The organism is Falsiroseomonas sp. (genome assembly GCF_051859025.1).
In the GTDB taxonomy this organism is placed as follows: Bacteria; Pseudomonadota; Alphaproteobacteria; order Acetobacterales; family Acetobacteraceae; genus Falsiroseomonas.
Map to the genome: position 1 here is coordinate 1 of NZ_JBHYGL010000010.1, position 55418 is coordinate 55418.

17 protein-coding genes and 2 pseudogenes are annotated in these 55418 nt (G+C 64.7%); 6 read left to right on the forward strand and 13 right to left on the reverse strand.

Features of this window, described 5'->3' with window-relative positions:
- Positions 1 to 217: 217 nt before the first annotated feature.
- Positions 218 to 1395, reverse strand: a protein-coding gene (locus ACTIE5_RS11085) for an IS3 family transposase (protein ID WP_439549760.1) whose coding sequence is annotated in 2 segments (ribosomal slippage) — positions 218 to 1131 and positions 1131 to 1395 — 1179 coding nt in all. Because the reading frame shifts where the segments join, the coding sequence is not laid out codon by codon here.
- 69 nt (positions 1396 to 1464) lie between these two features.
- Here ACTIE5_RS11085 and ACTIE5_RS11090 point away from each other — a divergent pair.
- Positions 1465 to 1587 (forward strand): annotated as a pseudogene (locus ACTIE5_RS11090) (IS256 family transposase); the annotation flags it as partial.
- Positions 1588 to 1652: 65 nt separating this feature from the next.
- Here the strand turns inward: ACTIE5_RS11090 and ACTIE5_RS11095 are convergent.
- The 5 genes from ACTIE5_RS11095 to ACTIE5_RS11115 all read right to left on the reverse strand — a co-directional run bounded on the left by ACTIE5_RS11095 (position 1653) and on the right by ACTIE5_RS11115 (position 35931).
- A complete protein-coding gene (locus ACTIE5_RS11095; protein ID WP_439549761.1) occupies positions 1653 to 2468 on the reverse strand; it encodes an efflux RND transporter periplasmic adaptor subunit in 816 nt (271 codons plus the stop codon).
- Positions 2468 to 4006, reverse strand: a complete 1539-nt coding sequence (locus tag ACTIE5_RS11100; RefSeq protein ID WP_439549762.1) for a TolC family protein — start codon at positions 4004 to 4006, stop codon at positions 2468 to 2470. The genes ACTIE5_RS11095 and ACTIE5_RS11100 overlap by 1 nt, the downstream gene beginning before the upstream one ends.
- An 11-nt stretch (positions 4007 to 4017) precedes the next feature.
- Positions 4018 to 4326: a hypothetical protein gene (locus ACTIE5_RS11105; protein WP_439549763.1), complete on the reverse strand. Its 309-nt coding sequence runs from the start codon at positions 4324 to 4326 to the stop codon at positions 4018 to 4020.
- 74 nt (positions 4327 to 4400) lie between these two features.
- A complete protein-coding gene (locus tag ACTIE5_RS11110; RefSeq protein WP_439549764.1) occupies positions 4401 to 4706 on the reverse strand; it encodes a DUF3467 domain-containing protein in 306 nt (101 codons plus the stop codon).
- A gap of 34 nt (positions 4707 to 4740) precedes the next feature.
- Positions 4741 to 35931, reverse strand: coding sequence for a hypothetical protein (locus tag ACTIE5_RS11115; protein ID WP_439549765.1), 31191 nt, complete (start codon positions 35929 to 35931; stop codon positions 4741 to 4743).
- 378 nt (positions 35932 to 36309) lie between these two features.
- On the opposite strand from ACTIE5_RS11115, the gene ACTIE5_RS11120 reads away from it, so the two are divergent.
- The 5 genes and pseudogenes from ACTIE5_RS11120 to ACTIE5_RS11140 all read left to right on the forward strand — a co-directional run.
- The gene (locus ACTIE5_RS11120; protein WP_439549766.1) at positions 36310 to 38448 is read left to right on the forward strand and encodes a hypothetical protein; all 2139 of its coding nucleotides are present in this window, start codon (positions 36310 to 36312) and stop codon (positions 38446 to 38448) included.
- Entirely contained in the window at positions 38445 to 40403 is a 1959-nt protein-coding gene (locus ACTIE5_RS11125) for a DEAD/DEAH box helicase (RefSeq protein WP_439549767.1), read from the forward strand. The genes ACTIE5_RS11120 and ACTIE5_RS11125 overlap by 4 nt, the downstream gene beginning before the upstream one ends.
- A gap of 5 nt (positions 40404 to 40408) precedes the next feature.
- A complete protein-coding gene (locus tag ACTIE5_RS11130; RefSeq protein ID WP_439549833.1) occupies positions 40409 to 42232 on the forward strand; it encodes an efflux RND transporter periplasmic adaptor subunit in 1824 nt (607 codons plus the stop codon).
- Positions 42233 to 42346: 114 nt separating this feature from the next.
- Positions 42347 to 43342 (forward strand): JmjC domain-containing protein, encoded by a 996-nt coding sequence (locus tag ACTIE5_RS11135; RefSeq protein WP_439549768.1) that lies wholly within the window; start codon positions 42347 to 42349, stop codon positions 43340 to 43342.
- A 66-nt stretch (positions 43343 to 43408) separates the two neighbouring features.
- Positions 43409 to 43721: pseudogene (locus tag ACTIE5_RS11140) on the forward strand (transposase); the annotation flags it as partial.
- A gap of 302 nt (positions 43722 to 44023) precedes the next feature.
- Here ACTIE5_RS11140 and ACTIE5_RS11145 read toward each other — a convergent pair.
- The 7 genes from ACTIE5_RS11145 to ACTIE5_RS11175 all read right to left on the reverse strand — a co-directional run.
- Positions 44024 to 44782 carry a response regulator transcription factor gene (locus ACTIE5_RS11145; protein ID WP_439549769.1) on the reverse strand — a complete coding sequence of 253 codons (759 nt, stop codon included), beginning with the start codon at positions 44780 to 44782 and terminating at the stop codon, positions 44024 to 44026.
- 282 nt (positions 44783 to 45064) lie between these two features.
- On the reverse strand, positions 45065 to 46441 hold the full coding sequence (locus ACTIE5_RS11150) for a phenylacetate--CoA ligase family protein (RefSeq protein ID WP_439549770.1): 1377 nt from the start codon (positions 46439 to 46441) through the stop codon (positions 45065 to 45067).
- Between the two features lie 180 nt (positions 46442 to 46621).
- Positions 46622 to 49381: a beta strand repeat-containing protein gene (locus ACTIE5_RS11155; RefSeq protein ID WP_439549771.1), complete on the reverse strand. Its 2760-nt coding sequence runs from the start codon at positions 49379 to 49381 to the stop codon at positions 46622 to 46624.
- Between the two features lie 748 nt (positions 49382 to 50129).
- Positions 50130 to 52787, reverse strand: coding sequence for a beta strand repeat-containing protein (locus ACTIE5_RS11160; RefSeq protein WP_439549772.1), 2658 nt, complete (start codon positions 52785 to 52787; stop codon positions 50130 to 50132).
- 315 nt (positions 52788 to 53102) lie between these two features.
- Complete coding sequence (locus ACTIE5_RS11165; RefSeq protein WP_439549773.1) at positions 53103 to 54014, reverse strand: hypothetical protein; 912 nt, start codon at positions 54012 to 54014, stop codon at positions 53103 to 53105.
- Between the two features lie 74 nt (positions 54015 to 54088).
- A complete protein-coding gene (locus ACTIE5_RS11170) occupies positions 54089 to 54778 on the reverse strand; it encodes an invasion associated locus B family protein (RefSeq protein WP_439549774.1) in 690 nt (229 codons plus the stop codon).
- A 3-nt stretch (positions 54779 to 54781) separates the two neighbouring features.
- Positions 54782 to 55418: hypothetical protein (locus ACTIE5_RS11175; protein ID WP_439549775.1), on the reverse strand; the 637-nt coding region annotated here is incomplete at its 5' end.

A 55418-nucleotide genomic window follows, 5' to 3' on the forward strand; every position in this document is an offset into this window, starting at 1 on the left:
CGACAGCGCACCATCAGAAGCCCGCGCCGCAAGGTGGGTCCCAGACGACGGTTACCGTGATGCATGGCTCCATGCGCATGTCTGCCGCTCATCGGCGCGTGGTCGGGTGCGTGTTGGGCGACGGCGACTACCGAGGCGAACGTGACCGCGAGGGCACCGAGGGCGAGTAGCCGGGACTTGGACGATGCTGACCTGCCCCAGATCGGGCATCCACGGGCTATGAGAGACTTGGCCCGTGTTCTGGCCTTGCCGGCTGGGCCTGCCGGAGCGGAGCGTAGGCGGGGCCAGCCGGCCAGGGCAACACCGCTTCCGGCGCCGGCGGCCGATAGCCCAGCGCGCTGTGCGGCCTGACCGTGTTGTAGTGGCGCCGCCAGCGCTCGATCAGCACCGCTGCTTCCCGCAGCGAATAGAATATCTCGCGGTCCAGCAGTTCGTCCCGCAGCTTGCCGTTGAGGCTCTCGTTGTAGCCGTTCTCCCAGGGGCTGCCGGGCTCGATGAACAGTGTCGTCATCCCGACCCGGCGAAGCCAACCGCGCACCACCTTCGCCACGAACTCCGGGCCGTTGTCAGAGCGGATGTGCCCCGGCGGACCACGCTCCACAAACAGATCCGTCAGCACCTGCATCACGTCGCCCGACGTTAGCCGCCGCGCCACCACGATCGCCTGGCACTCCCGCGTGTACACGTCGATCACCGTCAGCATGCGAAAGCGCCGCCCGTCATGCGTCCGGTGCTGTACGAAGTCATACGCCCAGACATGCCCCGGCCAGCACGGACGCGGCCGAACACAGGACCCGTCGTTCAACCACAGTCGGCCGCGCTTCGGCTGCCGCCGCGGCACCTTCAGCCCCTCACGCCGCCAGATGCGCTCCACGCGCTTGGCGTTGACCCGCCAGCCCTTCGCCCGCAGCAGCGCGGTGATCCGGCGGTAGCCGTAGCGGCCATACTCCGCCGCCAGCGACACCACCGCCTCGGTCAGCGCGGCCTCGTCGGACCGCACCACCCGCACCTTGCGCTGCGTCGACCGTGGCTGGCCCAGCGTGCGGCAGGCGCGGCGCTCGGACACCCCGAGCACCGACTGCACATGCCGCACGCCAGCCCGGCGGCGCTCGGGGCCTAGAAGTTTCCCTCCGCGGCCTCTTTCAGGATCTGCTTGTCGAGCGTCAGCTCCGCCACCGCCCGCTTCAGACGCGCATTCTCGCGCTCGACGTCCTTCAGCCGACGCGCCTGATCCACCTTCTGCCCGCCATACTCAGATCGCCAGCGATAGAACGTCGCCTCCGATAACGCGAGCAGGCGGCAGATCTCCTCCACCGTCCGGCCCTGCGCCAACTTCACCTCAGCCTGCCGCAGCAGACCGATGATCTGCTCCGCCATGTGACGCTTCCTCGGCATCCCTGCCTCCTCCCAAGGAGGCCGACTCTCTCATCACACGCGGATCCCAGGCAGGGGGGAGGATCAGCCGGCGCTATTCTCCTCGAACAGTCCGACGAATGGGCCACCCAGCGCGCCCGCTACATGACCCTGGAAGCCATCAGCACCGTCAGCGATAACGCCACCGTCAGGCTCTCGGCTGTGCCTGCCTGACCCGGCGGCCCAGCCCGCCGAAGATCACTGCGCTCCTACACCACGCGATGGGACACGATCGGCCGTCATTCGACCAAGCGCAACCGCGCGGGTACGCCGGCACGCAACGACTCGTTGCTATTCGCAAACTCGACACGCACTTCAACGAGGCCGCTAGCAGGGTCGGCAACGGGGCCGACCAGCGTTACCGTTCCGAGAACTTCGACTTCCCCCGATACATCGTCGACCCTGACCGATGCAGAGGCACCCAACCTGAACCGTGCAGCCACCCGTGCCTCCAACGCCCCCACAAACAGAAGGCGATCGACGGCCACGAGCCGAATGATGGGCTCGTTGGCCAGAACACTCTCGCCGGGGAAACGCATGATGCGCGCGATACGGCCCGCGATCGGGGCCCGCAACGAACGTCGCTCGAGTACTTCTCCAGCGATCTCGTAGTCGACCAGTTCCATCTGCTTTTGCGCCCGCCTGACCTCGATCTCCGTGGCCACGACGATGGCGGCAAGCTCGCGTGCCTGAAGGTCCTCTCGACTGATGGCCACCCCGTTTGCATGCATCGTTCTTGCCGCCCGCAACTGAGCGAGGATAAGCGGCTGCCGGGCCAGTGCACCAGCCAGTTCCGCCCGGCTCTCAAGGATCGCACGCCTCCGACGCAACTCCATCGCTTCGAGATTGCTATCAACCGCCAAGAGGCGCGCGGCAGGCTCTACGCGGTCGCCCTCACGCACCAGCAATTCCTCGATCCGTCCGGTGACGGGGAGCGATAGATTGAGGTCGAAGAGCGGCCGTGTGTATCCTGGAAGCCAGATATCCTGAGCGAGAGCGGGATGAGCTGAAAGCAGCAGAAGAAGCCAAAATGCTTCCCGAAGACGTAACCACATCAGTCCCGCTCCAGCTCTTCAGCCAGTCTCCCGCTCGTGAACGCGATCGCGAATCGTGCCCGATAGGCGGCGGCCTTCCGCGACAGCAATTGCTCCTCCGCCTGGAGTAGCTCTAGCCGCCGCCGCTGCAGTTCAATACCGGACATGCGTCCGCCCTCCGCTTGCACGTCGGCCGAACGCAACAGCTCGCGCTGGCTCATGACGAGCGCGCGCTGGCTCTCCAACTGCCTCACCGCGCCCTCTGCCGCTTCGCGGGTGCTCTCGACTTCATTGGCGATCCGCTGCCTTGCAGCAACAAGCGCGAGCTCCGACTGATCTCGACGCAGTCGCGCCGCGTCGTGATCGGCCCGCGCACGCTGATTTCCCTGCAGCGGTACACGCAACTCGATACCGACGCCCCATACGCGGTTAGGCCCACGCGCGGCGCGCCCCACGGAGGCCTGAGCGGAATCCGAAAGACCATCCAAATCGTAGCGCGCCGTGATATCCAACTGCGGCAGCATCTGGTTTTCCGCCGCAGATATTCGAATGCTATCCCTAGCCACACGAAGGGCGGCTATCCGGCTCTCCGAGCGTCGTTCGAAGGCAGTATTGCGCATCGACTCGACGTCCGGCACCGTCAGCGCGCGATCTCCGATCCTCGGAACATTCCTGATCTGGACGGCGGCGGGCGCGGCGCCGTCGCGAAGCCTGCCCTCAGTCGCCAGCAGCAGGCTACGCATTGAAGCCCGCGCCTCCACCATATCCTGCCGCGCCTGTTCGAGTTGCTGCCGCCGGGTGTCCCTGAACACGACCGCTTCGATGATGACTGAACCTGGGCGCGCGCCCAGTGCCGCCATGCGCTGCGCCGTTCGGACAAGCTGATCCGCAACCTCAAGCGAGGAGCGAAGCAGTTCGACGCGTTCGGTCGCCTCTTGAAACTGGATATAGCTTCCCACCGCGTCTGCTAGCCGTTGCTGGACGGACAGGCGGAAGATCTCCTCCGCCAGGCGTTCCTCGTATTCTGCGATGTTGATCGGCGCTCTATTGAACGCGCGTCCCGCGCCGCGCAGCAATGGCTGCGTCACTGACACGCCCACCACCGACCTGAACTCGCGCCCATAGAGGCTCTGCGGCTGCAAATTATTGCGATACCGATCGATCCGGTAGGCAAATTCAACATCGCCACCCGTCTCAGTCCGCGATGCAAGCCCCGCCTTGAAGTCTGTAACTCTGCTGTCGAAGGAATTCGACAAGCCTCTCTGAAGTCGCTCCTGCGCTGTGTTCTCGACGTTCGACCGGTCGCGCCGCCCACTGATGAACGCCGAAGGTTCAAATGCCCCTCGTGCCCCCCGAAGATCTGCTCCTGCTATATCAATATCAAGTCGCCTGCCCGCCAACGTGTCGTCCGCGAGCAGTACGGCCTCGGCGAACGCCCGCAGTGACAACGCGGTCTCCGCGGCGGCGGGTTGCCATGCCACTGCGGCGAGCGCGATCAATCCGCTCCACTTAAAAAACACCGACACTGACAATGAATATCTCCCAATCCGGCCGCTCATACCATCTGCCGTCAACGTCGAGACGTATCCCGTAGTCGCGTCGGCGTCTCCACCAGACCGCGCACAACGGTCGGCGCAATGATGCCGCGACTGGCAAGCGTCACCTCAAATCCAGCACCGGGAACCATCACGCCCTTGTTCATGCCGCAAAGCAGGTGGATCTCGTCCGAACTGAATGCGACGCTGGCAGCATTGGCATAACTCGTCGCCATCCGCGCGTCATCGAAGCGGATGGAGGCGGCGGTCGATGGCGCATCAATGTCGCGCCGTCCCCGCGCGGGTGTCGTCTCGGCCCCGCTCGTGCTGCCATCGTTCATCATGCAAATACCCGTCTCAACGGATGTACGTGGGAACCGCTCTTACTCTCACCGCCAAAGGACGCTGGCACGCAGATTTAAACGCGTCCCGCATTGAGGACGCGCGTAAGGGTGTCCACGAGGCCGCGAGCAACACTCGTGGTAATGATGATTCGGTTCGACAGGCCGACCTCCATTGGAGCGCCGGAAACGCCCCAGCCCTTATTCATCCCGAATAGGAGCAGGATTTCATCAGTCGTTGCGGCAACGCTCGCCACATTCGCGTAGGTCGTCACCATGCCCTTGTCATCGAAACGGATGGATACGGCGCTGGCGTTCGCCTCTGCCTCCGTAGCCACAGCCGGGACCGGCAGTTCAACGGCCGCCACATCGGTATCACTCATCATCAAGCTCCATGTTCATATGAAAAACTACGGGCTAAATCCGCGTCACAAAGGACGGCTTCCCCGCCGCGGTGATCTTCGTCAGAAGCCCGGTATAGGACACGTCGATGTCATCGGCCCCGGAATTACCGAGCCCGAGCGCAGACGAGAGGTAAAGCGACGACGCCGAGATGTTCGCCATTTCGTCAGTCGTGCCATCGAGAATCGCCCCCGCACGACTGGTCACGGAGACTGCACCGCCGGCGATCCGGCCGAGCGTTATGTTGGTCTGCGCGGAAATCGACACCGCCGCCTTACCGGCATTCAGTGTCGCCGCCGACATCACCATATCACTCCCCGCGATCAACGAAACAGCGCCCACTGCTGTGTTGCTGCCAGTCAGCCGCAGCGAACCGGTGGACGAGACAGTCAGTGTACTGTCCGTCGCAAATGCGTTGATGATGGTCGCGCCGGTGTTGGCCAACGACAGTGCCCTTGCGGAACCCGAAATAGCACCGGAGACCGCTGTATCGAGATCGCCGGCGCCGCCGATACCCGCATCGAGCTTGGCACTCAGAACCAGGGACGCCGCGGTCACGTTTGCGACTTCATCGATACTACCGTCGAGGATCGATCCAGTCGTACTGGCTAGAGTGACCCCCGAACCGCTGACCCGCGTCAACGTGACATTCGAGACCCCACGCAGGCTGACATCACCAGTAGCAACGATACCGCTGCCAGCCGCCATCGTCAGCGCCCCACCTGCCGCCATGGAAACCTTCGCCGCCGATGTGACACCGCTGAGTGTCATCGCGCCCGTCGCAGACATGTCGAAGGAACCGATGGCCTGCACCGTTCCAACGTTTACCGTACCGATGCTGTTCAGCCAGGCACTCCCGCCCACAGTGGCGGAAAGGGCACCGGTAATCGCAAGGTCGAGCCTATCGCTGCTGGTGCCCAACCCACCCGACGCGAGGAGCGTCAGTGCGCCCGCGGTGATGTTCGCCGTGTCGACAGCGCTTCCATCAAGAATGAATCCGCCAGAGCTCTGCAGTCGCACCGCACCGCCGACCACCCGACTGAGGGTCATGTCACCGCCGGCGTTCAGCGTGACGGCCGTCGTACCGCCCAGGATTGTCGCGGCATCAGCCATCCACAGCGTCGTGCCTGCGGCAAGGGATACCACACCGGAAAGCGCCCCATTGACCGTGATTGAGGTGCCGGCCACCGCCGAGAGCGCACTGGCACCCGCCAGCGTACCGAGCGTCAGACTTCCGGCTGCCTGCAGATGAACCGAATTGGCAGAGCCAGAAACCAATCCACTGACAGCGACATCAAGGTCGCCCGCTCCGGACACACCGGCGGCAACCGCTGCCCTGAGAGACAAACTCGATGCCGTGATGTTCGCACCCTCTGCCACGCTGCCGTCGATGATGGAGCCGGTTGTACTGGCCAAAGCGACCGCACCTCCGGCAATCGACGTCAACGTCAAGTTGCCTACCGACGTCATGTTAACGGTAGCAGAACCACCATCGACAGTGGCTGATGCGCCCATCGTGAGCGCGGACCCCGAGGAAATCGTAAGGCCCGTCGCGTAGGTTGCGCCGAGCAACGAGAGACCTCCCGTCGCCGACAAGGTCATAGCGCCCGTCGCGCTGAGCCCGTTCACGATCGTTGCCCCTGTATTGGCCAACCACACATTCCGGCCCGAACCGCTGATCGCACCAGATACTGCGACATCCAGGCCACCGGTGCCGGCCGCTCCAATGTCGAGCCCAGCCTGAATCCTCAGGGCCGTGGCGGTAACGTTCGCGGTCATCGTGCCAGTCGCGTCAAGAATTGCGCCTGTGACGCTCGTCAAGTTCACGTCGCCGCCACGCAAGCGAGTCAGCGTCGTTGTGCCATTCGCGTAGATCGACACAGACCCATTAGCGATGATGCTCGACGTTCCCTGCATCATGACCGCGGCGCCCGAGGTGATAGAGAGCGATGTCGCCTTGACCTCACCCGTAAGCGTCATCTCGCCAACAGCCCTCAAGGACATGGCGCTACCCGCCGTCATCGTGCCGAACGTGAGCGCTCCGGTCCCCTGGAGCGAGAGGAACCGCCCTGCGCGGGCAGACACCAAGGTCGTGGCGTCCACGTCGAGAGCGGACGAGCTAGTGCCGATATCGCCGCTAGCCGTCATCACCAGTGTGTTCGCGGTCACGTTGGCGGCCTCCGCCGCCGTGCCGTCAAGAATAGAACCGGTGCTGGACGTGATTCCCACCGTCCCACCGGCAACCTTGCTCAGTGTGACGGTCCCCGCGGCGGCGAGGGTAATCGCGGTCGAACCGCCTTCAATGGCAGAACCATCCGCCATGGTCAGGGTGGTCCCGGCCACCATGTTCACGCCTGCCGCACTAACCGTCCCGACCAGCTGAAGCGTCCCAGTTGATGCAAGCGTAAGCGCACCGCTGGTGCTCCACGTGCCCAGGGTGGTCGCGCCAACATTGCTCAGCGATAGGCCACGTGCACTCCCGGTTATCGCACCGGAAATCACCGTATTGAGGTTGCCCGCGCCGACCGTGCCGGCGTCAAGCGCCGCCCGCAGATCAAGCGTCGATGCGATGACATTCGCATTCTCGTCGCTGCTTATGTCCTGAATCGAACCCGCGGAACTGGTCAGGTAGACTGCAGTGCCGGTCACTCGATTGAGGGAAACACTACCACTCGCTGACAAACGGGCGATGCCGGCCACCGCCACGCTGCCTGCGCTTGCCATGCTGAGACCCCCTGCGGAACTCGCCAGGTCAGCAGATGCAGCCTTGACCAGTCCGAGCAGCGAGATCGACCCCGTTGACGAGGCACTCAGCGCACCGCCCGCCGATACAGCGCCCAGGGTCAAGGCACCGGTATTCGATAGAGTCAGGACGCCTCCGGCCACCGCCCATACCGCGCCAGTGACGCCGACATCGAGGCCATCGAGAGCAGCACCAATGCTCCCCTTCCCCGCGATCAGGGAAAGCGTCGCGGCCGCTACATTAGTTGCCTCATCCGAACTCACATCGATAATCGAACCCGTCGACGACTGCAGGGAGACGGCACCACCCGTGACCCTAGTAACACTCACGTCGCCGTTGGCAGTAACGTTGACAATGCCGGACCCGGCATTGAGCGCGGCATCGCCGGACATGGTGAGCGCGCCGGCGGCTGTCAGCGCCAGCCCCGTCCCGGAGACGACGCCCGACACGCCCACGCCCCCACCAGACTTGAATGTCGCGGACCTGCCCGATGCAAGCGCGCCAAGAGACACACCTCCAGACGAAGTCAGCCACGTCCCACCCGCGACCCTGCCCGATATCGTGCCGGTTACGGCAACATTCAGGTCGGCAAGACCGACCTGGCCGGCATCACCGCCAGCGGTGAGATCCAGGGATGCTGCCGTGACGTTGTTTGCCTCCGCTGCTGTTCCATCGACAATCGAACCAGCGGTGCTGATCAACGTAACCGCACCACCCGTGACTCTCGCCAACGTCATCTGCCCGGCGGCCGTAAGCCGGGCCGCGCCCGAACCGCCGGCACTCACGATGGCCGTCGACGCCATCGCAATAGACCCGAGATCTACCGCAACATCGACGCTTGCGGCCTGAATCGCGTTGAGGATCGACAGGGACATACTCGAGGCTATCGAGGCAGCGCCTGTGGCCGTCACAGTCCCGATGCTGATGGAATTCGACGAACCCCTTACAGTGGGATCCAGGAGGATCAAGGCGACGTTTCCTGCCCCCGCGGTGGCCGACGAGATGCTCGCCGAGTCGATGTACAGCGGCGTCGCTGCCGTCCCGCCGATACCACCCTGCGGCGCCGATAGGATGACCATATTGGCTCTGACATTGCGCGAGGACCCGGCCTGATTATCGCTGATCGAGCCCGTGTCGGAATTCAGCACTGCCGTGTTGCCCATGATCTGAGACACCAGCAGGTTCCCGTAGGCCGACGCTGTCGCAGTGCCCATGCCGGCGTCCAACAGACTGCCGGAGTTCATTGTTAGGTCCCCGGACCTGGTACGGAGCGTGGCGTGCGTACCGCGCGCCGTGTCGGTCAACGTCAAAGCCTGTCCTGCGTCAACCACCAATGACAGACCTGCACGTGCGTAGTCGACCTGCAGCGACCCGGCCGCAGTGATGGCGATGTATCCGTTGGCAGTTGCCGACTTGAGAACGTCCGCATCGACCACCAGGCCGGAGCTTTCACTTGACACACCGATGCTGCCCTTCGCATCGAGGGTCAGAATGGTGCCGTCCAGGTTGATGAGAGAACCCGCCTTATTGTCGACGATATTCCCGTCTGCCGTGAGCGTTACCTCCGTCCCGCCCAACGACGTGAGGTAGATATCCGCCATCGCCGAAATGCTGACGGTTCCCGCGCTGGTCAGTCTGGACCCGGTCCCCATGAGGAACGACCCGGCGCTATTTCCCGTCGAAAGCACAGTCAGATCGACCGAACCGGCATCGATAGACTGGGTGACAGTCAGGCTGCCATGCGCCGTTGCAACCAGATTGCCTCCCACACTCAGGTCGACGATGTTCACCGCCCCGAACGTCTCGAGGTAAGCAGCACCGCCCGCCGTGCAACCGGCGAGATTGCGCACATCCAGGTCGAGGTCGGCCACACCCGGTGCGCCGGCCCTACCGCCGGCGTTGAGTGTCAACGTGCCGCTCGATGTCACGTTCGCGAATTCGGCTGCAGTCGTGTCTGTGACGTCCCCCGTTTGGCTCCAGATCGAGACTGCCGGCGCCAAGACGGCCGATACGCCGACGTCTCCGTTGCCAATGAGCGTGACTGACGTAGTGCCCTCGACGACCGACCCGTCCTGCAGTGTCAGCACGCCCCCGAACGCCGCGAGATAGACCTGAGATGCAAACACGCTGCCCGTGACGCTGAGGCTCGTGTCTGATTCTAGCTTCGCTACTCCCGCCGACTGCATCGTTGTCAGCGTCGTTGCGCCTGCCACGTCGAGGTGAATCGACCCCGCAATGGCGGAAACATTCGAGATCAGCGGCGTAGTCACGGAAAGCAGGCTGGATGGAGCACCGATGCTGCCGGTCGACGACACGATCACCAGCGCCGTGTTCGCCGTAATGAGGGCAAGCGAGTCGACTTCCAGCACGCTGCCTACCGCGCTGATGCTGATGCCCTCGCCCTTCACCAGGGACAGTCGCGCGTCCTCCGCTGTGGTGATCGACACAGAACCCGTTCCTGCATCAAGGAGTGCGCCAGCCCCCATTGTGAAGCGTCCCGTCGCGCCGCTGCCCTGCGTCTCGAGGGTGACACCCTCGGCGGCCATGACGGTCTCCAACTGAACTGCTTTCAAGGCGACCAGATCGAGGGCTTCATCAGCGCCGATCGTGCCGATGGAGAGCGCGCTCTCGGACAGCAGGTAGATTGAGCCGCCGGCTGTCAGAGACCCGATCCGCGCGACAGCAATGGTGATGGGCGTGAGGGTAGAACTACCGATGGAGCCCGAAGCGACACCATCCAGCGTTGCGCCGGTGAGGTTAGTGTAGCCGGCAGACAGCGCCGACAAGACGGCGCCGCCAATGTTCAGGGTGATGTCATCGCCAGTCACACTTGCGACAGTCAAGCCGCCACCGATCGTCGTCAGTTCAACATCGCCATCAGTGCTGATGACCGCGGCGGACGTCATTGTCATCGCACCGCCAGTCGTGACCAGTGTAATCGAGTCGAGAACGCCCCCCGCACCGGCGGAAACTGTCCCCGTGATTGTGGCAGCCCCCGTGATGTCAAGCTCGACCAGCCCGCCGGCAGTCACGCTGCCGATGCTCGTCGCACCCGTCACGTCGATATAGGTAGAACCGGCAGTCGCCCTGCTACGGGCAATGGTCGTCGCCATGACGGCGAACGGCGTGGCGGAACTACCGATATCGATGCCGGCATGGAGATCGAGTGAATCCGCCTTTACCGCCAAACCTGGTCCGCTGTTACTGATCGATCCGGCGTTGGCCGTCACATCGACCGCTCCGCCAGTCACGCCGTGTAGCGACACGCTGGCTGCCGCGTCGATGCTGACAGCGCCGCTACCCGCGCTCATCGTCGCGGTCGGCGAGACCGTGATGTTCCCGGCGGTCGTGGAGACATCGATCGAGGCCGCGGTCGTCGTACCGGTAAAGGTGATGGCTCCGCTGCCCGCCATCACAAGGTCATCCGCGACAGTCAGTGTCGTCACCGCTACCGTGCCGGCCGTCGTCACGTACATCGCGCCACCGACATCCGCGGCAAGAAGGAGTGGCGTTTCAATTCGCAGCGGTGCGGACGTCATGCCAACGTCGCCGCCCGCGTCAATCGTCAGCGACACCGTGGCCTTGACGTCCGGCACCGCGACGGTTGGGTCCCCCTGGATCTCACCGCCCGCGGTGAGGTCGACGACGCCCCCGACCACGTCGCCGAGCGTGATGTCGCCCGTCGCAACGAAGGTGATCGCGCCCGATGCCGCATCGAGCGTCACGCCCGCGCCCATGACGATGTCACCGGCTTCGGCCTCAACCAACGCACTGGCCACGGCGGAATCGGCCGTGAGTGTCAGACCGTGCGTCGATGACAGGGCGAGGTCGCCATTCGCCATCGTGATGGCGCCAACGACACTCTCTCGCGTCGTCCGGATGACCGCATCGCCGCCGGCGGTGATGCTGGTCACCGTCGTGACCTCAAGCAATAGCGGCGTGCCAGTCATACCAATCGTCGTGCCCGCATCCAGCGTCACGCTCGTTGCCATGACAACGGCATCCAACTGGCCGCTCGCCGTACCGATGCTGCCCGACGCCGCCTGAATAGTGACCGCCCCACCCTGCACGTCGGAGAGGACGACGCTGCCAGAGGCGTCAAGCCCGATGTTGCCGGATGTCGAGATCAGGGTTGCCCCGTCATCCATCGTCACGTCGCCCGCGGTCGCCGTGACATTGACGTCCGCCGCCCCGTTCAGTTGAAGGCTGCCAGCCGTGGCGCCGACAACGAAGGCGATGCTACCGGCCGAGATGTTCTGCGCATCGGTCGACTGCACCATGTCGGTGATCGCCAGTGCCGCATCGGCGCTGATATCGATGCTACCCCCCGCATCGCCCCCTTCGAGCGTTGTCGCGCCGCTGAAGGTGGCGTTGATGTCCGACCCTGCCTCGAACTCGGCGATGACCGGCGCCGCGATCGCCACCGCCTTCGCAGAGGAACCAAGGCTTCCACCCGCCGTCATGTAAAGCACGCTTGCTGAGATGAGCGAGTTGCCACCCACCGCGCTGATGTCACCCTCGACATGCACTGTGGCGTCCGCGGTGGTCGACAGTTGCGCAATCACGGCGTCGCCGGTGACGGCGATCTCCACCTGGCTGTCTCCCGCATCGAGCGTCGCGGTGCTGGCCATGCGGAAGTCGCCGGCGCTGCCCAGCCCCGTCGTCTTGATGCTCACGCCCTCACCCGAGATGCTCCCGGTCAGGGTCACCGCTTCATCGCCCTGTACGCTCACGGCGCCGATGCCCGACATGGTGCCGATGGAGATCGCTGTCGTCGCCTCCACGGCCAGCAACCCGCCCGCCGTGAGCGAGCCGATCGTGTCGACCGCGAGAACGATAGGCGCTTGGGCGCCCGCGCCCACCGCACCGCCGATGACGCCGTTCACGGTAGTCGCTTCGACATTCACCCCCGACTTGCTGCTCAGCAGCGATCCGCCTGCGCTGTTCAGGACGACATCGTCGCCCGTGACATACGCAACGGTCACGTCGCCACTGGCGTCAAGGGTGACGTCGTCGTTACCCGCTTCGATGGTGGAGTTCTGCCCCATCAAGACAGCGCCGCCGCTGCTGGTGATCGAGACGCCAGAACCACTCAGAGCACCAGCCGTGGACACCGTGCCCGTGCCGTCCACATCAATGACACCACCCGCGGTGAGGCGGCCAATCGTCGTCGCCCCCGCCACATCAAGCCGTACGGCACCATCGGCATCGACCGCCGTGACCGTCGCCGCCGAAATTCGAAGCGCATTGCCGGCGGCTCCCACCGCCGTACCGGCATCCAGTGTCAGGCTCGTCGCGCTAATCGCAAGGCCCGATCCCACATTCAGGATACCCCCGCTCCGCGCCGTCACATCAACCGCTCCGCCAGTCACGCCGTGGAGCGACACGCTGGCTGCCGCGTCGATGCTGACAGCGCCGCTACCCGCGCTCATCGTCGCGGTCGGCGAGACCGTGATGTTCCCGGCGGTCGTGGAGACATCGATCGAGGCCGCGGTCGTCGTACCGGTAAAGGTGATGGCTCCGCTGCCCGCCATCACAAGGTCATCCGCGACAGTCAGTGTCGTCACCGCTACCGTGCCGGCCGTCGTCACGTACATCGCGCCACCGACATCCGCGGCAAGAAGGAGTGGCGTTTCAATTCGCAGCGGTGCGGACGTCATGCCAACGTCGCCGCCCGCGTCAATCGTCAGCGACACCGTGGCCTTGACGTCCGGCACCGCGACGGTTGGGTCCCCCTGGATCTCACCGCCCGCGGTGAGGTCGACGACGCCCCCGACCACGTCGCCGAGCGTGATGTCGCCCGTCGCAACGAAGGTGATCGCGCCCGATGCCGCATCGAGCGTCACGCCCGCGCCCATGACGATGTCACCGGCTTCGGCCTCAACCAACGCACTGGCCACGGCGGAATCGGCCGTGAGTGTCAGACCGTGCGTCGATGACAGGGCGAGGTCGCCATTCGCCATCGTGATGGCGCCAACGACACTCTCTCGCGTCGTCCGGATGACCGCATCGCCGCCGGCGGTGATGCTGGTCACCGTCGTGACCTCAAGCAATAGCGGCGTGCCAGTCATACCAATCGTCGTGCCCGCATCCAGCGTCACGCTCGTTGCCATGACAACGGCATCCAACTGGCCGCTCGCCGTACCGATGCTGCCCGACGCCGCCTGAATAGTGACCGCCCCACCCTGCACGTCGGAGAGGACGACGCTGCCAGAGGCGTCAAGCCCGATGTTGCCGGATGTCGAGATCAGGGTTGCCCCGTCATCCATCGTCACGTCGCCCGCGGTCGCCGTGACATTGACGTCCGCCGCCCCGTTCAGTTGAAGGCTGCCAGCCGTGGCGCCGACAACGAAGGCGATGCTACCGGCCGAGATGTTCTGCGCATCGGTCGACTGCACCATGTCGGTGATCGCCAGTGCCGCATCGGCGCTGATATCGATGCTACCCCCCGCATCGCCCCCTTCGAGCGTTGTCGCGCCGCTGAAGGTGGCGTTGATGTCCGACCCTGCCTCGAACTCGGCGATGACCGGCGCCGCGATCGCCACCGCCTTCGCAGAGGAACCAAGGCTTCCACCCGCCGTCATGTAAAGCACGCTTGCTGAGATGAGCGAGTTGCCACCCACCGCGCTGATGTCACCCTCGACATGCACTGTGGCGTCCGCGGTGGTCGACAGTTGCGCAATCACGGCGTCGCCGGTGACGGCGATCTCCACCTGGCTGTCTCCCGCATCGAGCGTCGCGGTGCTGGCCATGCGGAAGTCGCCGGCGCTGCCCAGCCCCGTCGTCTTGATGCTCACGCCCTCACCCGAGATGCTCCCGGTCAGGGTCACCGCTTCATCGCCCTGTACGCTCACGGCGCCGATGCCCGACATGGTGCCGATGGAGATCGCTGTCGTCGCCTCCACGGCCAGCAACCCGCCCGCCGTGAGCGAGCCGATCGTGTCGACCGCGAGAACGATAGGCGCTTGGGCGCCCGCGCCCACCGCACCGCCGATGACGCCGTTCACGGTAGTCGCTTCGACATTCACCCCCGACTTGCTGCTCAGCAGCGATCCGCCTGCGCTGTTCAGGACGACATCGTCGCCCGTGACATACGCAACGGTCACGTCGCCACTGGCGTCAAGGGTGACGTCGTCGTTACCCGCTTCGATGGTGGAGTTCTGCCCCATCAAGACAGCGCCGCCGCTGCTGGTGATCGAGACGCCAGAACCACTCAGAGCACCAGCCGTGGACACCGTGCCCGTGCCGTCCACATCAATGACACCACCCGCGGTGAGGCGGCCAATCGTCGTCGCCCCCGCCACATCAAGCCGTACGGCACCATCGGCATCGACCGCCGTGACCGTCGCCGCCGAAATTCGAAGCGCATTGCCGGCGGCTCCCACCGCCGTACCGGCATCCAGTGTCAGGCTCGTCGCGCTAATCGCAAGGCCCGATCCCACATTCAGGATACCCCCGCTCCGCGCCGTCACATCAACCGCTCCGCCAGTCACGCCGTGGAGGGTAGCGGACCCGTTGGCATCAATGTTGATTGCACCGTTACCCGCACTGAGCGAGGACGACGCACTCATCGCCACATCGCCCGTATTGGTGGTGATAGTCGCGGAGCCGACGGTGTTGTTGCCCGCCAACGTAACGCCCGCCGTGGCATCCACCGTGACCGATCCGCCGACGTCCAGCCCGGCCATGGCGATCGTGTTCGTGAAGGAAATCGCCAGGTCACCGACGACCACGGCGGCCGTCATACTCGGTGTTGACACCTTCAGTGGCGTCGCAACGCTGCCAACATCACCACCGGCATCGATAGCGAGGGAGGCGCTGGCGACAACGTCGGCGGAATTCGACTGACTGCCAATCGAACCGACCGCCTCCAGCGTAACGGCGCCGCCGGTGATCTCGGCAAGCGTCATGTCACCGGCCGCAGAGAGCATGATGGCCCCCGAACCCGCGGAGATGCTGGAGCCGGCACCCATTTCGAGCGACCCGCCCGCCACGTCGATGTCGGCACGTCCCACAGTGACAGTCGAACTGAAGGTCAACGCATCATCTGCGCTCACAGCCAGGTACCCGCCATTCGTCGTCACCGTACCAATGGTGACCGCCCCTGACAGCTGGAGCGTCGCATCACCATGAGAGGTGACGCTGCTGATGGTCGGCGCATTCACCACGAACGCCTGTGCCGCTGATCCCACCGCGCCGCCGGCATCGATTGTCAGGAACGCCGACGATACCATCGAACCGAAGGTGGTAGAGACGTCGCCACCGCTGGTGATGGTTATCGTGCCGCCGGAAAGATCGGATAGCGTCGCGTCATCCGCTGCATGCACCGTGAGTGTCGCAGCACCGACGTCGATCGACGTGCCGCTACTCATGGTAATGTCACCAACCGTACTGGTCAGCGTGCTGCTGTATCCATTTGTTGAAATGCCGCCGCTGGTGAAGACGATGCTGGACGCTGTGATGTCGAGCAAGTCGTACGCCGACAGGCTGTCGGAGATGAAGACGGTTCCACTCGCAACGATCTTGATCGAGACGCCGGCATTCAGTTCGCTACCGATGGTGAGATCGCCCAGCGCGGTGACATCCAGCATGCCGGCATAGTTCCCGGCGATGCTTCCGCCCGCCTGCACTGTAAGCACCTTGTCCACGGTGCCGGACGCCACGGGCGTCGTCTTGCTGTAGAATTCAAGGCCATTCAGATGGCTGTCGTCGTTAAGGCTCTGCGCGTTGAAGCTGTAGGAGCGAACGTCAATCGAAACGTCATCCAGCGACGCCTCGTAAAGATAAGCCGAGGTCAGGACCTCCACGCCGCCATTGTTGTAGCCGGCGTCCACGAGATCGATAGTGACGCCGGCAACGCCCTGCAGGGTAACGCTGTTTGTGGCGACGTCGTTGGCCAGAACGGCGGAACCCACCGCCAACGTACCCCTGGTCGATACGTACAGGACGCCGGACTTCATATCGACGTCGAGCGTGACCGTCCTCGATGACGCCGATGAGGTATCCCTGAACTTCACATTGCCCGCGGAGGACAGACTAAGTCCGACGTCGCTCGCCGCGCCCGACAAGGCAGCACGCAGATCGATGCTGTTCCCCGCCGCCACCGTCAAGGAACCGACCGACAAGGTCTTGAGAGCGGTGTTGCTGGTACCATTCAACGCATTGGTGACCGAACCGCCTGCGTCGATGAAGACCGCGCCGGTCGCCGTGATGCCGACCTTGTCCAGATCCAGGCTGCCATCTGCTGTCAGATAGACCTGGCCGTCCGGGCCGAGCGCCGTGATGTCAACGGATGCAGGAACAAGCGAGCCCGCATCAAGCGTAACCGTGCTGGTATACTCGGTATGGGTCGTGGCTGTTGCATTGTCCGCAATGGCCGCGCTGGTCATGTAGTCTCGCTGCAAGCCACCGATGACAATGCGGGAGAGCCTGGTGCTATCGCTGATCAGTGCGCCCGCCGCCGAATAAATGGCGATGCCCGCCGTGTCCGACCCAACGGCCTCAGCCGAGTTGGTCAGGAAAGTGCCCGTGGTGGACCCACCACTGCCATCGAATTCGATACCGCGATGGATATAGAGGCCGCTACGCTTGATTTGGTAATAGCCGGTCGCATCCTTCAAATACGTTGCGCCGCTCGTGCCGACATAGATCGCGTCGCCGGTATTGGCGTCCAGCGACTGCGCTATCTGGCCGACCGTACCGCTCGTCGAAAGGACGAGCGCCGAAACTGCCTGGCCACTGGCGGTCCGGATGGGCGCCGCCACGGTGATGTTGCCGCCGGAGTGGATCTCCAGGCTATTCCCGCCCATTGTCACGGCCCCGTCGATCACCACGTTGGCGTCGGACTCGATGACGATGTTCAGGGCCTGGTACGCCGCGCCGGTCGGCAGAGCGAACACGCCGCTGCTGATGAATGTGACCGTATTGGCGGCGTCCGCCACTCCCTCGATGAGCAATGTGCCACCCGCATCCAGCGTCAGGGAATGGCCGCCGCTTGCGCCAGACCCGTTACCGTCTGCGACGAGGAGATCGCCGGCCGCCGTGAGGACAAGCTCACCCGCTGCACCGCCGGCTCTTGCGTTCATCACCGTCAAGGATTCGGTTGTGTTGATCGTGACGTTGCCGGCAGTAGTCGTCGCGTCGTGCAAGGTGACGGACGTTGTGCCAGCCACAGGGTCGATCGACAGGCTGATGTTGCCGGTCGTCGTGGTGGCCGTGATCTCGTCCGTCGCGAGGCCAAGGCCCGTAATGCCGGTCGACGCCGTCAGTGAGACGGCGGCACCGGTAACGGTGATTGCCTCCGTCCCCAGAACGGTGATGGCACCCGCCGTCGATGTCAGCGCGACGTCCGTACTGGCCGTGCCGGCCGAGACCAGTTTGACGGCAAGGCCGCCTGTGTTGCTGATGGTGATGTCGCCGTCGGTCGCCGCCGCACGCGTGACGACAAGGCCCGCGGAACGCGCATTGCTCACCGTGATCCCGCCGCTGGCCGCCGCGATCAGATCGATGCTCGCCACCTTCGTATCCAGGTCGATACCGCCGGCGGCCAGTACAATCAGGTCCGTACCGGTCACCAGCCCACCAGCATGCTGGCTCAGCGTCCCTGCAGCCGTCAGCGTGATAGTGCTGCCCTTGATGGTGCCAACGGATAGTGCCGTTCCGCTGTCCTGGGTCTCAATAGTGACGTCACCTGTTGCCGCTTGCGCCGTGACAACACTCATCGCGCCGCGCGCGCTCAGCGCAATATCCCCGCTGCCTGTCACCGTGGCGCTAGCGCTGGCGGCGTCGATCGTGACCGACAAGTCACCAGCCGCCGTCGCCGAGAGCACGGCCGCGGATACGGCATCGCCCTCAGCCGTCACCGAACCTGCGGCCGCCGTCAGGGTCAGCGTGCCCGCCGCTGCGATGCGCGCGCCATTCGTATCAATGTCGCCGGAGGTACCACCCGCCGTCATGGTGACGCCGCCGGCCTGGATCGATGTCCCGACCGTACCGGTCACAGAGCCGCCGCCGGCAGACGCCTGACCCGCGAGGAAGGTCGCGTACCCGCCGCCCGTCGCAACGCTGCCACCCAGATCAATCGCCCCACCGGCCAGCACCGTCACTGCGGCCGTCGCTCCGGTCGCGGCAACGGACGAAGCCGCGCCAAGGGTCATCACTTCCCCGGCCGTGAGCGCGATGTTGCTCGTCGCGCTCAGGGAGGAGATCGCCGCGTCGGTATCCGCCGCCGTCGTGCCATCGGGCAGTTTCCCGAGGACCGCAATGTCGTCGCCCGCCGTGATGGCAAGGGTCCCCGCGGTTGCCGTCACCGCGCCGGACACACTCACATCGCTCCCGGCACCGATGGAAACTGACTGGCCGGAAATCGCGGTACCGCTGAAGGCGCCGAAATTGACGCTGCTGTCATCCGACACGCGCACAAGGCGCGTCACGGTGCGGTCGGACGTTGTCGTCTGCTGCGTGTAGGCAGTGCTCTCGTAGGATTGAACCGTCGCGTTCTGGCGTTCGAACGTCGCGTAGACCGGCCGATCCGCCATGACATCCGTCGGCTTCGTCACCGCGGCGAAGTTCATGGTCAGGCGCGTATCAGTGATCGTGTTCCAGGTCGACTTCCAGTTGTAGTTGTAGTGCTGCATCGTCTCCGCGACCCAGCCGGAATCCCATCTATCGGAGGTGTTCCAGTCCTGGTAGCGCTTTGATTCCTTGACATAGTAGTTGTACGAGCCGGCGGTACCCTTCCTGTCGGACTCGCGCATGCTCTGCCAATGGCGGTTCCCCTCGTACCAGTCGCGACTCCAACTCCATTCGTCCCGGTCACCGCCGACCTTGTCCCAGTTGCCCCAATTATACACCCAATCGCCATAGGCGCTGGTGTCGACGCTCGTCGCATGAGGATCGAGCCCCGCATGGGCGACGTACGTGGTGCCGGCGGAGGTCGCGCCCGTCGTGCTCAGGGTTGTGTCAAGGTAGGTCTGCGTCGCAATGACGTTCCGGCCCGTCCCGGTATCCGTCTTGCTCGTGCTGTTGTTCGCTTCGACGGTCCAGAGCGGCGTGGCGGTCTGGGCGACCGCGGCGGTACCCTCTCGCCCGTCATAGACCTCATAGGTCCGCGTGCCGCCACTGACGTAGGAAACCGTCCAGCGCGCGGGGCTGTTGTCCTGGTCATCGACCACGGCGCTGGCGGCCGCATTGTGGACCGTGCGCTTGTTGGTGGTGTAGTCGACCAGCGTGGTCCTGTCCTGGAGGTACTTGACCTTGGCGCTGTCCTGGTAGCGGCCGACCGTTTCCTGCGCGCGGGCCGTCTCGCCCTGGCTGATGACGCGCAACAGATCGTCCGAAGCGCCATCGGGCAGCTTTATATAGATGCCCTCCCACCCCGGCAGCGGGGATGCGATCGTACTCTGCATGGAACCCGACCAGACCGGAACAGCGGCGGTGGAGGTCGTGACGCCATCCACCGTCCGCTGCAGCGTGTAGTTGCTGTAGGTGAACTGGTAGAGCGGCTTGTAGCCAAGCGTATCCAGCACGGCGGAGCGCTGCGCGTCGGTCAGCTGGCCGAAGGTCGCCTTGGCGGCGGGCGCAGCCAGGTTGTAGGCGGACCAGGCTACGGTGTTGGTGCCGGAAACGTTGTTGTAATCCGTGCCCTGGACGAAGAACTCGCGGAATATCTTGCCGTTCCAGTACCCCGTCTGGGTCAGGGTGACGTTCATCGTATAGTATTCTGAACCGATCTTGACACTTTCGGTGCCGATCTGCTCCGTCACGACGGTTGTCTCCCAAACCGTCTTTTCCTGCGTGACAGTGCCCGAAGCGACCAGCGAAGTGCCGGTCACGACGGAAACAACCTGGCTCTGTGGGGTCAGGCTGTAGGCCGTGCGCGTGTGACTCCCGGCGTTCACCACGCCGGAATCCACCGTGACCGAACCACCCGCGAGCAGCGTGAGCGCCCCGGCCGCGGAGAGCGCCCCCCCTTCCTCGATGACGATGTTGCCGCCGGACAGATCCGTCGTCGTCAGCGTTCCCTGAAGTACCGCATCCGACGAGGACAGATTGACGCCAGCGCGGGCATCGATCGCCCCATCGGCGTCCAGCGAACCCGTGACGGTGGTATTGCCGCCCGAATTGGTCAGCAGGCGGGCGCCACTGTCGACCACACCGGCGAGATCCAGCGTGTTGCCGGTGATGGAGATACCGGCGGGCGCGGCCAGATAGGAATCGGCCGCGAGCGTCACAACGCCGGAGGCATCGATCGCGACGGTGCCAACGGACTCCCGCGCCCGGAGGCTGGTATCGGCGGAAAGCGTCACATCTGTGCCGCTCACCGTGATCGTGCTGCGCGCATAAACGTTGCCCGCGATCAGCACCGCCGCATCACCAGCGATATCGACGGATGCGGGGCGGACCTTGACGACACCATTCTCGCGATAGATCGGGCCGATCTCGCCATTGATGGTGAGAGTGCCGGTGGCCGCCAGCGCGATCGTGCCGGCGGACCCGACATTGAGCGATGCGCCGCTCACCCGCGTCAGCAGCCCGCCCTCCTGGACCGCTCCGTTGCCATCGAGGATGAGCTCGCCGGCCGAATCGACGATCAGGCCATCCGCGTCGACGGCATTGCCGGCCACGTCGATGTTCTGGCCAGCAGCGTTCGTCTCCAGAGTCAGCGCCCTGACGGTCAGGCCATCGCCATCGGCATCGGCACCACCACCCAGGGTGATCGAAGCGCCGGCGTCGATCACAGCACCCACATCCAGCAAGCCGGCCGCGTCGACAGTGAGGCTGCCGAGGCTGCCCTCTGTCTGGATCGCGCCGCGAAGGGTGATGTCCCCGCCACCCTCGATCGTAATCGCGCCAGGCAGCGAGCCGGCGTCCTGAATGATGGCGATCTCACTGGTGTCGCCCATGGTGATGTCGCCACTGCCGGCCGACAGGTCGATCGTGATCGACCCCGTCGCGCGGATGGCGGCGCCAGGCGTCACATTGGCGCCGGCGTCGGTCACACCAATGGTCAGCTGGCTGCCATTGATCGTCAACGTCGCGTCAGCGCCGGCGGTTACGACGTTCCCGCTAGTGAGGGTCGCGCCGGCATTCACCTCACCGCGGAGCGCCATCGCACCGGCATCAAGCGTGATGCTCGAAGCATTGCCGGAGGAGAGGACAACACCGCCGGCGGCGACCGTGAGCTCGCCTGCAGCGCTGAGGTCAACGCTCGAGGTCGCAAGGACGATGCCCGAAAGGCTGGATGTGCCGATCCGGATATCGTTGGCATCGGCTTCAATGGTCTTCGCCGTCACCATGCCGCTGGCAATGGTGAGCATGCCGCCCGCCGACACATCCATCGTGCCCGAACTGGCCGTAATGGTGCCGTAGATGCCAAGGTCGCCCGTGGTGGCCTCGACCGCGAGCGCCGGCGCATTCGCGGCACCGATTGCCGTCGTCGTGACAACACCGTTGAGCGTGACGTCGACGCCCGAGATCGCCACCGTCGCATCGGTCACGATGCGGCCTGTCATCGTATCGAGTGTGACAGCGCCCGCCGTGGACGTGACCGTGATGGCCGTCAGACCCGTGCTATCCTCGCCAATGCTGCTGTTGAGCGCGATGTTGCCATCGGCTTCGATGGAGATCGTGCCGCCAGACGTCGTGTGGAGATCCGCGGTGGCAGCGATGGTCAAACCAGTGCCGCTGCCCTGCACATCGATCGTGATGTTGTTGTTGGCCGCGACTTCACCGTTCAGCGTGAGCTGCCCGGTCCCCGTGATGGTAACATCGTTGCCAGCGCCAGCCGCGCTCAGACGCCCGCTGATGGCGCCCTGGGCACCGGCATCGACTGTCAAACTACCGGCACGGACGTCGAGGGCCCCGGCTGCGGCAAGCAGCAAGCCCTCATCGCCTGCCTCGATCTCGATCTTCGCCTCCGCACCGATCATGCCGGAGATGTGCACGAGGCGGCTTTGGGAAGTGGACGCGCTCAGCAGCGTCGAATCGATTCTGACGCTTGAGTTGTCGCCTTGCGCGTTGATTGCGAAGGCTTCGGCGGCCTCGATCGTTGTCGGCGCGTCAAAGCCAAGCAGCGACTCATTCGTACTGGCCGAGAGAATGGAGAAGGAGTAGGGCCCACGCAGCTTGATGTGCCCCTCGAGCAGCGCGGCCTCGAGTTCCAGGTTTTGGGTGTCGTCGAACGGGTGCTCGGCCCCGAGCACGGGATCCGTGGGGCGGCCATTCGTGGCGGATATGGTCCACGCTGCTGTGCGCAGGGCCGTGTTGAGGTCTGCGACCAGATCGGCTGTCGACGTGTTGGTTGCCGTGTTCGAGACAGAAACGACGACATCGGCCTGGGCAGTATAGTTCCCATGTTCAATTGCGATGCGCAGCGTAGCATCGCTGGTGAGGCGCCCATCCGCCGTCACAGGCCAACCGGTACCCGTCAGCTCATAGGTCGCGGCGGGTGCGAAGATGCGGATCGCACCTTGGGATTCGAGGCTGATGCTGCTGTTGTCCTGCGTGGTCTGCAGGCGGACAGACCCCTCGAGGAGGATCGCGTTTCCGGTATAGGACTCTGACTCGACGACCGGATCAACGCCACCCGTGATGGCAATGGAAGCGCCAGCGGTCAGCGACTGCGCAAGCCGTACCTGGGCGACAGAGCTGATCGAGATCGACGAGTCGCCGTCACTATACGTGAAGGAACGACCGAGATAGTCCCCCAACGAATCGAGTTCATTGGTGACCGTACCGCCGGCAACCAGCACGCCGCTGATATAGGCGTCGCCACCGGCACCGATAACAATCGTGCCATCCGCATTGTTCGCTACCGCGACAGTCGCGGCATAGACGTGGACGCCCATGCCGGCGCTATTTGCGCCGGACGTCACCGTGATGGTATCCGCTGCTTCAAGCGTCGCGCCGACTTCGACTTCAGCGAGATTGACCGTCGTCGTGCCGCCTAGGACCACCACGTCCTCGCCATCAATGCTGATCGAGGAAGTGCCCCCCCAGCCGCTGGTCCAAACCGTCGTGGCTTCGCCCGCCACCAGCTGGCGTGTCGCACCAGACACAACGCGACCAGCAATCTCGATGGCGCCATCCGCCGCAAGCGTGACATTGCTGCCCGTGGCGCCGTAGCCACGCCCCGCTGCCGCGATGCTGGACGCGATGCCCGTGACAAGCGCTCGACCCGAATCATCGGCGCCCGCATCACCGGCGGTGATGCTGATGTCGCCACTTGCCTGCAGCACTGATACGATATCAATCCGTTCACCGGAGATGATCTCGATATCCGCGCCGCTCCCGGTCCAGGTAGCGCCCGAGACACCAACCGTGCCGCCAGCCAGCATATCCGCATCGATAACAACGTCGGCGCGCGCCTTGACGAGGATCTTGCTCCCGGATTCGGTTGTCCACAGTCGGCTCGCAGGGCCGAATGCAACGCTGGTGCCGTTCGCGTCATACCCGCCGGAAGCGACCGCGGCGCCTCCCGCGGCGTACCCGCCCTTGATGGTGATGCCCTTGGTGGCGTTGAGGTAGCCTTCAACAAACATCAACCCCGCGGAACGAAGAACAATCTCCGAATTCGCGCCTGGCGTGCTCACATTGGCCCGCAGGACCACCGCCTTCTCAGCGTGCAGGTCAATTGTCGAGCTGTCGGCCAGCACGCTCAACGTACCGGTCACAAGCAGCCCGTAGCCCTCGCTGTACTTGGCGAGGTAATGCGTCGGCATCACCGTGGCGAGTTGGCTGAAGTAGCCCGCTTGGTTGAAGATGCCGTAGGCTGGGTGAAGGTCGAGGTTCGCCACAGCGCCATAAGCCGCGTCAGCGCGGACACTATTCCCGGCAGCGACCGTCAGGCTGTTGCTGGCGACGATCGCACCGTCGAGGCGCATCGCCTTCGCGCTGATCAGGCTGATGGAGGCATTAGCCCCGGTCACGCCCGGGATCTGGTCACTCCCCACCGTCGTGTAGGCGATGCCGCCACTGACGGCGCCACCGCTAGCCACCGCCAGGACGTCGCCGGTCGATTCCAGCGTGATCGAGGTGTTGGCCCCACGCGCATAGACGGTGCCGCCGCGATCCACGATGACCGGGCCACCCGCCTTCAGCACCAGCGAGCCATTGGCGCCACCGAGTTTCATGATGCCGCGGATTTCCACCGCATCACTAACTGTAACGTCCAGGGCCGCGCCGTCAGCCACGGCCTCCAGAACACCCGTCGTGTCGACGGCCAGGCTGAGGGCCCCGTACTGAGGGCTCTCCAGCGCGTTCACGCCGGTGCTGCCCGTCACGTTAACCGTCAGCGCCGAAGTACCCTTCAGCCACCCGCTGACCACCGCCTGTTCGCTGACCTGCACCACGAGGGTATCCGCCGAAGCGCCGGAATCCGGCGTTCCATTCGGATCGTGCCAGTTCTTGGTGTTCACCTGGAGGATACGCGCCTCGAGCGTCAGGCTGTCGGCCGGCGCCTGGACATCGCCCTGGACATGAACCGTATCGGCCAGCAGTCGCGTCGTGTTGCGGAAGGCGGCGAGATCGGAAGCCGCGATACTGGATCCGGACGCCCGAACGGTCGAAGACATCTTCGACAGTGTCGAATCCTTGACGTCGCCGAGATACATCGTCCCGGCAGTCGCGGAACGCCCGATAATGAGGGTGCTGAAGCCGGTCCCGATCGCGGTGAGATCGCGCGAAGAGAGTTCCAGGTAGTCGTCGCGGTCCGTTACCTCTGCGAGGACCTCCGTCCCAGACAGCGCCTCCGCGGCCGTGCCGATCGCATAGGCCTGCGTGGTATGCATCGTCCGGATGGTCAGCGTGTCCGTGCCGAGCAAGCTACGCGCGCCGGCATGCAGATCGAGGTCATCCGCTTCAAGCAGAATATCGTCGCCCGCTGTGACCGTATCGTTTGCCAGCAACAGGGCGTTGTTGCCGCGCAGGCTTGTCGTCAAGCCGCCCGCGACCATGACGGCGCCGGACAGCACGTAGTTGTTCGAGAGGATGTTCTTCCAAGCCTGCGTGACGGAGGCGGCCCAGGTGACCGCACTCTCCCAGTGTCCCTGGAGAGTGGCGCTGCCAATGACGAAGCCGCCATTCTCGACGGTCGTGAGAGTAGCGTCGGAGCGCAGGGTGAGGCTATCGGCCTCCGACACAAACGCCGAACCCGTGCCATCCGCCGCCGTGAAGATCGAGGCGCTGGCAACGTCTGTCGTCATCTTGACGGAAGAACTGCCGATGTCGCCGAAGGCGGCCATGGTGAGATGGCTACCCGCAGCGTTGATCGAACTCGTGGCCGTGCTCGTGATGGAACCACGGGCTGTCTGAAGGCGAACCCAGCCGGAGCCGGCCCCGCCCTTTGACGAGGTGGACGAAACATACAAATCCGCGTTCAGCGCGATGTCAGGCACATCTGCATCGTCACCGAAGGTGGCGAGGTCAATGTATCCGTCGCTAAGCGCGGTGATGTCGTAGTTTACCTCGATCGTCGCCAGGGTCTGCATGATCACATGCGCGGCGATAACTTCGGCGCCCTGCGTAACCGAGTTCGCAATGACGCGAAGCCCGGTCGTGCCGAGATTGATCGTTCCGGCATCGGTCAGCGCGCGGAAAGTGACGTTGGTACCGAAGGAGGTGATGTCCGTCGCGCTATAGAGCGCAGTCTTGCCGAGGAGGGTCAGACGCTCGACGAGGTTGTTGTAGCTGATGGACTCGCGCCCGTTCACGACGGAGCCGGAACCGAGGCGAATGACGTCCACCGAACGCCGCTGTTCGACCTGCACCTCGTCGAAGCTGCCCTGGCTGTCCGTAATGCCGAAGGAACCGGCTGTCGCCTCGCTGGCCGCTGTGCCCAGCAGGAAGTAGTAATCGTCATTGCCACCGGTATCGGTGACGGTGATGCTGCGGGAGGGGAAGACGCTGGCACGAAGCGTGTCGTTGCCGGCACCAAAACCGATCTGGCTGACAAGCAGCCCCGGCGCGCGCAGTACGTCGATAGTGCCGTCGGCCCGTTGGGAGGAAGCGGACAGCCCAAGGCCGGAGACCTTCACGCCAAGCGCATTGGTCATGGAGGAGAAGTTCAACGTGCTGAGCCCGACCCGGTCGGTGATCAGGGTGGCACCGAAGGAATCGCCGAGGACGAATGTATCCGCGCCTTCGCCGCCCGAGATGCGGTCGTCGCCCGTACCGCTCGAGATGGTATCAGCGCCCCCTGCGGCGATGATTTTGTCGCTACCCGCGCCAGCCTCGATCGTATCCGCCGCGCTGCCGCCATAGATGGTATCGTTGCCGATGCCGCCGATCAGCGTAGTCGCGATCGTTGCCAGGCTGGCGTCGATGCGGTCACCACCATCGCCACCATCGATGAAGTAGTAGCCGCCAGAGCGGCCAACGCCCGCCATGATGGTATCGTCACCGGAACCGCCGGTTATGGAGACGGCGACGTCGCTGGAAAGGCGCTGCGCGTCGAAATAGTCATCGCCTTTGCCAAGGTCGACAACGATGCGGGTGATGTCCCGGTACGTCCAAATCCAGGTCTTGTTGAGAACGACCGTTGTCAGGTCAGAGTTATCCTTGGGCGTGAAGACTTCCCAGGTCTCGCCATCGTCATCCTTGTCGAGGCGCTCACGCTGGCCGGCCCGCGAACCGGAGTTCAGCGTCAGGATGCCATTGGACAGGCCGTATGCATTGGTTCCGACGTAGCCAAGCGTCGGTTGCATGTCCGGCGCAGTCCAGAACGGGATGTTCAACAGGTTAATGCGGAGGATCTCCAGCTCCACAATCGTCATGCCCTTCCCCGTGAAAGGGTTCTCGGCCGTGACGAACAGGTTCACCACGAAGTCGACGGTGAGGTAGAGGTCAAAGAGGTTGAAGGGCCCGGCCGCGCCGGGGCCCGTATAGCTCAGCAGCGCCCACATCTCGCTGGGATGCAGGCGGCCATCGGCCTCTTCCTCGTACTCGTTGCTTCCACTGCTGTAGTACAGGTTGAGGCCACCAATTGTAGTGCCATCCTGTGGCGCCGCCCCAGTCGTACGTCCCGCGCTGTCGAAGTAGAGCTTGGGCGCTCCGACATCGTGCAGATCGAAGTTGCCAGCGAATTCGATAAGTCCTTCGAAGCCGCCGGAGATGAGGCCGACGCCCGCGCTGGCTGCCAGGCCGACACCGAGCTTCACATAGGCTTCCGGCTTCTCCTTGCCCCCGGTGTTCCGCACGATGGCGCCACTGCCGGAAAGCTGGTCGACCGTGTAGTCCCCGACATAGAAGCCATCCAGGAACCAGGCCGGGTTGCCGGTTTCCATCGCCTTCTGGATGCCGCTGGTGTCGAAACCGAAGCTGATGTCGAGCGCTAGGGAAAGCTTGACGACCGCCTCGATCTTGAACTCCAGAACGCCGTAGTTCAGCTGCGCCAACAGGATCGGATCCATGTCGAGCGTCTTGATGTCGTAGGGATTCTCGGGATTGACGTAGGGATAGCCGATCTGCGGCAGATCCAGCGTCACCAGGTCGGTCGCATTACCGACCATCATGTCGTACCAGGCGTCGATGCTCAGCAGATAGGTGAACTGCAGTCCCGTAGCGAGCTTCGTACCGCCGGCAGCGGCCTTGCCAAGCTTCAGGGACCCCATGGTCTGCATACCGCTGACACCTTCCTTGATGTCCGGCACGCCGTAGACAACTTCATGGCCATCAGGGTTGGCGATGTCCTTGAGGGAACCGAGATTGTACTTCTCCGTGGGGTCCAACGCCATCTTGGTCAGTTCGGCGGAGATCTGATACGCGTAGTTCACCGCCTTCAGATAGGCCATCGGAATCAGTTCCTTGCCCTGCATATAGAGCAAGATGTTGATGATATCGCCGACGCAGGGCTCCGGGGTGCCGGTGAGGATGCTGAGCGCGGGGATGGGGATCAGGAACGGATAGATCGCGGCGTAGATGGGCGCGAGGACGATGGTGATCGGCGCCGTGAAGGCGACCAGGAAGGTCGCGATAGCCCCCGCATCGACTGTGAAGTCCGTAAGATCCACCGTTGGGATCTTGTAGTCTACTCCCTGTTGGAAGACCCAGAAGATGCTGATGTTCGTTGTTGCACTAACGGGTTCATACCAATTGCCGTTCGGCGCCTTGCCCATGTAGAGCTTCAGCGTTGCCTCGAGGTCGATGTCGATCTTTGCGTCGACGAAGCTCGTGATGAAGCTGGTGGTCTGGGTACCGTTGGCCTTGGACGTGATGCCGCTCAGCAGGTACGGGGCCTCAACAGCCTCAACCGCGTCATAGATGGACGCCTGCGTGACACTGAACAGATCATCAAGCGTGAGGCGGTTCTTGGACCCGCCGACAAGATCGAGCTTCACATTCATCGTCACGGAGCTTGCCGTGGCGGCGCCCTTGGTGTTGCGGTCTTCCAGGTACGCCTGGAAGATATTCATGGGCCCAAAGGCCTTGTAGTCCGTTGCCGTCGTCGGGTCGCTCGGCGTGCCGTCCAGGTAGGCCGTCAGCTTCGACGTGATCTCGGGCGCATAGACGTTCACGCCGCCGGCTTGCGTCACCGGCGCCGTCGCCAGGTAGAAGCCACTCGTCTTGCTGATGCCGAAGCCCATATTGTAGGCCCACTCGACCTGGACCGCGAAGCCACCATTCGTCCAAGTCGACTTGTTGACGGCATGGCCGTCTGCATCCTTCAGCGGGATGCCGTTCTTCTCCTCATAGGCACCGAGGGGGATGTCGATCTTGAAGTCGCCCACATTGAGCTTCAGCGACATACCGCTATCGGTGATGTAGAAGGTGCCCTTCAGTTTCAGATTGAACTGAAGCGCATCGGCCAATGTCGGGTCCGTGGTCGTTCCAGGCGTCCACCGCTGCAACAGGGTTCCGTCTTCCTTGCGCCAGCTGACATAGACGTCGTTCGCGTCGACGGTCGAGGAAGAGCTGGCTGCGCCGGTCGAGCTATAGGTGTCCTGCAGCACGGCCCAGGTGCCTGCAGTGGGTCCGAAGGCGCTGTAGATGGCGTTGCGGAAGGCGAGGACGATGTCCCCCTCAGACGTCACGTTCGCGATGGCAGTCGCCAGACGTTCGCTGAGCTGCGAGAACCACTCAACGGACTTTGTTGCCGTCCCCTCCAGCATGTAGAGTTCCTGGGGGACAGCGGCGTAGAGCGCCTCATACACCGCATCTAGGCTGTACTTCAGGCTGTCCTTGAATTCCTGAACATCCTTGATGACCGACATGATGCTGGTGTCGCCACCCATCGTGGCGAAGGTGCCGGTCACATCCGGAACGGTCAGCGTCAGCGCATTACCCGTGATGGTAGCGCCTGCCATCTCGGAGAAGAAGGTGCCCAGTGTGTTCGTGGGCGTCGCAGCGATCAGCGTCCCGGCACTGGTATCGGCAGAGCCACTCAGTTCCAGGATCAGCGGCAGGTTGGCCGACAGCTTACCCGAGACTGTCGCGCTGGTTGAGCTGGCGAGCGTTTGGGTGGCGGGATTGTAGCTGTTGCCGGTGGAAGAATTGATCGCGACGGTCAGCGATGCCTTGTCGCTCGTCGTGGAGGTGAGGCCGTCTCCATCAATCACGAGGTAGCCGGTGTCGGTATGCATGTGGATGCCACCGGCGAAGAACTTCATCTTCAGACCAGTCCCGCGAAGGGACATGTCCAGCGTCGTGGTCGTGCCGGCCGCGGCGCCGTTCGGGCGCAGCAGCGTGACGTCGCTCAGAACGTTAGCGCTTGCCAGGCTCGCTACCGTGCTGAGGTCGCCCGCAAAGAGTTCGACCTCGACGCCGATTGACGTCGACAACCTGTCAGCAAGGGCGCGCAGGGCCGCCTGGCGAGACGCGTCGACGCCGGTCGCCTCCGCGGCAGTCCGATAGCCGGCGACTGTCGCCTGCAAGCGCGAGCCGGCTTCCAGGGTGCCAGGTAGAATGGCGGTAAGAGACGCGACGAGGGAATCGTAAAGGACGTCTTCTACGTTCGCGCTACCCGTTGCGAAGGCGACCGCAGTGCTCGGAGTGAGAGTACTCTCCACAACCCGCTTCGTTCCGCCTTCATAGACGGCAATCGCCCGGTTCGGCGTCGCCAGCGTGACGGCGCTCAACACGTTGGCCGTCGCGAGATTCGCGACCGTGGCCAGTTCTCCCTCAATCAGCTCTACCTCAATGCCAAGCGACGTCGTCAGATCATCGGCGAGACCGCGCAGAGCCGACTGACGCGACGTCCCGATCGCTGCGCTCTCGGCAGACGTCCGAAGGCCGGCCACCGTCGCCTGGAGGACCATGCCGTCCGACAGCGAAGCCGGCAAAACAGCGGCAAGGGCCGCGACAAGGGAGGCATACTGGGCATTGGTGACAACGGCACTGTCGGTTGCAAAGGCGACCGCAGTGCTCGGGGTGAGCACACTCTCGCTAACTCGGTTCGGCTGGCTCAGGGAAAGACCAACATCGATCGTCGTTGTGATCGCGGCACTGAACGCCATCGTGTCGGAATTACCGCTGCGGTCGACCAGCGCGGCAATGCCATCGAGACCCGTCGACGCGCTCTTCGCCAGATCCTTCAGTGTCGCAACGTTCAGGGAGAAGCCATAGTCTTCACTGAAGGTATCGGAGAGGCTCAGCCGGATCCGAAGCGTGGCGCCTTCCAGTGTCATGCTCACCGCCGACGTGCTCAGTCCGAAGGCGGTCGCTACGGCAGTGGTGGCCGCCTGGATTGTTGTTGCCGTGCCGGTCAACGCGCTCGCGCCGCCCGCAGCAATCTCCGTGGCGAAGCCCGTCAGCGCCTGAATGGAGCGAGAGAGGCCCGGCAGATTCTGAGTGTAGAATGGCTGCGCGGACAGCGCATCCGCGATGGCAGTCGCGCCTTCGGACACTGCCGCGGCAATATCGGCGTAAGCCAACTCAGCATACCACCACAAGCCATCGGACAGAGACGGCAGAACGCTCACGCGGGTCCCTGCGACCGCCTTGCCATCGGAGACAAGTGTCCCCAGCACCGGCGAGAGCGAGAGATTCTGCGTGACGACGGTGGGGATAGTATCGTCGAGGGTCGGCGCGAAGCCGACGAATTGCGCCTGGCCGCCAAACGTCTGACCCGCATCGAAGCCCGCGGCGAACTCAATGCCACCTATCCGGACTTCGCCGCTGCCGCTACGGCCCACTGTAAGGCCTGAGACGAGGCCAGTTTCCGCATCGACGGCAAACGCCGATGGATCCAACATGGCCGCACCGCCGAGGTCGAGCGCGACCGAGAATGTCGCGCTGCCAGCCAGGCTCGTACCAGTGCCAGTCCCGCCAGCTTCAATGCCGATGAAGCCGTAGTTGCCAGCGACATAGAAGTTCTGCGCGGCCGTGGTGATGCTTCCGCTGAAGTTCAGCGCGCTAACGCCAAAGGTCGACTTGCGAAGGGTGAACGCGCTGGCGGCTGCGGTGGCGGCCCGATCCAGAACGACAGTCCGCGTTGTGAAATGCGTCGCCGTGACTGCTGTTGCCGCATCCAGCCCGGCATCTGTCGATGCCTTCGATATCGAGAAGCTGTTCGGCCCCTGGAACTGGACACTGCCATTGACGACAGACACGGTCAGGTCCGGACGCGCTGCGTCGAAACTGTAGGCCGAGCCCAGATCGGGCGCACCGGTCGCGCGTTCCACAACCGTCCATGTCGCGCCGGCCATCGCTTCGAGCAGCTGCGCGACGATCGAGCCCAAACCGACGTTAGACGTCGTGTTGGCCGCACTCAGCAGAATGTCCGTCTGGACGGCGAAGGTCGACAAGCCGACGCGAAGGCGGAGGGCAACATCCGACGTCAGCGCGCCGGTGGAGGACGTGGGCAGAGTCAGGTTTAGCTGATACGGCCAGTCGACCGATTCGATCAGGTAGATCTCTGACCCAACGGCGACCTCCCATTTCGGAGGCTTGCCCGTCGAATAGGAAAGCCCATCGCTACTGGCAGTCGGCAACGCCCGCATGGCGTTGGTGAAGATGTCGCTGGACGTCGTGAAGGTATCGCTTCCGGCCACGATGGAGCCCGTGCCGGACAGGAGCGCGCCCGATATGTCAATGACCTGGGTCGCCGTGCCGGATACCGTGGTGGTGATCGTGGCCCTGTCATTAGTCCTGAGGCTCAGGTCATCGCTGCCAAGGTCCAGGTCGAGAGCGATCGTATCGGTCGTGGTTGTCGTATCGATGACAAATGGAAGGGTGAGTTGGCGCGTGGTGTTGTTATACGAGATCGATCCGCTGCCGAATGGCGTGCCGGCGTTCACCGCCGCGATCCAGTCCTGCAGCGTTGACAATGCCTGGCGAACGTCGTGCACGACGTAGGTCAGCCCGGTTGCCGCCGTCACTGAACCCGCAAGTTCCAATCGGTAGCCGGCGTCGGCTCCGGTCACGTCGACGTCGGAGATGGTGTAGCTTCCGACGAGGGCGCCAGCACCGGTGTAAAGGCTGACCTGCTTGCCGATCAGGGAGGCTGTGAAGAGGCTCGTCGCAGAGGGGGCCGCGCCGGTGCTGACGTCGCGCCCTGCGGCCGATATCGTCAGTATATTGATGTTCTTCGCCTCGGTCAGCGCGACCCCATTCAGGTCGACCGACACAGTCCCGAGCGAAATGGCCGCACCATTTCCATTGGCGGCGGAGCCACTGATGCGATCAACACGGGGTTTGCGGAAGTCGATGGTATCCAGAACGGACGTCTGCCACGCGCCGCCAAGATCGACCCCGGACGCGAGCGTGCCATCTACGTAGGGCAAGGCGGTCGTGAGCGCCGCCGACTCAAGCGTCGTATCGAGACCATTGACGAGGCGGAGCAGAGCATTGGTCGCATCAGCGACTGTCAGACTGCGGAAGCCTGCTAGCGGCGCGAAGTCGCTCACCGAGGCAGAGACAACTCCGCCGCCCACCGGCGCCCCCGCAAGGGCGACGGTCGGCGTGTACCCTGCCGTCACGCTCACGCCAGCCAGAGAGGCGGAGATTGGCAGGTTGACGGCGATGGAGTTGGTGGTCGGACTGACCGTAACGACATCAGACACGAGGGTGACGTCACCAACCAGGCTTACAGCCGCGGTTGCGCCAGTGACCTCGATACCCAGCGCGCCATAGCGACCGGTCGTAGAAAGGCCCGTTGCATTGGCGCGGATGTCATAAGCAAAGTCGTCCAGGCGGAACGATGCTGTGCTTCCGGACCACCCGATGCCGAGGCGGATGTCACCGCGGACAGCCAATGTCGTGCTTGGCGCCGCATCAAGGCTGACCCCGAGGGCGAGAAGTGCCTCCTGCGCAGCGATCCTGACCGTCTCGCTGCGTACCGCCGCCGTCTGCAGGTCCAACCCGTAGCCGCGGCCGTCAATCACCACCGAAAGCGCATCCGCGCCGACATCTTCCGTCGTCGGGCGCCAGTTGGTTTGCAGATAGGCGATCAGGCCCGCCATCGTCGGGACGGCGTCGCCAAGCGGGATGGTATCACTTAAGATTGCATCCAGCCCGAGTGCTGGCCGCAGGTAGCGTTCGATGTAGCGGCCCAGATACAGCACATCGCTCGCGTGCAGCAGCTGGTTCAGATTGTAGCCGAGGCCGTCGAGCGCCTCCCCCAATGCATTCAGGTCGGTGAGGTCACCATCCAGGTCGGCCGCGCCGGTCGTCGCGGTCGTCGTAACGCCGAGGTTGGACGTTGTGGTCGTGTAGGTTACCTCCGCCCCCAGCGCGACTGCCTCAAGCTTGAGCGCCGCGGCGCGCAGCGACGTCATGAAGGCCTGAGTGAAAGCTACCGAGGATGCATCGACCTTGATGCGGGAGATCTTCGACGCGGTGCCGAAGCTCAGATCAACCGGCAGACCTGTCGTCGCTGTTGGCGCGCTTAGGCTGGCGCCGGTCGTATTCGCCTCCAGCGTCGCCGTCTCCGATGTGTTCGCGCCGGTCGCCTGATAGGTACCGACCGCCCGCGCTGCGTACCCAGTTCCGGCCAGGGTCATGGCGAAGCTGGAAGCCGCGAACCGGCCGACGATCGTCGCGGGGTCGGAAACGGAGTAGATGTCGGCGTAGAGGCCACTGCCAGAGATGCGCAGCTGCCCCGATTGCGACCACATGGAGACCGCCGCGTGCATGACGGGCAGGTCGGTCGCCGTGATCGCCGCGTCACCGGCGACTTGCGTCCCATCGCTGGACACCGTGAAGGTTCCCGCGATCGAGAGGCCGCTGACCCCGATTACGGAAGCGCTCCCCTGGATGTCGAAGACGCTGGAGCCAGAGGATGCGAGGGTGAAGGTGGCGGCGGGCGTCGAGACACCGGAGGTGGCGCCAGACAGGTTCGTCAAGCGAAGGTGGCTGGCGAGGTCGAAGGTGCCCCCGCTCGCGATCGTGCCGTTCCACGCGCTGGCACCGGCATTATAGGCGAGCGACATGGTCCCGCTTAGGCCAGTTCCACCCCGAACAATCGCCAGCGTCCCTGAAAGGGTTGGCGTCAGACTGGCGCCCAGAGCAAGTGCGGTGCTCGAGCCGCCAACAGTGACGGACTCGTTGACCGCCTGGCTCGCCGTATTCACGGCCAGCTGGACATTGGAGCCGCTGACAGTCGCATCCGAAAGGACGGCACTCGTCGCCGTTCCCGTGAAGCTCCCCGCGACACCACCACCATTGATGCGCAGGACGCCACTCGCGGAAGTCAGCAGCGCGCTGGAAGGAGAGTCAATCAGAGCGACAATCGCATTGGTGACCCTGACCCCCGCAATCGCAGCGGAATTCGTCGCATCCCAGGCTACATCGATGACGAAGTCACCGGTAGCTCGCACTCCACCCGCGGAGAACCAACCAGAAGCCACGACAGAGCCTGTCGCACCGGCAGTTGTCAGAAGCGCCGCAAGGGAATCGGCCTTGGTGGAGTCAGAGAAACTCAGATCGATACCGCCGGGAAGCGCCACTGCCGTGAGGCTGAGACCTGTCGCGCCATACCCCGCGGTCAACGCTATCCCGCTTCCGGCGTAGTTTCCGGTGATGGCGGCGAATGTTCCGCTCCTGCTCCCGTAGGTGAGGATGTTGAAGACGTTGCCGGCCGTCGGCACGAAGCCACTCAGCAGACCGATCTCCAACGTCCCATCTAGATTGGCAGCGCCAGTTACCGCAACCTCGTCATAATCCACACCGGCCGTCGTCGCGCCGGCGATTTCTATGGTCAGTTTGCCCCCTGACGCCTGAGTGTAGGTGTCAAACGAGCTCGTGCCCGGGGAGTGACCGGGGGAAACAGAGCCTTCGTTCGAGACAGCACCGTCGAAAGAGCCACTACCAACGAGAACCTGGCCAGCCCCAACGACGAGGCTGCCCGCCTCGTCGTCAACATCGTGCTTAGCTCCATCCGCAGAGAGCAGAGCAAGGTCTCCAGCAAGAGAACCTGTGTCGTCACCAGAGACTTGATCGAAGACGCCAGGCGCCTGCTGCGATACGGCAGCCGGAGTGACCGGCAGCAGCACGTCCTGCACAAGAAGTTGCGCGTCGCCGGCGAGCATAATCCGGGGCTCAAGCACATCCAGGAGGCCCACCCTGGGCTGGCGGCGGCGGGACGAGGGAGTTGAACGACGCGCCATCAGCAGAACATCCTTCGACCAATCAGACTGCGCATCACGAACCGCGAGCAGACTGACTCGCAAGCGGGAAAGACTACCACGTCGACCCCACCGATCACGGCCGCATTGTGCGTTCTTTTGTCCCCAACAGGAACGTCTCAAGCACCAACCGACACCCCACCAATCCCCATTGTCCACGCTTATCTACAAATATGTTCTTCATGCCGCGTATGATTGCTGGACCGCGCTTGGTATCGGTCGCCGCTTTGCGGGTCAGACGCCCTACATTCGTTCAGTGGCCGGCGTGGCAGGGGAACGACAATGTTCAGCGATCGCTGGCTCCACGTTAGCGGGCTGCAGATCAGAATTCACAGCAGGGTCCGAGTTGCTGCGCGTGAGATTGGCGGCGAGACCTGGCATATGCTGCATGATCCAATGAGCAACGAGTACGCCAGGCTACGCGCTGATGGCTGGCGGTTCATCGCTTCCCTTCCTTCGCATCGCTGCGTCGGGGAAGCGTGGCAGGCTGCCTACGACAGAGGCGAGATTGGAGCGCTTACCCAGCACCGGGTAGTACAGCTCATCTCAGCACTCTACCGTCGCAATCTCCTGGCAATCAGCACACCTACTGACAGCGCGCGGCTGACGGAAAGAGGCAGGCGCCGGCTGCGTAAACCCGCCCTTCAACGGGCCCAGAGTCTCCTGTTCCTGCAGATACCGCTGATAGACCCCGACCGCGCGCTGCGGCACATGGCGCCGCTTCTTCGGATCGTGTTCGGGCCGATCGGCTTGTCGATATGGGCACTTGTCGTTCTTCTCGGTCTCACGACGCTAGTCCAGCGCTGGGAGAGCGTGATCGACGCTTCGAGCGCGATCTTCGCAGCGCCAGATCCGATCCTGCTGTTTGTATCGTTCACAATATCCAAGGCACTCCACGAATTGGGTCATGCAGGCATGTGCCGTCGCCATGGTGGCGCCGTGCATACGCTTGGTGTGATGCTCCTCATCTTCGCTCCGATCCCCTACGCGGATGTCAGTTCCGCCTGGGGATTTCGCAGCAGGGCTGCCCGGGTCGCCGTCGGTGCCAGCGGCATGCTTGTCGATGCATTCGTCGCATCGTTAGCGACGATCGCATGGTCGTCGACACCGCCAGGACCAGTCAATGACGCCGCCTTCAGCCTGATGCTCACATCGGCAATCTATGCATTCGTTATCAATGCAAACCCGCTCATGCGCTTCGATGGCTATTACATCCTCAGTGATCTGATTGATGTTCCCAACCTGGCGGCTCAGTCCTCGGCGGCCTTCGGTAGTGCGGTGAGGACGTTCTTTCTCGGCAGGTCCACCAGCCGCGATCAGGATGAAGTCGCCGTCGATCATCACGGGCTTGCCGCGTTTGGCGCACTGGCCCTCGGCTACAGGATCTTCGCGATCGGAGGCATCGTGCTGTTCATCGCCGATCAGTATTTCGGACTTGGGCTGCTTGCCGCCATCGTACTGACACTCAGCGCATCAGGACCGCCGGCGCTCCGAATGCTCGCAGCATGGCGGACGAACCGGGCAGAGGTGTCTTCCATCCCGGGGCACGCATGGCTGCGCGGCGGCGTCTCGCTCGGACTGCTATGCGCGCTGATACTCAGCCCCTTGCCTGACTGGAATACCCTCCCGGCCGGCATCGAAGCCATCGGCGCACAGCAAGTCTCAACGGGTACCGCCGGCCGCGTTGTCGAAGTGATCGGACGTCCGAACATGGTACACCGGGCCGGTGAGCCACTTGTCAGGCTTGAAGATCCTGAACTCACCCTGGAACGAAGGACAATCGAGCTGCAGCTTGTCCGCAATGGAATGATGGAGCGACGCGCCCTCGCCAGCGGGACGGCGGATCTCGACCCCATCCGGGAGCGCCGACGATCGTTGGAGCAGGCGCTGAGGCAGACAGATGCTGACATCGCTTTTCTGCTCGTCCGCGCGCCCGCTGATGGATACTGGGCGGCGCCAGCTATTCACAATCATATGCATGGTTGGGTCGAGCGCGGCACTGAACTCGGAACACTCATACCCCAGGCCGACCACCGCTTGATCGCCGTGGTGCCGCAAAGCGCAGCCGCAAGGGTAGCCAGCGTGGCCGATCTCACCGGCACTGTCCGGTGCTCTGGCGACGCTCGAACGATGATACATCTGTACGACCTGCGCATGGTGCCGCTCGCCATCACGAGGCTCCCCAATCCGGCGCTCGGTTCGGCGAGCGGTGGTGATATTGCAGTTTCTGGTCACGATCCAACGGGCACTGCGAGCGTGGAACCCATCTTCCAGATTGAGGGACGGATCAGCGCACCCGATCATGCCTTTCTTGTGCATCGCCGGTCATGTTGGGTTCGGATCGATTTGCCCCACCGCAGCCTTGGCGCGCGCTGGCTTGAAGCCACACGGCAGTTCTTTCAGCGGCGTTATCGCCTGTGATCGCTCCCCTCCGCCGGATGGTCGGTTCGGATTATGCAGAAGTCCCGCTGCCCGGCGGGCTCAAGGCCCTTGCCTGGCGGGCCGAACGTCACCTCCAACTCGGATGGTGGGTCGCGCGGGGCTTGCGCCGCCAGGCCATCCGCATCCATGCACTGTCCGAACGCCTACAGCATCTATCGGACCTCGACTTACAGCGGCGCCTGCGTGAGCAGAGAGATTGGATCGTGCTGGCGCGTTCCTTTCGCATCGCTGATGAGGATGACGCCCTTGCGCTGATTTGCGAGACGGCATCGCGGACAACGGGCATGCGGCCATATGCCGTCCAGATCATGGGAGCGCTTGCCACGAACCGCGGCTATCTGGTGGAGATGCAGACGGGAGAGGGGAAGAGCCTGACAGCCGCGCTTGCCGCTGTGATGTCTTCCTGGACTGGCCCACCCTGCCACGTCCTCACGAGCAACACGTATCTCGCCGCTCGCGATGCCACCTTCTTCGAGGCGTTCTACGCGGCTTGTGGATTGCGCGTCGCATCAATCGGTGATGCCGACCAAGCGCCGGCGCGGCGTGTCGCATACGCCGCGGATATCGTTTACACGACCGCGAAGGAACTGCTGGCGGATATACTCCGGGACGAGATCAGTATTGGCGGAACACCAACGCCGACTGCGCTGTGCCTTCAGATGTTGTCCTCAGGGGGTGTAAAGGGCGGCCAAGTCGGTCGCGGCCTCGGCGTGGCGATTGTCGATGAAGCAGACAGTCTACTCATCGACGACGCAGTAACGCCCTTGATCATCGCCACAGAGAAGCCGCTTGCCGGATTCGAGGATGCGATGCGGGAAGCCGTTCGGATTGCCAGCACGCTAGAGCAGAAAGTCCATTTTGACGTCCACCCCGAAGTCAGACGCGTACGACTGAATGATCTGGGCGTGCAGGTTGCCACTGCCGACACCGATGGCTTCAGATCTCCATGGGCATCTCCGACGCGCGTTGTCCATCTTGTCAATCTCGCGCTGACGGCACGCCATCTTCTCGAGCACGGCCGGCACTTCGTCATCGAGAATGAGCAATTGATCCTGCTTGACGAGCAGACCGGCCGTCGCACCGTAGGGCGACATTTGTCCCAGGGCCTCCATCAGGCGCTTGAGATCGTCAGAGGGCTAAAACCAACGCCGTTGTCCGAGATCGCCGGTCGCCGAAGTTTTCAGCGATTCTTTCGGGCCTACCCGCACTTAGCAGGCCTGACAGGTACCGCAGCGGAGGCTGCAAAGGAGTTCTGGCTCATTTACCAGATGTCGGTTGTACGCATTCCCCCTCATCTCCCCTCCAGACGCAGCGACCTTCCACTGCAACTCCTGACTGACCGGAATGTCAAACTCGCTGCCGTCGCGGCGGAAGCGGTCTCTGTTGCCGCGCAGGGGCGTGCGGTGCTGGTCGGCACAAGAACGATCGGCACCGCCGAGAGAATCGCCAGCCTGGTTGATCGCATCGGTGGAACGTCCAGGCTGTTGACCGCGTCTGATGAGTCTGTCGAGGCCGCGGTCGTTGCTGCGGCTGGCGAGCCGTCTGCAGTCACGATTGCGACCAACATGGCGGGTCGCGGCACCGACATCAGGCTGCCGGCAACCGTGGCTGCTGCAGGGGGCCTGCATGTCATCCTCGCCGAAGTGAACGATCTGTCCCGCATCGATCGCCAGATGGCCGGCAGGGCCGCTCGTCAGGGCGAACCAGGATCCTCTCGTCGCTTCCTCTCTCCCGACGATCTCGTCTTCCAGACGGTCAAGGCGCCCCTCCTTCAGCGTCTGTTGAGATATGCTTGTCTGTTCCCCCCAGGCATCGCCAGCAGAACTGGAGCGGTTCTATTGCGACTTGCGCAAGCGCGTCACGCCAGGATGGGCGTTGCCTCGAGACGGACGGTGCTCGCGAGTGATCTGCGATTCGAAGAAGCAGGGTTGTGATCAATATGCACTCCACCGACGAATCGCTCGCCCTCCCCAGCAGTCTGCTCGTTCGTTTTGCTTCCGCCGAAGACGCAGAGGCGATCGGCAGCCAGGCCTTGCTGGCGAATATCCGTGCGCTCTTTGACGCAAGGTCCGCCATCCTGCTGGCTCGTAGCGCGCAAGGTGGACAGTGGCGCGCAGCAGGCGCAACCGACGGCACCGCCGAGGTGCTGACTGTTGGCGCCCGGCTACTCGAGGACGTCGCCGATCGGGCGGTCAACGAGGCTGCCTGCCTCATACGTGGTGGAAGCGCGGGCGCGGGGCGCGCGCTCATCGCCCTTACGCTGGGCGGTGACCGGCCCGGCAGCAGCGTTGTCGTCATGGTTTCTGTCGACTCACCCGATCTGCCGCGCGCCGTCTCTATCGCTGGGCCCCTGGTCCAATTAGCTGCCGACACGATGCGGCTTCGCGGCGCACTCACGTCAACGCGGCTAGAGAATGAGCGACTCGGCAAGATCATCGACATAGTCGGCCGCGTTGATCGTGCTGCGCGATTCAAGGTCGCGGCGCAGCAGATGGTCGATGGTCTTTGCAGTTACATGCAGGCATCCCAGGTCGCACTCTGCTGGCGGCCGCGAAAGCGGGTTAAGGTGGTCGCCGTCAGCCACATGGACTCAATACCGCGCCGCACAGAGTTGGCGCGGTTGATGGAAGAGGCCGTGGATGAGGGATTGCAGCAGGGACGCGAGTTGATATGGCCCCTGCCGTCCGGGGATGGCGCTCGGACTTGGGCCTTGACCGCCTATGCACGAGAGAGTGGCGCTCTAAACGTTGTCGTCGTCCCGATGGGGATAGGAGGCGATTTCATCGGCGCCCTCGTTGTGGAGGGAACGGAGAGGCCGCTTTCTGAACCTCAATTATGGCTACTCCGTCTCCTCGCGGATCAAGCGGTAACGCGGCTGATCGCTCATCATGAGGCGGAGCGCCCGCTCGCCACTCGGCTTTGGCAGCAGATTGGAAAGAGTCTCCGCTTCGCACAGAGCCTGACTTTGCGAAGGTCTCTCCTTGCGACGGTCGCCGTAAGCGTGCTCGCTGGACTGGCGATGATGCCCCTTGAGCACCGGGTGCACGCGCCGGCCGTGCTGAGGACCGATCAACTTGCACAGGTTGGCGCTCCTTTCGACGGCTTCATCGACGCAGTGCTTGTGAAGGTTGGCGACCCCGTCGTCGCCGGGCAGGTTCTCTTCCGCCTGAAGACGCGCGAGCTTCTGCTCGAACGCGCGAGCGCCCTTGCGGATATCGCGCAGTACGAGCGTGAGGCACAGAAGCATCAGGCGTCTGGTGCGGGAGCCGATATGCGCATCGCGCTTGCTCAGGTGGAGCAGGCGCGGGCGCGACTGCAGCACATTGACTACCGACACGCCGCTGCCGAGGTTCGCTCACCCATTGATGGCCTGGTCGTCGAGGGCGATCTTCCTCAGCAGTTGGGGGCGCCCCTGCGCCGCGGCGAACCTGGCTTCAGGGTTGCTGGCCGGCAGGGAATCTACGTCGACATCCTTGTCCATGAGTCGGACATCAGTCTGATCCATCCCGGCACCACGGGGGAGGTCGCGCTGGTCGGCCAACCAGCCATCGCCACGGCCATTCGAGTCTCGCACATCGTGCCCATGGCGAGCCTTCAGGGCGGTGAGAATGCGGTGGTTGTCCGCGGCCAGGTCGACAGCGCTGAGGAATGGTGGCGACCCGGCATGACTGGCATGGCCCGGCTCGACGCCGGCCAGCGCCCTGTTTGGTGGCTTGCAACGCGCCGTCTTGTCGATTTCGCACGAATGCAACTCTGGTGGTGACGCGCCAAAGGCGATTGTCAGTAGTAGCGGGACAACGCACCCGTAAGGTCGCTTGGCCTCCTAAAGGCGCGCTCCACTCGCTTCTACAAATCAAGTCGCCAAGGATTTTTAGCCATGCAGTTTGATGATTTTCTCGCGCCACTGACCGGGGCGCAGTTTCTTGATTCCTACCTCGACATCAAGCCAGTTCACCTCACGGGCAATCCTTATCGCTTGGGGCAACTGCTTTCCGCTCACAGCATCAATGAAGCGTTGGCAACGGCGGACATCTGGGCTCACGAGGATCTACAGCTTCTCTTCTCTGGCCGACGCGTCCCAACGGAGCAGTATTGCTACACGGTACGCACGAGGGCCGGAGACGTTATCTTCCGGCCGGATGCAGATCGCGTTCGATACTGGATAGCACAGGGCGCGAGTGTCGTCTTGAATGGCGTCGAAACATACACGAGTGGCCTTCGCGTCATTCAGCAGATGTTCTTGGCGGCCGGCTTCGCGGAGTCATGGGCCAACATCTACATCTCCCAGAAGGGGAGCAAGGCGCTGGAGGCGCACTGCGATACCCATGACGTATGGATACTCCAGGCATCAGGGCAGAAGATCTGGAACATCTGGCAGGGGCGCGAGGAGTGGCCGCGTGAGGGTGAGCAAGACGGCCGAAGGACCATTATCGAGAAAGCCGCGCAATCCGACGACGGCGATAGCCGAAAGGGCGAACTACTCAGCCAGGTGATTCTTCGCCCAGGCGACGTGCTTTATCTGCCACATGGCTGGTACCACAGTGCGATTGCGGAAGCCGAAGCCAGCATGCACGTGACCTTCGGCGTCAGGCATCCGTCTGGACTCGATCTGCTCCAGGTCCTGTTCGGGAGGGCCGTCGCAGACAGCCTGTTTCGTCGCCCCCTTCCTCTGCATGATCGTTGGGGCACGGCACTTGCAGCAAAGGCCAGCCATCTTGCTGCGCTTGGGGATCGCCTTGCTGAACTCGCGCGTGATCCGGCGACTGCGGCGGAGCTGGAGAAGCTGACCCAGTTCTCAATGCGTCGCGGCTTGTGGCAAGCACCGCTCACGGTCGCCGAGCTCAGTGCGTCATCCGACCAGGATGCAGGATGAGGCGCAGGCTCCCAGCGTTGATGCTCCCATCGTGTGAGCGACGTCGCAGTGGTCCGTGACTGACAGACCCGGGCCGGCACCGTCGAGCTTCGCATCCCGAAGCTCCGGCGAGGCTCCTACTTCCCGGGCAACCTGGAGCCCCGCAGGACCGCCGAGAAGGCGCTGACGGCCGTCAATCCAGGAGGCTTACGTCCAGGGCTTCCCGACGCGCTCGGTGGACGACCTGGTCCGTGCCATGGGCATGGAGGGCATCAGCCGCAGCCAGGTCAGCCGCCTCTCCGCCGAGATCGACGACCGGATGCGCGACTTCCTCGCCCGCCCCATCGAGGGCGACTGCCCCTGCCTCTGGCTCGACGCACCATACGTGAAGATCCGCGAGGCTGTGCCCGCCTGACCCGGCGGCCCAGCCCGCCGACGATCAGCGCGCTCCTGCACCACGCGATGGGACACGATCGGCGGTCACGCCAACGGCTGCCGCTCCACGTCGGACGGAGCCGCGGCTAACCGAGATCGCCATGCCTCGAATTCGCAAGAATGCGGGCGATGCAATGTTCTCTGTCGCCGATGTCGCCCGCGCCATCGCTAAGGCGGCTGTCTCCGCCGCCAGGTCGATTGTCAGAACCGACCACGTGACGCGACCCGCCGGCTATCTGCTGTCGACTACCGTCGTCGCACGCATCGTCATCGGTCTTCGTCAGCTACGGGAAAAGCAACGAACACGTAGCCCAATTGCCGCACTGTCTTGATCGACTCCGGATCCTCCGGCGTCGGCTCGATCTTACGGCGAAGCTTCTTGATCACTGTATCGACCGCGCGGTCGCCCTCACGCCAGGGGCGGCGAAAGACATGGAGGCTGATCGCATCCCGGCTGACAGGGCTGCCGCTATTGTCGTGCAGCAGGGCAAGCGTCTCGTATTCCGCCGTCGTCAGTGGACAGGGCCGACCATCAGCCCTCAACAACGATCGCCGCCCCTTATCCAGCCGCCACCCCGGTTGGGCAGCGACAGCCCCTGGCGTCCGCGGTAGCGACGCCTGCCCGCGGGCACGCCGCAGAACACTCCGGATGCGCGCCAGCACTTCCCGCGGTGCAACCGATTTGTTCACCTCGTCATCTGCGCCGAACTCAAGGTTGACGATGCGGTCCAGCGGGTCCGAATGCCCGGTCAGAATGATGCAGGGAACGTCGCTGCGTTCGCGCATGTACTTCAGCAACTCGGTGCCCGTCACGACACCCAGGCGCTGGTCGAGGATGACGAGGTCGGGCGCGAAGCTGTCGAGCGTCTGGATGAAGTGCGAGACCTCGAGCAGGCAATGAGTCTCGAATCCTTGCGTGGACAGATACGCCGATAGCTGATCGACGAAGCCGGGATCGTCATCGACCAGCAGGATCCGCGTCTTATTCGCATCGAACATTGTGGGATTATACGCCGGATCGCTCATGTTTCGCGGCCCATGGCATCTTTCCAAGTTTTTGCGGACGCAGGCTGCGCTGCCCCGACTCCAGACTGAGAGGCACGACGTCGCTTCCGTCGCCGACATTGGGCCTAGCAGGCAGAGTATACTGGAAAGTTAACGGGCAGCGCCACCCGCACCGGCCCATCCCGCGCGGCGACCGCAGCCGATGTCCCCTATCGAGACATGCCGATGTTCGATGCGCATCGTTCCGATGGCCGCTGGTTCCACACGCGGATGGCAGGGGCCGCGCGCCATCTCCCTCCGGCCTCAGATGAACGTGGCCGCCAGCCCATCCTCCCTGTAGGGTCGGTGCACCCGGTGGAGTGCCAGGTGCTTGCGTTGTCCCGTCCAGCTGATGGACGCCTCCTGCCGCACCTGTACCGGAAAGGCGTTGTCCAACAGCCCGCCAACGAAGCGCGCGATCCTGACGCGACAGGCGTCATCGAGGGGCCGCGCGGCCCGGACCAGCACCTCGATCGTCCCGCAGCTGTACTGGCGCATCTGCTGCTCCAGGATATCCGCATCGGGCTCCGCGAGCGCCAGGTTGAAGGCCGCACTTCGCCTTGTTCCGTCGGGCAGCACGAAGAACTCTCGCTCCCTCCCCTCAATGCATGACAGCACCGGCAGCGTGATGCCGCAGTCGCAGCCCTCCCCCAGGACGGCGAGATCGCCAACGTCGTACCGGATGAGTGGCATCGCGTAGCTATGCAGCGCCGTCACCAGGACGCGCCCTGGCTGGCCCGGCGCGCAGGCCTGCCCATCATCGTCCACAACTTCCAGCACCACTTGGGCGGACAGGACGTGGTAATGGTCATGGATCGGGCATTGATGGGCCAGCCAGCCGCATTCCTCGCAGGAATACCGGTCCGTCACGCGGGCGCCGAAGACGCGCCGCGCCAGCGCGCGCGTCGCCGCCGTCACCGGTTCGGTGGAGGTGATGAACTGGCGCACGGGCGGCATGGCGCCCCCACGTTCCAGCGCCACCGCGGCCAGGGCGCGCAGCGCGGAAGGATAGGTGGCGACGTAGGCGGGCTGCCGCTCCCTCATGATGTCGAGGAACGCCTCGGCGCTGGTGGTGGCCGTGGATCGAAGGAAGGCGGGGCCCGCAGTCTCGAACCAGCTGATGGGCGGCCCCCACCGCGTTCCATCCTCGTCTCGCACCGTGCGGACATAAACGCCGAGCAACTGCCGCGAGTCCCGCTGATGCCACTGGTGATCGAGCAGATACGCCGCCTCGTAGAGCGGCTTGTAGAGCGGCCGGAACTTCTCCACCCGCACGGCCAGTCCGGTCGATCCTGATGTGCTCGATGTCTCGACATCACCGGGCACCGTGCCCGGCACATGGGCGCGCATCGTCGCCCCATTCGCCTGGACGTCGGTGCGCGACAGGATCGGCAGGCGGGCCAGCATCTCCATGCCGAAGGGCGCGCGGGCGTCGATCCCGGCGGCGGCGATGCGGGCGCGCCAGAAGGGGGACCAGGTGGTGGCGTGACGCAGAAGACTGCCGAGCTGGACGGCCTGGGTCGCGCGCTGGATGGCCGGCGGCGCCGATTCGAAGGCGCGGAGCTGCCCCAGAAGGTCCCGCACGAGCAACTGGTCCGGGGGAAGGAAGCGGGGAAACCCGGCCAAGCTGCCTGACTGCATCAACGCCTCTCGGGGATCTGGGGGCCGCTACGGGCCGGCCCCAACACGAAAAAGCGGACCCCGGCATGAACCGGGGTCCGCCCATCACCCGCAGCGCGAAGCCGTAGCGGCCCGGTTCGGGTGTCGCCGCAAGAAATCCGGGCCGCCACCCCGAAGGATGGGCGGCCCGGGTCAGGCTGATCAGCGGGCGGCGCTGATGACGTTCACGCCGTTGGTCGCAACCTGCACGCCGGTGTTGATGGCGTAGCCGTTTGCGGACTGCGTGCGGACAGTGTTGCGGGACAGGATGTCCGTCCCGCCGGCCGCGACCTGGTTCAGCAGACCCGTCGCGCCACCGGCGAGCGCCATGGTGTTGAGCGTCTGGCCCACCACCTGCTGCGTGCCGAGGAGCGTGGCATTGCCCGTGCCGTTGCAGACCGAGCCGCAGCCCGCCGCGTTCGCGGTCGCGGAGTTCCCGTTCGCCGACAGGAAGCCGTTGGAGGTCTGGTTCGCATTGCCAACCAGCAGCCCGGTGGAAGCCAGGCTGTTGAAGTTGACGCTGGCCTGCTGCACCAGGTTGTTGCCCACGGCGTTGCCGGACGTGCCAAACGCGGCAACGGCGGCGACATTCGACGCGCCGTTGAAGCCGAGGTTGTTGCCCACGTTGACCCCACCGCTCGCCTGGCTCAGCGCCGCGGGGGTCGCCGCGGACCCGATCGTGCCGGTCGAGTCGATGCGGTTCATGGTCAGCGCCGTCGTCTGGATGCCGGACGTCGCGCCCGTCCCGGACAGAAGGGCAGACCCGATGGTCGCATCGCCACGGCCACCGGAGATGGCCTGCGCATAGTTCACCGTGCCGTCGCTGAACATGGACGGACCCTGCTGGGTGACCGTCCCGGAAAGGCCGGAAGCGGAAACCAGGTTACCCGTCAGGCCGATATCCTGGCGATAGCCGGTCGCGGAGGCGAGACCGCTACCCGCAATGCTGCCCGAGAGCGCCCCCAGGGACTGCATGGAGCCGGTGCCGCCATAGCCGGCGATCGCACCGAGGTTCTGCTCAACCGCACCGGCAGAGGTGGTGGTCAGCGCAGCGCTGGTGGACAGGACGTTCGCCAGCACGTTGGTGCGCTGCGTCGTCCCGGTCAGCGATGCATTGCCGCCAAACTGGTTCCCGGCATAGGCGCTGTTGGTCATCAGACCCAACGGGGCGGCGGTACCAAGCGCGACTTCGTAGGGCTGGCCCGCCGCGGCGAAGGCCGAGCCGCCGCTACCCTGGGCCGAGACGCCGCCCTGGGCGGCGCCGTAGCCGGCCGGCGCCGCGACGCCGGCGCCGAAGTTCAGCGCATTCGCCGTCTGGGTGAAGCCACCCGTGACATTGGCGGTGGAGGTCAGGGTATTCGCCGTCATCTGGTAGTTCTGGGCGAGCCCATCGATGCTGGAGCGGCCGGCCACCGTATCCGCCTGGGCGTTATTGAGCGCGCGCACCGCGAAGCCGGCGCCAAAGGGCACCGCCACGCTGGAAATCGCACCGATCTCGCCCGCAACCTGCGAGAAGCCCGTGCCGTTGTTGGAACCGGTCGCCGGCAGCGCGGTGATCGCCATGTTGCCCGCATCGACGCGGTTGTAGGCGGTCGCGATCGTCTGGCCCACATTGGACAGGCCGACATCAGCCGCGGCCGGTGCACCATTCACGAAGTTGCGGGGCGCATCGAACGCGAGAACACCACCGCCGATCACTGAAGTAGCCGGCTGGGTACCGGCCAAGGTGCCGAGGGTGCTCGCAACCGTGGAGGCGACCATCTGGTTGGTGACAACGGGGATTACCGTGCCAACGGTGCCGCTGTTCGGGCCCGCGTTCCAGTTCCCGCTGCCCGTGATGCTCTGCTGGCCGCTCAGCGTCACCGCGCCGCTGGTACCGCCCACCGGGGCGAGGGCCAAGGTGTTGATGTCCACGCCCGCGCCCTGGTTCAGGTTGCGAACCGTCGGATCAATGCCCGCGCTGCCCAGGTTGGCGCTGTACGCCGCCGCCATGTTGGCCGAGGTGAAGGCCGTGTCCACGGCATTCAGACCATCGGCCTTCTGGCCCAGCACCAGCGCCACATCGCCATAGATCGCGGCGGTGTTGAAGCGGTTCTGCGCGATCTGGCTGCCGGCCACCGTGATCGGGTTGCCATTGGCATCGACGCCCGTGGCGGAACCATTGACCTCGGAGCTGCCCTGCGCCGTGAAGGCCACCAGGTTGTTCACCGAGCTCATGTTCAGGAGGCCCTGCTGGCCGCCCGTGCTGGACGCGGTGGTGGGGCCGCCCGTCGAGACGTTGGCCAGGCCGATCGGCATCTGGTTCAGCGACACCGTCGTGCCGGGCGCGAAAGCCGCACCGAGCGCGTTGGCGGAGTTGATGCCAACCTGGCTGCCGCCCACGGAAGCCGGGCCGGCGGAGTAGCCGACCAGCAGCGAAGGCACGCCCACGCCGGCGCTCGGGATGACGTTCGGACGAACCACATTGGCGGTATTGGTGTTGGTGCTGGTCAGTGACGTCGTTCCGGACAGCGTGCTGCCGCCAGAGCCCAGGCTGGCCGCGGAGGTCAGCATGTTGATCTCGACGGTCGTCGGGTTGCCGCCGGGGAAGCCGGCCACGGTCCCGAGCACGACCGGCGTCACGACGCCAGGCGCGGTCACGCCCATCGCGTTCAGCTGGTTGTAGGCGCGCTGGTCGAGGATGTTCGCCGCACCGCCGAACAGGCCGCCATTGCTCAGCGCGTCGCCGACATTGACGTTGTCGAGAACCGTGTTGGCCGAAAAGCCCTGGTTGCTGCCGGCAGTGGTGTCCACGCCGACCAGCGTGTTGTCGAGGTTGGTCAGGTTGATCACGGTCTGCGCGCGGGCAGACGGTGCGACCGCCACCATCAGCGCGAGCGCGCCGGTGGACAGTGCCGTCGTGAGTGTCAGAAGATTTCGCATCGTTTGGCCTTCATCAAGGGCGCCACCCCGTCATGGGGCGGCGCGTTCCGTGTCGCAACCCGGCACCGAATCGATCGCATGCCGGCCATCATCAATTCGCCCCGTGGGCGTCAGCCTTCACCCCACTCCCGTGGGCGGCGCTCCCGCACCGCCACGCACCCACTCGCCTCCGTCGCCCAACCAGGCCGCTCCGCCCGTTGGCCTACCTGCGGCGCAGCCTCCCAGCTTGCGACCATGAACTCGGCCGCCAGGAAACCGCTGCGGATCCTTGGCGGGACCGACAGCGGCAGACATTCCCGGCAAGCGATCGCGCCCAACGCCATTCGTGGACGGATGGTGGCGTCGCGACTACCTCGTTTTTTGCGTTGTTCTGTCGTGATGTGTGTACGCCGCCACAACGAGGCGCCGCCTGCCATGCCTCGTCAGGGCGCCAGCGCGCGCAGCCTGATCGACCAGCCTCGCGGTCGGGGAAACCCACGACCACATGGCCCAAATGCCGGACCGTCCTGGGCGACGGCGCCTGCAACTCGATCCGGCGCGGAGACACCCTTCCGCAGGCAGGGCGCAGGACGCTACGGCCTCCGGTCCATGCGGGCGCCGGGCCTGGCACGGCACTAAAAAAAGGGCCCCGGCGCGAACCGGGGCCCCTCCTCCACCCGCGCCGCGCCGCCACGGCGACACGACAGGAGTGGAACATCACAAAGGCCGGGCCGCCACCCCGAAGGATGGGCGGCCCGGGTCAGGCTGATCAGCGGGCGGCGCTGATGACGTTCACGCCGTTGGTCGCAACCTGCACGCCGGTGTTGATGGCGTAGCCGTTTGCGGACTGCGTGCGGACAGTGTTGCGGGACAGGATGTCCGTCCCGCCGGCCGCGACCTGGTTCAGCAGACCCGTCGCGCCACCGGCGAGCGCCATGGTGTTGAGCGTCTGGCCCACCACCTGCTGCGTGCCGAGGAGCGTGGCATTGCCCGTGCCGTTGCAGACCGAGCCGCAGCCCGCCGCGTTCGCGGTCGCGGAGTTCCCGTTCGCCGACAGGAAGCCGTTGGAGGTCTGGTTCGCATTGCCAACCAGCAGCCCGGTGGAAGCCAGGCTGTTGAAGTTGACGCTGGCCTGCTGCACCAGGTTGTTGCCCACGGCGTTGCCGGACGTGCCAAACGCGGCAACGGCGGCGACATTCGACGCGCCGTTGAAGCCGAGGTTGTTGCCCACGTTGACCCCACCGCTCGCCTGGCTCAGCGCCGCGGGGGTCGCCGCGGACCCGATCGTGCCGGTCGAGTCGATGCGGTTCATGGTCAGCGCCGTCGTCTGGATGCCGGACGTCGCGCCCGTCCCGGACAGAAGGGCAGACCCGATGGTCGCATCGCCACGGCCACCGGAGATGGCCTGCGCATAGTTCACCGTGCCGTCGCTGAACATGGACGGACCCTGCTGGGTGACCGTCCCGGAAAGGCCGGAAGCGGAAACCAGGTTACCCGTCAGGCCGATATCCTGGCGATAGCCGGTCGCGGAGGCGAGACCGCTACCCGCAATGCTGCCCGAGAGCGCCCCCAGGGACTGCATGGAGCCGGTGCCGCCATAGCCGGCGATCGCACCGAGGTTCTGCTCAACCGCACCGGCAGAGGTGGTGGTCAGCGCAGCGCTGGTGGACAGGACGTTCGCCAGCACGTTGGTGCGCTGCGTCGTCCCGGCCAGCGATGCGTTGCCGCCCAGGATGGTCACGGCGCCCGCGCTGTTGGTCTGCAGGCCACCGCCGCCATTCTGCAGCGCGACCTCATAAGGCTGGCCGGCCGCGGCGAAGGCCGCACCGCCACTACCCTGATTCACGACGCCGTTGCTGAAGCCGGCAGGCGCCGCGACGCCGGCGGCGAAGTTCAGCGCATTCGCCGTCTGGGTGAAGCCACCCGTGACATTGGCGCTGGAGTTCAGGGTATTCGCCGTCATCTGGTAGTTCTGGGCAAGCCCATCGATGCTGGCACGGCCGGCCACGGTGTCTGCCAGGGCGTTGTTGAGCGCGCCGACACCGAAGGACGAGGTCCCGACCTGCACCACGCCGGAGATCGCACCGATCTCGTTCGCCACCTGCGAGAAGCCCGTGCCGTTGTTGGAACCGGTCGCCGGCAGCGCGGTGATCGCCATGTTGCCCGCATCGACGCGGTTGTAGGCGGTCGCGATCGTCTGGCCCACATTGGACAGGCCGACATCAGCCGCGGCCGGTGCGCCGTTCACGAAGTTGCGGGGCGCAGTGAGGGCGAGAACGCCCCCGCCGAGCACGCCGCCAGCGTTCGGCTGGGTAGCAGCCACCGCGGCGAGGCTGTTCGCCACCGTGGAGGCGACCATCTGGTTGGTGACCACGGGGACCACCGTGCCGAAGGTGCCGCCGCCGGGGCCGCTGACGGTCACAGCGCCCAAGATGCTCTGCTGGCCGCTCAGCGTCACCGCGCCGCTGGCACCGCCCACCGGGGCGAGGGCCAGGGTGTTGATGTCCACGCCCGCGCCCTGGTTCAGGTTGCGAACCGTCGGATCAATGCCCGCGCTGCCCAGGTTGGCGCTGTACGCCGCCGCCATGTTGGCCGAGGTGAAGGCCGTGTCCACGGCATTCAGACCATCGGCCTTCTGGCCCAGCACCAGCGCCACATCGCCATAGATCGCGGCGGTGTTGAAGCGGTTCTGCGCGATCTGGCTGCCGGCCACCGTGATCGGGTTGCCATTGGCATCGACGCCCGTGGCGGAACCATTGACCTCGGAGCTGCCCTGCGCCGTGAAGGCCACCAGGTTGTTCACCGAGCTCATGTTCAGGAGGCCCTGCTGGCCGCCCGTGCTGGACGCGGTGGTGGGGCCGCCCGTCGAGACGTTGGCCAGGCCGATCGGCATCTGGTTCAGCGACACCGTCGTGCCGGGCGCGAAAGCCGCACCGAGCGCGTTGGCGGAGTTGATGCCAACCTGGCTGCCGCCCACGGAAGCCGGGCCGGCGGAGTAGCCGACCAGCAGCGAAGGCACGCCCACGCCGGCGCTCGGGATGACGTTCGGACGAACCACATTGGCGGTATTGGTGTTGGTGCTGGTCAGTGACGTCGTTCCGGACAGCGTGCTGCCGCCAGAGCCCAGGCTGGCCGCGGAGGTCAGCATGTTGATCTCGACGGTCGTCGGGTTGCCGCCGGGGAAGCCGGCCACGGTCCCGAGCACGACCGGCGTCACGACGCCAGGCGCGGTCACGCCCATCGCGTTCAGCTGGTTGTAGGCGCGCTGGTCGAGGATGTTCGCCGCACCGCCGAACAGGCCGCCATTGCTCAGCGCGTCGCCGACATTGACGTTGTCGAGAACCGTGTTGGCCGAAAAGCCCTGGTTGCTGCCGGCAGTGGTGTCCACGCCGACCAGCGTGTTGTCGAGGTTGGTCAGGTTGATCACGGTCTGCGCGCGGGCAGACGGTGCGACCGCCACCATCAGCGCGAGCGCGCCGGTGGACAGTGCCGTCGTGAGTGTCAGAAGATTTCGCATCGTTTGGCCTTCATCAATGGCGCCACCCCGTCATGGGTGCGGCGCGTTTCATCTCAAAGCCCGATCGCGCGCCGCCGAAGCGGGCGCGGTACCGGTGGCCTTCAGCCCGCCAGGCGGGCGCCAGCTAGCCTCACCACGATCGCGGGTGACGTTCCCACGCCACCACGCGCCCCCTCCCCGCCGAGCCACCTGGGCTGCGGCGGGGCAGCCGGCTGTCAGCCGGCCTCAGACAGCGCCGCCACCGCCGGCGCCGCCGTCACCACCATCACCACCGCCATCGGACTGGGGCGCCGCAGGACCGGGCTGCCAGACAACGGGGATGTTCCAGAAGACAGGCGGCGGCGACAGCGTCGCGCCGCGGCCATCGGCCACACCAGGCCCGGTACCGCCGGTGCCGACGCCGACGCCAATGCCGCCATTCGTATTCGAGTTCTGGCTGCCGGTATTGAAGCTATTGTTGTAGTAGTTGTTGTTGACGAAACTCGTCGTACGGCTGTTGTTGATATTGTTGACGATGTTGTTCGTGACGACGTTGCTCCGCGTGGAGTTGTTCGTCACCGCGTAGTTCACATTGTTGACCGTGTTGATGGCGTTGTTGTTGGTGGCGACACCGTTGCCACCGACCGCGCCGATGCCGTTGCCGCCACCGCCGAAGCCACTGATCACCACATTCCCGCCGATGGCGGAGCTCGAGGGCAGCGGGTGCACCGGGTTCGGATGGACGACGGGGGTGAAGACGTAGTTCACCGGCCGATAGACGGGCACCAGGCTGAGCGGCGGGCAGGGCAGCCCGTAGTTGACCAGCGAACCGGTCCACTGCGTCGTGTAGGGACGCGCGGCGAAGTGGCCGAAGGGTTGGCTGACAGGCCAGCCGGTTACGGCAGGGCCGCTGGCAAGGTAGCCAGTCGCCGAGATGCCGCCCGCGCCATTCAGGCCGCTCGCGACGTTCCCGATCCCGTTCTGGGAGATGACGACCGACCCGCCGGCCGCGCTTCCTGCGCCGGTGAAGCGCGAGGTCCAGCTCTGCTGCGCAGCCGCCATGCCCGGCAGGATCAGCCCCGCCGTGGCAACTGCCGCCATCAGCATCGACCTTGAATGTCTCATCATTACTTTCGACTCCTTCGATTGGTTGTTCATGCTTCCGGCACCCCACGGGGGCACCCCCACGCGTGGCCGCTGCCGGGCCGACGACGTCCTGCTGGCGCCCATGCTCATCCGGTGATCCGGCGCAGCGCGTCGGCGATGCCATCGATGGGCAGGTTGATCGGCACCGTCTGGCCATCCAGCGACAGCACGAGGAACCGCATCACGCTGCCTCGTCGCAGCACCTCCACCAGCTCCGCCGGCATGGCGATGGACAGAGTGCAGCCCATCGGCAGGCAGGTCTCGATCGGGATGGACGCGAGGTAGCGATCATCCACGAGCAGCGGCACCGCCTCCCGCACCCCGATGCCGAGCGGCAACAGGACGGAAGCGGCCAGGCGACGCTGGTCGCGCACGTCGCGCAGCACGCTCAGCATGGCCAGCTGCCCCTGGCCATCAGCCCGCATCACGCGGCGGAAGATGCGGCAGGGTTGGGATTGCGGGCATTCATGCACCCAGCCATCCACGCCCGGAACGGCGCTGGCCTGCTGCGCGGGCGCGGCCGGTGCAGCCGGCGTCGCCGGCGCCACGCGCTGCGGCGCGGGCGCCGCCGCAGGTCGCTGTTGCTGTTGCTGTTGCTGTTGCTGTCGCTGCTGCTGCTGCTGCTGCTGCTGCTGCGGCGGCGCCGAACGCTGCGGGGCGTTCAGGACATCGCCCTGCGCCAGGGCCGCACCCGACCATGGCATGGCCCAGGCCAGCGTCGCCGCCAGCATCCAGCGAAGGGAACGGGGAGCGACCCGGTGGCTGTATCGGATCATGGGTTAACCTCCAATCGCCGCAAGGCGCGTGCGCACCCGACGCGGCTCCACCGCCACAGGGCGATGGCGTGCAGTGATCTGTTCGATGACGACCAAGCCGTCCCGATCCGCCTCCCTCACCGCCAGCGGCATGCGCGATCCGATCAGCAGGCTGTCGCCGTGGATGCGGACCAGGAAGCGCGGGTCGCTGTCCTCAGGCAGGCGGATCTGGGTGTGGCCAGCGAAGCGGAGGAGAAGCCAACGCTCTCCGCGCCGCACTACCTCGTAGGTGACGCGCGCAGGCAGTTCGAAGCCGACGACGGAACGCCCTTCGATCTCCCTCAGATGGATCGTGACGGCACCGTCGCGTCGCTGCGCATCGCCATGGCCGCCAGGCACGAAGAGCGCCGGAATGACCGCGCCATCGCCGGCATGGGTGACGAGCCGCGCCGCCATGGGGCGATCCGCTTCGGCGACGGTGGCGGCCGTTGCCGTCGCGGCCGTTACCGTGGCGGACGGTGGCATGGCGGCCGTTGCCGTCGCGGCCGTTACCGTGGCGGGCGGTGGCGTGGCGGCCGTTGCCGTCGCGGCCGTTACCGTGGCGGGCGGTGGCATGGCGGCCGTTGCCGTCGCGGCCGTTACCGTGGCGGGCGGTGGCGTG

Excerpts from the sequence above, each read along its gene's own strand:
- ACTIE5_RS11095 (WP_439549761.1), bottom strand. The coding sequence starts at position 2,468 with ATGTGGTTACGTCTTCGGGAAGCATTTTGGCTTCTTCTGCTGCTTTCA.
- ACTIE5_RS11100 (WP_439549762.1), bottom strand. The coding sequence starts at position 4,006 with ATGAGCGGCCGGATTGGGAGATATTCATTGTCAGTGTCGGTGTTTTTT.
- ACTIE5_RS11105 (WP_439549763.1), bottom strand. The coding sequence starts at position 4,326 with ATGATGAACGATGGCAGCACGAGCGGGGCCGAGACGACACCCGCGCGG.
- ACTIE5_RS11110 (WP_439549764.1), bottom strand. The coding sequence starts at position 4,706 with ATGAGTGATACCGATGTGGCGGCCGTTGAACTGCCGGTCCCGGCTGTG.
- ACTIE5_RS11115 (WP_439549765.1), bottom strand. The coding sequence starts at position 35,931 with ATGCTCGCCGGCGACGCGCAACTTCTTGTGCAGGACGTGCTGCTGCCG.
- ACTIE5_RS11120 (WP_439549766.1), top strand. The coding sequence starts at position 36,310 with ATGTTCAGCGATCGCTGGCTCCACGTTAGCGGGCTGCAGATCAGAATT.
- ACTIE5_RS11130 (WP_439549833.1), top strand. The coding sequence starts at position 40,409 with ATGCACTCCACCGACGAATCGCTCGCCCTCCCCAGCAGTCTGCTCGTT.
- ACTIE5_RS11135 (WP_439549768.1), top strand. The coding sequence starts at position 42,347 with ATGCAGTTTGATGATTTTCTCGCGCCACTGACCGGGGCGCAGTTTCTT.
- ACTIE5_RS11145 (WP_439549769.1), bottom strand. The coding sequence starts at position 44,782 with ATGAGCGATCCGGCGTATAATCCCACAATGTTCGATGCGAATAAGACG.
- ACTIE5_RS11150 (WP_439549770.1), bottom strand. The coding sequence starts at position 46,441 with ATGCAGTCAGGCAGCTTGGCCGGGTTTCCCCGCTTCCTTCCCCCGGAC.
- ACTIE5_RS11155 (WP_439549771.1), bottom strand. The coding sequence starts at position 49,381 with ATGCGAAATCTTCTGACACTCACGACGGCACTGTCCACCGGCGCGCTC.
- ACTIE5_RS11165 (WP_439549773.1), bottom strand. The coding sequence starts at position 54,014 with ATGAACAACCAATCGAAGGAGTCGAAAGTAATGATGAGACATTCAAGG.
- ACTIE5_RS11170 (WP_439549774.1), bottom strand. The coding sequence starts at position 54,778 with ATGATCCGATACAGCCACCGGGTCGCTCCCCGTTCCCTTCGCTGGATG.